Genomic DNA, 55035 nt, shown 5'->3' with positions numbered 1-55035 from the left:
AGCGCGCCGAGCAGGACGAAGACCGTTTCCTCGAAGAAGCCAACCAATATGCTAACCAGAAGCTCGGCCTTGCTCGTGGTCAGTCGGCGCAGCTGCGTGAAGAAGCTGCCGCCTACAAGGACCGCGTCGTCAAGGAAGCGGAAGGTGAAGCGGCACGCTTCCTCTCGGTCTACGAACAGTACAAGCTGGCCCCCGACGTGACCCGCAAACGTCTCTTCCTCGAAACGATGGAAGGCGTGATGAAGAACTCCAAGAAGGTCATCATCGACGAGAAGCAGGGTGGACAGGGCGTCGTTCCCTTCCTGCCGCTGAACGAACTCGGCCGCGGTACGACCCAGCAGCAGCAGAGCACGGGAGGCACTCAGTAATGGGCAACCGTATACCCACCATTCTGATCGCCGTCGGCGTTCTCCTGTTCATCGCCTATTCGTCGGTCTTCGTCGTCAACGAGCGCCAGCAGGCGATCGTCATCCGCTTCGGCGAGATCCAGGACGTCAAGACCGAACCGGGCCTCTACTTCAAGCTGCCCTTCGGCTTCATGGATGCCGACAGCGTGCAGTATATCCAGGACCAGGCGCTGCGCTTCGACCTCGACGACATCCGCGTCCAGGTTTCGGGCGGCAAGTTCTACGAGGTCGATGCCTTCGTGGTCTACAAGATCACCGATGCCCGCCGCTTCCGCGAAGCCGTCTCGGGTGACCGGGAATCGGCCGAATCGCGGCTGCGCACCCGTCTCGATGCGGCACTTCGCCGGGTCTACGGTCTGCGCGGCTTCGAATCCGCGCTCTCGGAAGAGCGTGCTTCGATGATGCGCGAGGTTCGCGGCGAGCTGACGAACGACGCCTCGAACCTGGGTCTCACGATCTCGGACGTGCGTATCCGTCGCACGGACCTCACGCAGGAAGTCTCGCAGCAGACCTTCGAGCGCATGAAGGCCGAGCGTCTTGCCGAAGCCGAGCTCATCCGCGCCCGCGGTAACGAGGCCGGCCAGCGCCGCCGCGCCATCGCGGATCGCCAGGTCGTCGAGTTCATCGCCGCAGCACAGCGTGATTCGGAAATCCTGCGAGGCGAGGGCGAAGGCGAGCGCAACCGCGTCTTCGGCGAAGCCTTCTCGCAGGATCCGGCCTTCTTCGACTTCTACCGGTCGATGAGCGCCTATGCTGCGTCCATGACGTCGTCCGACACAACGCTGGTGCTGTCGCCGCAGTCGGAATTCTTCCGCTACTTCGAGGATGCGGCAGGCACGACGCCCGCCACCTCGGGTGCAGCGACCGGAACGACGAACGGTACGGCAACGACGCCGACGACGGCAAACTGACGCCGTGGCCGATTTCCTGACGGGAATCGCCTTCTTCATGATCATCGAGGGGCTGGTGTACGCACTGGCCCCTTCGGTTTTGAAGCGCATGGCGGAAATGCTGCCGCAGATTCCGGAAAGCCAGCTGCGCGTCTCGGGCCTCGTTGCCGTGGCGCTCGGCGTGGTCATGGTCTGGTTCATTCGGGGCGGGTGAACAGGACCGCTTGCAGCCGCCCGCGAAGACGGGCAAGACTTCACATCAAATTCAACGCGGCGGACTGATTTTCGCCGTATCCGCGGCAAACACTCGCCACGATGCCCAGGACAAGAGGATGCCGAACATGGCTTTGAAGATGAGGTCCAGCGCAGCGCAAACGGCACTCGCGCTCGCGATGAGTTTTTCGCTGATCGCGGGGGGACCGTTTGCCGCGCCGGCGCTGGCACAGGTGAAGCCGGCGGCAGGGCCGGATTCGGTTGCCGATCTTGCCGAAAGCCTGCTTGACGCGGTGGTGAACATTTCCACCTCGCAGAACGTCAAGAGCGACGACAAGGCGCCCGTTCCGCAGGTGCCGGAAGGCTCGCCCTTCCAGGATTTCTTCGACGAATTCTTCAAGGGCGAAGGCGGCGAGGGCGGCAACCAGGGGCAGACGGTCAATTCGCTCGGCTCCGGCTTCGTCATCGATCCCTCGGGCTTCATCGCCACGAACAACCACGTCATCGAGGGCGCGGACGATATCGAGGTGAATTTCGCCAACGGTTCCAAGCTGAAGGCGAAGCTCGTCGGCACCGACCCGAAGACCGACCTCGCGCTCTTGAAGGTCGAGCCGAAAGCGCCGCTGAAGGCGGTGCCCTTCGGCGATTCCCGCACCATGCGCATCGGCGACTGGGTCATGGCGATCGGCAACCCGTTCGGGCTTGGCGGCTCGGTGACGGTCGGCATCATTTCCGCGCGCGGGCGCAACATCAATGCCGGCCCCTACGACAACTTCATCCAGACGGACGCCGCGATCAACCGCGGCAATTCCGGCGGTCCGCTGTTCAACATGAAGGGCGAGGTCATCGGCATCAACACGGCGATCATCTCGCCGTCGGGCGGCTCGATCGGCATCGGCTTCTCCGTGCCGACGGAGCTTGCGCAGAACATCTTCACGCAGCTTCGCGATTTCGGCGAGACGCGGCGCGGCTGGCTCGGCGTGCGCATCCAGCCGGTCACCGACGACATTGCCGAAAGCCTCAGCATGGCCGAGGCGAAGGGCGCGCTCGTTGCCGGCATCATCAAGGGCGGCCCGGTCGACAACGGTTCGATCGAGACCGGCGACGTCATCATCCGCTTCGACGGTAAGGAGGTCGACGAGATGCGTGACCTGCCGCGCGTCGTGGCCGAAAGCCCGGTCGGCAAGGCCGTCGACGTCGTGCTCTTGCGCGACGGCAAGGAAATGACAGTCAAGGTCACCCTCGGCCGCCTCGAGGACGGCGAGAAGGAGGCCGGCGACGACGCGGTGACCCAGGAGGACACCCCGACCGAAGACGGCACGACGCCGCAGACCGGCGAACAGGTGCAGCCCAGCAAGGCCGACACGGTCCTCGGCATGGGCATCAGCGACCTCGACGAGCAGGCGCGCAAGACCTTCGAGATCGTCGAAAGCGTCAAGGGCGTCGTGATCACCGAAGTGACGCCCGAATCGGCCGCCGCCGAGCGCGGCATCGTGCCGGGCGACGTGATCGTCGAGGTCGGTCAGGAAGCCGTGACGACCGCCGAAGAGGTGAAGACCCGCGTCGCCAAGCTGAAAACGGAAGACCGGCGCAACGCGCTCCTGATGATCGCCAACCGCACCGGCGCGCTGCGCTACATCACCGTGCGCATCGACTAGAGGTGAGTCCGTTCAGGGACTTGCTGGCACACGTCACCAAGGCGACTCATGCCGACGGCATAGGGGCACCGATACCCCCCTCTGCCCTGCCGGGCATCTCCCCCTCAAGGGGGGAGATTGGATGGAGCAGCGTCTCGCCCATCTTTGACGCTTCAATTTGAGCAATGCCCGCGCCTCTTGCCGATCTCCCCCCTTGAGGGGGAGATGCCCGGCAGGGCAGAGGGGGGTGCGGCAGAGGGAAATCGTCAAAATCAATAACGGCTGGCATCATGCCGTTGGAGCGATGCTTCAGCGGCCTTTTTTTGCTCACGCCGTCACGAAATCCGACTTGCGATATCCCTGGAGATAGAGCAGTGCCGTGAGGTCGCCGTGGTCGATGCGGATCTTTGCTTCCGCCGCGACGGCCGGTTTGGCGTGCAAAGCGACGCCGGCGCCGGAGAGGTGCAGCATGCCGAGATCGTTGGCGCCGTCGCCGACGGCCATCGCCTCTTCCGGTGAAATGCCGAGGCGTTCGGAAATCTCGATGAGGGCGTCCACCTTGGCCTGCTTGCCGAGGATCGGTTCGGCCACTTCGCCAGTGAGCTTGCCGTCGGCATCGATGAGCAGGTTGGCGCGGTTCTCGTCGAAGCCGAGCATGGCGGCGATGCGGCTCGTGAACACGGTGAAACCGCCGGAGACGAGGGCGGTGTAAAAGCCCCTGGCCTTCATCGTCGCGATCAGTTCGCGCCCGCCGGGCGTGAGCGTGATGCGCTTCTCGATGACCTCGTCGATGACGGAGACGGGCAAGCCCTTCAGCAGCGCGACACGTTCGCGAAGGGCAGGCTCGAAGGCGATCTCGCCGTTCATGGCGCGCGCGGTGATGGTGGCGACCCGCTCCTTGAGGCCGACTTCGGCGGCAAGCTCGTCGATGCATTCCTGACCGATCATGGTGGAATCCATGTCGGCGATCAGCAGCTTCTTGCGCCGCGTCTCCGCGTCCTGAATGGCGAGATCGATCGGCGTGTTGCCGATCGCCACGAGAATCGTATCGCGCGCGGCCGCGATATCGCTGCCGTCGCGCAGTGCGATGTCGCAGGCGATGCCGTCGGCGAGCCAGTAGAGGCCGGAGGCCTTGACCTGATCGGCGGCCTTTTCGGCGAGCGCTGGGGTCAGGACAGGATTTGACGGATTGGCGACAAGCGTGGCAACGAAAGCCATGATGAGAAACCTTGATCGAAAGCAGGACGCGATCCTGATAACCGGCCCGACGGCAAGCGGCAAGTCCGCGCTCGCCGTGCGGCTGGCGCGCGAGCACGGTGGCGTGGTGGTCAATGCCGACAGCATGCAGGTCTACGACACGCTGAACATCCTCACGGCCCGGCCGCAGCCGGAAGATATGGGCGGCATCGACCATCGCCTCTACGGCCATGTGCCGGCGGGTGCGGCCTATTCCACCGGCGACTGGCAGCGCGAGGCGACGGGCCTCGTGGCGGAGCTCAGGGCACGCGGCAAGCTGCCGGTCTTCGTCGGCGGCACGGGCCTTTATTTTCGCGCGCTGACGGGCGGGCTGGCGGATATGCCCGTCATTCCCGACGATGTTCGCGAGCGGGTTCGCGGGAGGCTCGCCGCTGAAGGGGCAGAAGCCCTGCACCGGGACCTCACGGAGCGCGACCCGCAGACGGCCGCCCGCCTGAAACCGGGCGACGGCCAGCGCATCCTGCGCGCGCTGGAGGTGCTGGAGGCGACGGGGCGGTCGATTTCGACGTTCCAGGCGGCGGCGGGGCCGGCGGTGATCGATCCGGAGCGGGCGGAAAAGATCGTCGTGCTGCCCGACCGCGCGGTGCTTGCCGGCCGCATCAACCGACGGTTCGCCGCGATGCTGAGATCCGGCGCGGTGGAGGAGGTGAAGGCGCTGCTGGCACTCGGTCTTTCGCCCGCCATGCCCGTCATGAAGGCGATCGGCGTGCCGCAGATCGCGGCGATGCTGGCAGGCGAGATGAGCGAGGCCGAGGTCATCGAACGCGGCGCGGCGGCGACCCGGCAATATGCCAAGCGCCAGATGACCTGGTTCCGCAACCAGCTCGACGATGGCTGGCAGCGGATCGATCCGCTATCCTCTAGCGCCTGATCAGGCTGCTCAACGGTTTCTTCAGAAGCTGCTCACGGATCGAAGATCCTTCGCGTCGGTGCTCCTGCTGCTCGCCGAAGGCCGGGGCGGGGCGCGCTGGCTGGCGGTAGGGATCGGCGGCCGGGCGCGGGGGCTCGGAGGTGAGCTCGCGGCGGATCGTTTCGAAACGCTCCTGCGTCGACGGTTCGTAGGCGCTTTGGGCGCCGGGCAGCATGTCCGGGCGGTAGGGTTCCGGTGCGGGCGCCGTTGCCGGTCGTGCTGCTGCCGCCTGGAGCGTGTCGATATAATCTTCCTCGTCCTCGTAGGGCGCATCCTCGTAGCCGGTCGGAAGCGTCCCTTGGGATTGCGAGGCGAGGTAGGAATTCTGGAAGCCCGAAATATCCGGCCCGGAGATCGCGCGCATGCGCGACACGATCGAGCGCAGGTCGACGCTCTGCGGCGTTTCGTCGGTGACCTTGACGCCGGTGCCGTTGGTCTTCGGCAGGCGGTCCGCCTCGACGCGCGTGAAGCGCATGCGCATCGGCACCGCGACGGCCTCGCCGAACGCGATCGCCTCGCCATTGCCGATCGAGGAGATGAAGCTCGTCGTGGAGGAGGAGGAGTTCGGGATCGCCGAGCGGATGATCTCCTGGTCATGCTCGTTGGCAAGACGCATGGCGAAGATCGTCGAGCACTGCGAGAGGATGGTCGGGTCCAGTTCGCCGGGACGCTGGGTGATGATGCCGAGCGAGACGCCGTATTTGCGGCCTTCCTTGGCGATGCGGGCGATCGCCTGGCGCGTCGGCGTGAAGCCGAGCTTGGGATCGGCCGGCACGTAGCGGTGCGCCTCTTCGCACACCACCAGCATATGCACGCCGCCATTGCTCCACAGGCCGATTTCGAAGGCCATGCGGCAGAGCACCGAGGCGACGGAATTGACCACTTCCGACGGGATGCCGGCGAGCTGGAAGGTCGTCACCGGCTTGCCTTCGCCGGGAATGCGGAAGATGCGGGCGATCGTGTCGAGGATCGTGTCGGTGATCGTGTTCGAGGAGAACATGAAATGGTAGCGCGGGTCGTTGATCGCCGACATGATCTTGACTTTTAGCGAGCGCAGATGCGGTTTTTCAGCACGACCCTCCAGCCGGCCGATGCGCTCGTCGACGAGCGCCAGCAGGTCGGCGATGCGGAAGGGCACGGGCGTGTCTGCCGTCACCGAGCTCTTTTCGGTCGCGCGGCGCATCAGGCCGTTTTCGCTCGTGCCGCGGAAGGCGCGTTTGGCTTCCGGGATCAGGTCGCGGAGAATATCCATCTCCTCCGCCACCGGCGGGCGGCCGCGGAAGACGACTTCGGCGAATTCCTCCAGCCGGAACAGCCAGAAGGGCAGGTCGAGCGTGTCCGTATCGATGACGACGGCGAGGTCGCCGAAGGCGGAGGCGAATTCGTTGTGCGGGTCGAGGATCAGCACGCGCAGGCGCGGATCGGCCTGGATCGCCTTGTGCAGCAGCAGCGTGACGGAGGTGGACTTGCCGACGCCGGTCGTGCCGACGATGGCGAAATGCTTCTCCAGCATGGAGGGCACGTGGATCGTCGCGTCGAGGGTCTCGTCCTGCGTCAGCTTGCCGATCGTGCAGACGTCGTTCTTGCCGGTGTCGTAGACCTTGGCGAGGTCGGAGGCGCGGATGCGGTGGGCGATCGCGCCGAGATGGGGATAGTCCGTGATGCCGGCGGAAAAGGTCTCGCGCCCGTCCGCGCTGACATTCACCTCGCCGAGCAGCTCGACCTCGATGCGGAAGACCGTGTCGTGGTTTTCCACCCAGCTCTGCTGGTCGGTGGACATGGAGTAGACCAGCGCCACGAGGCGGTTGCGGCCGACGGAGATGGAGATGAGGCGGCCAACCGCCCAGAGTTCCGTCAGCGCCGTCTGGCCGCCTTCGGCGAGAGCGCTGATCGTGGCGCGGGACCCGTTGCAGGCGACGATGCGCCCCAGCAGACGGTTGCCCACCATGCCATCCCGGCGCTCCTGCTCGCCGGCGACGATCGAATTCTGGAAATCACTGTTCAGCAATCACGGCACTCCTTGCCATCAAACAGCGACCTTATCGGCTGCCGCTTAATAAGACGTTTCGGCGTGATGCATCTATTGGTTGTATTTTCCCGGATATGCGAGAATCCGTGCCGTTTCGAAACAGATGGAAAGGGCGTTGACGTGCGTGGACTTTGTGGCTAACACTTCGCCCCATGAAAAATCTGACGGCAAACATTCTTGTGGTGGGAACGCGCATGGGCAGGATGGTGTAACCATCCGGCGAAAGCACCCATGCGCGGTAAGCAGGCTCCTCCAAGGGGCCTTTTTTTATGCCCAGAAATTCGATAATCACCCCGAAATACGAATAGAGACGGACGGGAATCCGATGAGCGGAACAGAAAACCAGATGACGGGCGCCGAAATTGTCTTGCAGGCGCTGCGGGACAACGGCGTAGAACATATTTTCGGCTATCCGGGCGGTGCCGTCCTGCCGATCTATGACGAGATCTTCCAGCAGGACGACATCGAGCACATCCTCGTGCGCCACGAGCAGGGCGCCGGCCACATGGCCGAAGGTTATGCCCGCTCTACCGGCAAGGTCGGCGTCATGCTCGTCACCTCCGGCCCGGGCGCCACCAATGCCGTCACGCCCTTGCAGGACGCGCTGATGGATTCGATCCCGCTCGTCTGCCTCACCGGCCAGGTCCCGACCACGCTCATCGGCTCGGATGCCTTCCAGGAATGCGACACGGTAGGCATCACGCGCCCCTGCACCAAGCACAACTGGCTGGTCAAGGACGTGAACGATCTCGCCCGCATCATCCATGAGGCCTTCCGTGTCGCCCAGTCCGGCCGTCCGGGCCCGGTCGTCGTCGATATCCCGAAGGACGTGCAGTTTGCGACCGGCACCTATACGCCGCCGTCTGCTGCCCCGATCCAGAAGAGCTACCAGCCGAAATTGCAGGGCGATGCCCGCCAGATCGAGGCGGCCATCCACCTGATGAAGACGGCGCGCCGGCCGGTCATCTATTCCGGCGGCGGCGTCGTCAATTCCGGTCCCGAGGCCTCGCGGCTGCTGCGCGAGCTGGTCGAGATCACCGGCTTCCCGATCACCTCGACGCTGATGGGCCTCGGCGCCTATCCGCATTCCGGCAAGAACTGGCTGGGCATGCTCGGCATGCACGGTTCCTACGAGGCGAACATGGCGATGCATGATTGCGACGTCATGGTCTGCATCGGCGCGCGCTTCGACGACCGCATCACCGGCCGCCTGAACGCCTTTTCGCCGAACTCGAAGAAGATCCACATCGATATCGACCCGTCCTCGATCAACAAGAACGTCCGCGTCGACATTCCGATCCTCGGCGATGTCGGCAATGTGCTCGAGGACATGGTTCGTCTGTGGCGCGCCGGTGCGAAGGACTATGACAAGTCGGTCCAGGCCGACTGGTGGACGTCGATCGCCAAGTGGCGGGCGCGCAATTCCTTTGCCTACAAGCACAGCAACGACGTCATCATGCCGCAATACGCGATCCAGCGGCTCTACGAGCTGACCAAGGACCGCGACACCTACATCACGACGGAAGTCGGCCAGCACCAGATGTGGGCGGCGCAGTTCTACGGCTTCGAGCAGCCGAACCGCTGGATGACCTCGGGCGGCCTCGGCACGATGGGCTACGGCTTCCCGGCGGCGATCGGCGTGCAGGTGGCACACCGCGACAGCCTCGTCATCGACATTGCGGGCGACGCCTCGATCCAAATGTGCATTCAGGAAATGAGCTGTGCCGTCCAGTATAACCTGCCGGTCAAGATCTTCATCCTGAACAACCAGTATATGGGCATGGTGCGCCAGTGGCAGCAGCTCCTGCACGGCAACCGCCTGTCGAATTCCTACACGGAAGCGATGCCGGACTTCGTCAAGCTCGCGGAAGCCTATGGCGGCGTCGGCATTTCCTGCGACAAGCCGGGCGATCTCGACGGCGCGATCCAGGAGATGATCGACGTGAAGCGTCCGGTCATCTTCGATTGCCGCGTGGCGAACCTCGCCAACTGCTTCCCGATGATCCCGTCCGGCAAGGCGCATAACGAAATGCTGCTGCCCGACGAGGCCACGGACGAAGCGGTCGCCAACGCGATCGACGCCAAGGGCCGCCAGCTCGTTTGATGAAGAGGAGAGCAATTCCAGCAAAAGTGTGAAGCGGTTTTGCGTCCGGAATTGCGTGAGGAAAGATTATGAACGCACACCTTCAGCCCACGGGCTCCGCCTATTTCATCGCCAAGGAAACCCAGGTCGCGGAGAGCCACACGCTCTCCGTGCTCGTCGACAACGAGCCGGGCGTGCTTGCGCGCGTCATCGGCCTGTTTTCCGGCCGCGGCTACAATATCGAAAGCCTCACGGTCTCCGAGACCGAGCATGAGTCGCACCTGTCGCGCATCACCATCGTGACGCGCGGCACGCCGGGCGTGCTGGAACAGATCAAGTCGCAGCTCGAGCGCATCGTGCCCGTGCACCGGGTCGTCGATCTCACCGTTCGCGCCAAGATCATGGGGCAGGAGCGGCCGATCGAGCGCGAAGTGGCGCTGGTCAAGGTCACCGGTTCCGGCGAGATGCGGGCGGAAACGCTGCGCCTGGCCGATGCCTTCCACGCCAAGGTGGTCGATGCGACGGTCGATCACTTCATCTTCGAGATCACCGGCAAATCCTCCAAGGTCGACCAGTTCGTGGCCGTCATGAAGCCGCTCGGCCTCTCCGAAGTCTGCCGCACCGGCATCGCGGCGATGAACCGCGGCCCGCAGGGCATGTAGTCAGAAACGCACACTGATGCACGCAACAAGGGCCTTCCGAAACGGGGAGGCCCTTTTTTTGTCGGGTGGCCGTCAGATCATCTCCAGCGGCCGCTTGCGGGTCGGCGGCGGGAAGGCTTCGTTGAGGAGGCGGAGATCCTCCGAGGTCAGGCGGATCTCCGAGGCGCGGAAGTTTTCGCGCACGCGCTCCGGCGAGCCGGATTTCGGGATGGCGATGACGCCCGGCTTCGTCAGCAGGAAGGCGAGCGCCACCTGGGCGGAGCTCGCATGGTGGATGCGGCCGATTTCCTCCAGCACCGGATGGCCGACCAGGCGGCCCTCGTCGAGCGGTGAATAGGCCATGATCGGCACGCCCTGCACCTGGCTCCAGCGCAACAGATCATATTCGATGCCGCGGCGGGCGAGGTTGTAGAGCACCTGGTTGGCGAGCGGACGCGCCGGCTCCGCCACGTCGAGCAGTTCCACCATGTCGTCCTGGTCGAAGTTGGAGACACCCCAGGCGCCGATCTTGCCTTGCGCCTTCAGCGTCTCGAAGGCTTCCACGGTCTCGGCAAGCGGATGGTTGCCGCGCCAGTGCAGGAGATAAAGCTCGATATGGTCGGTGCCGAGGCGCTTCAGGCTCGCCTCGCAGGCGGCGATCGTGCCGGTGCGGCTGGCATTGTGCGGCAGCACCTTGCTGACGACGAAGACCCCGTCGCGGCGGCCCCTGATCGCCTCGCCGACCACCGTCTCCGCGCCGCCGTCGGCATACATTTCCGCCGTGTCGATCAGCGTCATGCCGAGGTCGAGCCCGGCGCGCAGGCTTGCGGCCTCCTCGGCCGGGGACGACCCGCTCTCGCCCATGTGCCATGTGCCGAGGCCGAGCGCCGGCACCTGCCGTCCGCCGGGGAAGGTGACTGCGGGAAGTTCCGCTTTCATGTGTCTCTCCGTTCAGGCGCCATGCATCGATACGAATTGTATGCATGACAAGAATTGGCTGGTCGTCGCAAAGAGATGGACTATCAATCGCAAAAAACAACCGGAATATGCGAGAACCTGCATGCCGATCGAAATCTTTCTGGCGCTGCTGGTCTTCGCCTTCACCACCTCCATCACCCCCGGCCCGAACAACATGATGCTCTTCGCCTCGGGCGTGAACTTCGGTTTCGTGCGCACCATCCCGCATATGTGCGGCATCGGCGTCGGTTTCCTCGTGCTGCTGCTCGCCGTCGGTTTCGGGCTCGGCGCGCTGCTGGAGGCCGTGCCGCTGGTCTATACGGTGCTGAAATTCGCGGGCGGCGCCTATCTCCTGTGGATCGCCGGGAAGATCGCCATGTCGCGCACGCTTTCCGAAGGCAAGGCGGGGGCACGGCCGATGAGCTTTCTCCAGGCCGCCGCCTTCCAGTGGGTGAACCCCAAGGCCTGGGTCATGGCTGTTTCCGCCATGGCGACCTGTACCAATGCGGCGAACTATACGCTGAGCGTGCTCATCGTCGGCGTCGCCTTCGCGCTGGTCAATTTCCCGAGCGTTTCCACCTGGGCCGGCTTCGGCTCGGCGCTGCGCCAGTGGCTGTCGGATCCCGTTCGTCTCAAGTGGTTCAACATTACGATGGCGCTGCTGCTTGTCGCCAGCCTCTGGCCGATGCTGCGCTAGAGGCGTATGAAGGACAAGCCGGAGGGACCGCCTTGTCTCATGACCATGACGACCACCATCACCACGACAACCATTTTTCGCCGATGGAGGCGCGCGTGCGCGCGCTCGAAACCATCCTGACGCAGAAGGGGCTGATCGATCCGCAGGCGATCGACGCCATCGTCGAGACCTACGAGACGAAGATCGGGCCGCGCAACGGCGCCCGCGTCGTCGCCAAGGCCTGGGCGGAGCCGGATTTCGCCGACTGGCTGCGGCGGGACGCGACGGAGGCGATCGCCAGCCTCAGCTATACCGGCCGCCAGGGCGAACACATGCGGGCCGTGTTCAACGATGCGCAGACGCACAACCTCGTCGTCTGCACGCTCTGCTCCTGTTATCCCTGGTCCGTGCTCGGCCTGCCGCCGGTCTGGTACAAGGCGCCGGCCTATCGTTCGCGCGCGGTCATCGATCCGCGCGGCGTGCTGGAGGAGTTCGGCGTAACGCTTTCGCCGGACAAGAAAATCCGCGTCTGGGATTCGACGGCGGAACTGCGCTACCTCGTCATTCCCGAGCGGCCCGCGGGCACGGAAGGGCTCGACCAGGCAGCACTTGCCGATCTCGTGACGCGGGACGCCATGATCGGCACCGGGCTCGCGCTTGCGCCGGAGGCAAGGCCATGAACGGGCCGCACGATCTCGGCGGCCAGCACGGAATGGGGCCGGTCGCGCCCGAGCACAACGAGCCGTACTTTCACGCCGAATGGGAGCGGCAGGCGCTTGGCGTGACGATCTCCTGCGGCGCCTTCGGCGCCTGGACGCTCGATGAAAGCCGCCATGCGCGCGAAAACATCCCGCCCGCCACCTATCTTTCCGCGAGCTATTACGAGATCTGGATCCGCGCGCTAGAAGTGCTGCTTCAGCGCCATGGTTTCGTCAGTGCGGCGGAACTGGCGGAGGGGCGGATGCTGGAAAAGGGGGCGGCGCCGAAGCGCGTGCTGAAGGCCGACATGGTGGCGGCCGTCCTGGCGAAGGGCGGGCCGTGCGACCGTCCGCTCGAGACCGTGCCACGCTTTGCCGCCGGCGACCGCGTGCGCACCCGCAACTTCAATCCGACCACGCATACCCGCCTGCCGCGCTATGCGCGCGACAAGGTCGGCGTGGTCGAGACCGTACAGGGCTCCTTCGTCTTTCCGGACGACAACGCGCACGGCCGGGGCGAAAACCCGCAATGGGTCTATACCGTCGTCTTCGACGGCGGGGAAATCTGGGGCGAGGGGGCGGCACCCGGCCTTACCGTTTCGATCGATGCCTGGGAGAGCTATCTTGAGCCGGTGTGAGACGCCGGCCGATTCTCCCGGCCTGCCGAAGTCCGCCGAGGGCGATCCGGTTTTTGCAGAACCCTGGCAGGCTCAGGCCTTTGCCATGACGGTGCGCCTGCACGAGCAGGGCATGTTCACCTGGGCGGAGTGGGCGGCGGCGCTGTCGCGCGAGGTGCATCGTCCCGGTCGCGCCGACGATGGCCGCGATTATTTCGATTGCTGGGTCGCCGCCCTTTCGTCGCTCGTTTCGGAGCGCGGCGTGGCGAGCGAAGCCGAGCAGGATGCGCTGTCCCACCGCTGGGAGCGCGCCGCCGAGGCGACGCCGCATGGCAAGCCGATCCTGCTGGAGAATGCGCCGGATTAAGCCCGGTCGGCGACGAAGCGGGCGAGCCACGGCCCGATCAGCGTGACGAGAATCAGCCGCGCCGTCTGCAGCGTCATGACGAAGGCGATGTCGACATTGCTCGATGCCGCGATGACGGCAATCGAGTCGAGCCCGCCGGGGCTGGTCGAGAGATAGGCGGTGAGCGGGTCGACGCCGAGCACGAGGATCAGCAGGCCGGCGAGCAGGCCGGAAAAGCCGATCAGCGCGAGGATGGAGACGACGGTCGGCAGCAGCGCTCGGCGCGCATGGATGAGGATGGCGCGGGTGAAGCCGAGGCCGATGTTCCAGCCGAGCAGGGTGAAGGCGATGACGAGCAGCCATTGCGGCAGCAGGTACGTCACCGTGCCGGAGGAATTCAGCACCGAGGCGATGGCGAAGGGCACCAGGAAGGCGCCGGCCGGGATGCGCAACCGCTGGGCGGCGAGGCCGGCCAGGATACCGATCGCCAGCATGGCGGCCAGCGGCGGCATCGGCACCGGCTCGAACCAGGCATGCGGCGGCACCACCGCGCCGTCATGGCCGCCGAAATGGGCGACGAGCGTCGCGACGCTCGCGACGAAGACGACGCGCAGATATTGCATGAAGGCGACGAGGCGCGCATCCGCGCCATAGGCTTCCGCCATCATCAGCATGGTGGAGGCGGCACCGGGGGACGAACCCCAGATCGCCGTCGTGCCGGGCAGGAGGCCGGTGCGGGCGATCATCCAGCCGGAGAACGTGCTGACGCTGATGACCGAGAGCACGACGAAGAGCATCAGCAGCCAGTTTTCCGCAAACGTTCCGACGAAATCCTGCGACACCATGGTGGCGATCATCAGCGCCAGCACGACCTGCACGAAAAAGAAGAAGATGCGCGGCAGGCGGATCGTGCCGCCGGCAAGCGCCAGGACGATGCCGGCGAGCATCGGCCCCATCAGGAGGGCGGCGGGAAAACCGGCGATCTCGAGCGGAACGGTGGTCACGATCGAAAGACAGGCGACGAGGCTCCATTGCAGCCATGCCGGCAACCGGCCGGCGCCGCTCGGCGCTTTCGTTTCGTCATTCGGATTTCGGGAGGCGGGCAAATCATCGCTCCGGAAGGTTCGCGTCTCCATACAGGCAAGCGCGCGCGGCGAACAGGGTCAAATCAGGGGGTAGGCCAATCCTTGGGCACTCTTGTGAACTCAGCGTCCCGCCCCTTGCTTCGTAGGCGCGAATCCTGCCAAGTCCGGGCATGGAATTTGCACCCCAACAGGATGAAGCGCTGAACGCCGTCGCACGATGGCTGAAGGAAAGGCGCGCGCCGCTGTTCCGGCTGTTCGGTTATGCCGGCACGGGCAAGACGACACTGGCGCGCCACTTTGCCGAAAATGTCGATGGCGAGGTGCTGTTTGCAGCCTTCACCGGCAAGGCGGCGCAGGTGCTGCGCTCCAAGGGCGCTAAAAATGCCCGCACGATCCATTCGCTGATCTATCGTTCGCGCGGCGAGGAAGAGGTGTCGGACGAGGAGACGGGGAAAACCTCGATCTCGCCGATGTTTACCATCAATCGCCAGAGCCCGGTCGCCAAGGCAGCGCTCGTCGTCGTCGATGAATGCTCGATGGTCGACGAGGCGCTCGGCAAGGACCTGATGAGCTTCGGCACGCCGATCCTCGTGCTCGGCGATCCCGGCCAGCTGCCGCCCGTTTCCGGCGGTGGCTATTTCACCAATCAGGAGCCGGATTATCTGCTGACGGATATTCATCGGCAGGCGCGCGACAACCCGATCCTTCATCTTGCCATGCAGATCCGCGAGGGCGGCGACATCGACTATGGCGATTATGGTGCGGCGCGCGTGATTGGCCGCAATGAGGTCGACCAGTCGCTGGTGCTCGATGCCGACCAGGTGCTCGTCGGCACCAACAAGACGCGCCGGCGCTACAATCAGCGGCTCCGCGAACTCAAGGGGTTTACGACCGACTATCCGCAATCCGGCGACAAGCTGGTGTGCCTGCGCAACGACCCGGCCAAGGGCCTGCTCAATGGCTCGCTATGGCAGGTGATGAGCTCGTCCAAGGAAACGGTGAAGCCCGGCATCAACCTGATGATCCGGCCGGAAGACGACGACATGGATCGCGGGGCTGCGAAGATCAAGCTGCTGAAGGCCGCCTTCGAGAATGTCACCGAGGAAATTCCCTGGACCACGCGCAAGCGCTACGACGACTTTGATTTCGGCTATGCGCTGACCGTGCACAAGGCGCAGGGCTCGCAGTGGAACAATGTCGTGCTGTTCGATGAAAGTTACGCTTTCCGCGACACGCGCGAACGCTGGCTCTACACCGCCATCACGCGCGCCGCGGAAACGCTTACCATCGTGCGGTAGCCAGGATCCCGTACGACGGACCGCCCATCAGGGGGCGGATAGAAGGGCCGGTCGTCATGTCCGGCCCATGACGTCGGCCTCAGTGGCCGACGATGCCGAGCATGACCGCCTTGGCGACGGCCTGGAAACGGTTGTTGCTGTTGAACTTGGCGATGATGCTCTTTTCCATCACCTGCACTTCGCCGGGCTCGATTTCGAGCGCGCGGGCAATGCGGCTCGTCGGATAGCCTTCCGCCATCAGGGTGAGGCAACGCAGTTCCGCCGGCGCCAGGCTGGAGGAGGGCGTGTTGTCGTTGGTCTCGTTCTCGTGGGCGGCGCTGAAATCAAGCAGCTCGTTGATCTGCTGCATCTGCCGGCGGATCGTCGATTGTTGTGCCGCGAGTTCGCGTTTGCGGGCGGCCATGGCGTTGCGGAAGACGCCGTCGGCCTCCTCCTGGTTTTCGACCGCCGAGAGGTGATCCAGCAATTCCTGGATCACGGCGACGGGCATGCCCGTCTCGCGGCAGGTGTTGACCACCGCCATCTGCTGGATTTCCTCCGGGCCGTAGACCCGCATCGGGCCGACACGGGCCGCCGTCAGCAGGCCCTTTTCCTCGTAGAAGTGCAGCGTGCGGTGGGTCACGCCGAAGGCGTTCGCCATGTCGGCGATGGCAAGCCGCCCTTCAGGCAGATTTTCCGGCAAGGGTGCGACGGGCAGGAAACGAATGGATTTGCGCGCGGCGGTCCGGCTGTCGGCCTTCTTCGACTCATTGGTCATCATGAAAGCGGCCCGCAAAAAGAAATCTGCTCATGTGTTTAACCCCCGGTCGCCGGCAAAATCCTCTTCCCCGTGAAGTCTGGATCAGAGCCGGCGGACAATGCCCACCAGTTCCATCGGCTGTGCCGTCCAATGGAACTGTATACGATCGCGCAAAGGTTCTCGATCCGTTTCGCGACGCGATTGTGCAAGGATCCTGAACCCGAGCGGCACACATTACCAATCCGCCCATCATCGTAAAATAAACCCAAGGCTTGGTCGTGCCTATCGTTATATCTAGGGATGTATTTCCTGGTGGCGCCGGCGCGTGGGCTGCAAGAAAAAGGCAAGCGCCTACCGCGTCAGGGTAAACCCGGTTCCGTCCGGAATCGGCGCTTCGGCAAGGGCTGCGGCGGGTTGCACGCTACAGGCGGCCGGCTGGCCGAGCGATGGCGTGCCGCGCGGCGGGCTCCGCTCGCTATGCGCAAGACATTCCATGGTGCCGCTTGCCGTGCCCGTGCGCAGCGCGTGGCGATAGAGCGGCCCGGTTGCCGACAGGGTGCGGGCGACGAAATTGACGGCCTCGTAGGCGATGCCCGCTTTGCTGCGCAGCTGCTCTGGCGAGAAATACCGCGCATAGATCGTATCGCCGGATTGTTCGTGGATCAGCCGGGCGTAGATGCCGCGGCCATCCGGGCGGTTCTCGATGCGGATCGTGTAGGAGAGCGGATGCGTTTCGCCCGCCTCGCGCTTGTCGATGAGGTGCACGGTCCTGTGGTAACCGGCGGAGCCGGCAATGGCGTGCGCGAACGCACTGCATCCGCCGCCGGATGGCCAGCATTGCACGATGTGCAGGCTCGGCAGCGCCTGGGCGCGGCCGGCAAGCCGGTTCTGCACCGAAAGCACGAGCTGCGCCTTGGCGATCGCCGCATTGGTGGTTTCCGGATAGACGGAGGGCGCCAGGAAAAACAGCGGCAGCAACGACAGCAGGGCGAGCGGCGAGGAGACCGGTGCCGGCAGCCACGAGCGGCGCGGTGCGGGCTTCTGGCGCACCGGGCGCGGGGTGGCTGCCAAGGGCTCGGGTGTTTCCGGCACGTCCTCGATGATGCTGTATTCGGGAACGTAGCTGCCGACCGGCACGCGGATGCGCAGGTGATCCGAAGCGCCTTCCGTCTCGTAATAGTGTTCGAGCAGCTTCCTGAGCTTGCCGGCCTGGACGCGGACCAGCGGATCGTTGCCGGCATCGAAGCCGGCCGACCGGCCGAAGACGTCGATGCCGATGCTGTAGCCCTTCAACTGGGCCGCCTTGCCGGAAAGTTCGTTCTCGACGATGTAGGAGAGGAACGAGCGCAACCGCTCGGAACGGGCGAACGTATCGCTGGCGATGACAGCATGCAGCGCGCGCCGTACGAGATCGCACGCCGGCCTGTCGGTCCCGCTCATGGTAACACCATAGAGGAGGCCATCGTTGCTGCCTGGTTTCCTTCCTGTCCCGTGTCGAGGCGCCGAAGCGCGCATCCCCAAAATTCTAGGGGAGTTTACCGGTGATTCTTGATGAACGGCAAGGGGTGAGGCGGCCCCTCCCGGCCAAATCGCCCGCTGCCCCGGTTTTCACGGCTCTTGGGGCGATTGCCCTTGTGGAAACAACAGGCTAGACCTGTGTCCTGCAACAGGAGCCCGCGTCGTCATGCCTGCGAAACTGTCGGTCAATCTCAACGCCATCGCCATGCTGCGCAACCGCCGGGACCTGCCCTGGCCGAGCGTCACCGGCCTTGGCCGGATCGCCCTTCAGGCGGGTGCGAGCGGCCTCACCGTGCATCCACGGCCGGACCAGCGCCATGTGCGCTTTGCCGACCTCGCGCCGATCCGCAACCTCATCGACAGCGAATTTACCGGCACGGAGTTCAACATCGAGGGCTTTCCGGAAGAGGGCTTCATGCGCCTCGTCGAGGAGCATCGTCCCGAGCAGGTGACGCTGGTGCCGGACGATCCGTCGCAGGCGACGTCCGACCACGGCTGGGATTTTCGCCGGAGCCACAATCTTCTCGGCAATATCGTCGGCCGGCTGAAGAAGCTCGGCCTTCGCGTGTCGGTCTTTGCCGATGGTGCGCCTGACCGCGAGGCGCTGACGATCGCAAGAGAGGTCGGGGCCGACCGGATCGAGCTTTATACCGGCCCCTATGGCGGCTGCTACGATGATCCGGCGCAAGCCCAGCGCATCGCCGACCTGCTGGGCGAGACGGCGGATATCGCCTTCGATCTCGGCCTCGACGTCAATGCCGGCCATGACCTGACCATTGCCAACCTGCCGATGCTGGTGGCGCGCATTCCGCGCCTCGCCGAAGTGTCGATCGGCCACGGCCTGACCGCCGATGCGCTGGAATTTGGCATGGCGGAATCGGTACGGCGCTTCTGCCGCGCCTGCGGCCAGGACGTCTGACGGTAGTGCGGCGCCCTTGGGGAGCGCCGCACCGCAAATTCATCAGCCGAGAAATGCTGCCTTGCTGGCGGCGACGAAGTCCTCGAACGCGGTCAGCGGACGGCCGGACAGCGTTTCGGCATCGCTCGTGACCATCGCGATCTTGCCCTCGCGCGTGTTGGCGTCGAAGGAGACGATCGTCGGGATGAACGCTTCCGGCAGGCCGGCGCCCTTGAGGCCCTCGGCAAGCTGGGCATCCGTCACATGCACCACGTTGAGCGGCTTGCCGGTCGCCGCGGAAACGATGGCGGCGATTTCATCGGCCGTGTGGGTCTTCGTGCCGGTCAGCGTGTAGGTCCTGCTCTCGTCGCCAGCCTTCAGCACGGCGCCGGCGAGGGCGGCGGCGGTGTCGTCGCGGGTGATGTGGGCGATCCTGCCTTTACCGGTGGCGGTGTACCAGGAGCCGGTGGCGAGCGCGTGCGGCAGCGACATGAAGAGGTTTTCGGCATACCAGCCGTCGCGCAGGATCGTGTAGGGGATGCCGGTCGCCTTGATGGCCTGTTCGGTGCCGAGATGATCGGGCGCGAAGGTGACGAGCGAATCCTCCGGCTGCGGCATGGAGGTGTAGAGGATGTGTTTTGCGCCGGCCTTCTTAGCGGCGGCGACCGCGGCCTTGTGCTGGGCGAGGCGGCGGCCCGGCTTGTCGAGCGCGTCCGTCGAGATGATCAGCACCTTGCCGGCGCCGGCAAAAGCGGCGTCGAGCGAGGCCTCATCGTCGAAATCCGCCACGCGGACCGTGACGCCCTTGGCGGCATAGGCCTCCAGTTTGGCGGTGTCGCGCGTCGCGGCGATGATATCGGCCGGCGCGACCTGGCCGGAGGCGATGAGCTTGTCGAGGACGAGGCGGCCGAGCTGGCCGGAGGCGCCGGTAACGAGAATTGTGTCGGTCATGTCTATGGCCTTTCTGGCAGGGTTGGCGGAGAGGCGCCTTCGGTTCCTGCTGAGTGTTGGTCTCTTATTGAGACTTGCTCTTATCTGGTGATCTGGTAGACGCTGTAAAGGAGGCAGTTTTTTCTGCTGTGGTTACCTGGAGGGAACCTTCTATGAACAAGATCGTCGAGCGCGCCGAGGGCGAACGCGTCATGCTGATCGACGGCGTCGCCATGTCAATGGATGATTGTCCGGTGCGCGACGTGCTGGACAGCGTCGGCGGCAAGTGGACCTCGCTGATGATCCTCGGCCTCGCCGACGGGCCGCGCCGCTTCTCGCAGCTTCGCCGCCTCATTCCAGACATTTCGCAACGCATGCTGACCCAGACGCTGCGCGACCTGCAGCGCGACGGTTACCTGACGCGCACCGTCTATCCCACCCAGCCGCCGAGCGTCGAATATGCGCTGACGCCGCTCGGCCACTCCTTCCTTGCGCTTCTGCGCTCCCTCGTGCAGTGGTCTACGGAGAACCACGGCGCGATCCGGGCTGCACGCCTGGTCTATGACGCGGCGAAGGACTGACATACCGGGGAAGGCGGCATGAAGCGACTGGATATCGGCATTGCCGGCGCGGGGCCTGCGGGGCTCGCGGCCGCGCTCTTTCTGGCGCGCGCCGGCCACCGGGTGGAACTCATCGAGCGCTTCGACCAGCCGTCGCCGGTCGGCTCCGGCCTGCTGATGCAGCCGACCGGGCTCACCGTGCTCGACGCCCTTGGCCTGTCGTCGGCCATCCATACGCTGGGCAACCGCATCGACCGGCTGCACGGCGCGGATGCGCGCAGCGGTCGAACCGTGCTCGACGTGCGCTACGATGCGCTTTCCGGCGGCCGTTATGGTCTCGCCGTGCACCGGGCGGCGCTGTTTTCCGTGCTGCATGACGCGGTGGTGGCCGAAGGGCTGCCCATCCGCACGGGCATCACGCTGGCCAAGGCCGAGACCCGCCAGTCCCGCACCGCGCTGCACGATCCGGATGGCGAGATCGTCGGCGATTACGACCTGGTGATCGATGCGACCGGCGCGCGCTCGCAACTCGTCGCGGCCTCCATCGTCTCGCCGCATATCCGGGAGCTGCCCTGGGGCGCCTTTTGGGCGACGCTCGATTGCGACGGTATTGCGCATGACGCGCGCGCACTTGCCCAAAGGTATGACGCCGCGAAGGTGATGATCGGCGTGCTGCCGGTCGGCCGGGCGCATGCGGGCGGGGGCCGCAAGGCCGCCTTTTTCTGGAGCCTCAAGACGGCGGAGGCGGAAACGGTGAGACAGGCGGGGCTGGAGCGCTGGAAGGCCGGCATCCGCGGCCATTGGCCGGAAACGGCGCCCTTCCTCGACCAGATCACGGATTGGGACCAGCTGACGCTCGCCCGCTACGCCCACCGCACCACGCTGCCGCCCTATGCGGACGGCATCGTCTTCATCGGCGACAGCGCCCATTCGACGAGCCCGCAGCTCGGGCAGGGGGCGAACATGGCGTTGCTCGACGCGGCCGCATTGGCGCATGCCCTGTCGTCGGCGGCGTCGCTGGAGGAGGGGCTGGCGGCCTATGCGGCCGCCCGGCGCAACCATGTGCGGCTGTTCCAGCTGCTTTCCTATGTTTTCACGCCGTTCTACCAGTCGGATTCGCAGGCGATCGCTTGGCTGCGCGACCGGCTGGTCGCGACCGTCGCGAAAATACCGCCGGCGCCGCAGATCCTGGCGGCGATCGTCTCCGGTACGCTGACCGACCCGTTCGCACGGGCCGGGTTGGAAGAATGCCGCTGGCAGGAGAAGGCGCTGCGCGAGGCCTGAACGGCCTCAAGCCGCCTTGCTGGCGACGATGGCGCCGAGCGCGAAATCGACGGCCGCCCTGGCATGGATCGCGGTCGAATCGAAGCCCGGCAGCGGCAGGGTTTTTGGATCGAGCAGCAAGCAGATTTCCGTGCAGCCGAGGATGACGCAATCCGCGCCCTGTCCGCGCGCTGCCTCGATCAGGGCGAGCACGCGCTCGCGGGAATTTTCGAGCACCTTGCCCTGGCAGAGCTCGTCGAAGATAACGTCGTGGATCAGCGTGCGGCCGGCGTCATCCGGCACCATCACGTCGAGGCCGGCCTCTTTCATGCGGTCTGCGTAAAAACCGTGTTCCATCGTGTAGCGCGTGGCGAGCAGCAGCGGGCGGCGCTTGCCGGCCGCGAAAATTTCGCGCGCGGTCTCGTCGATGATGTTGAGGAGCGGCGCCTTGACGGCGGCCTGAACCGCATCGGCGACGAGGTGCATGGTATTGGTGCAGATCAGCACGCAGTCCGCGCCGGCCTTTTCGAGGCCCGCGGCAACCGCGCCGAGGCGCTCGCCGGCGGCATCCCAGCGGCCCGCCTTCTGAAGGTCGACGATCGACTGGAAATCCACCGAATGCACCAGCACGTCCGCCGAATGCAGGCCGCCCAGCCGCGCGCGCACCGCCTCGTTAATCATGCGGTAATAGACCGCCGTGCTCTCAAAGCTCATGCCGCCGATAAGGCCGATCGTCTTCATGCTCGTCTCCCGCTGGTGATGTCCATGACGATCAGAATGCCGCGCCCTCCGCGGCGATTGTTCGCAAAGTTTCGACTGATTTGGTGGAGCGGCGATAATTTGTGTTGCCAAATGACACCTTGGCGCGCTTTCTTTGCTGCATCGGAGAGATATGCGGAGAATCTCGGCGTGCTGGATGAGCGGGACCGGAAATTGCTGGCGCTGTTGCAGGAGGATGCGGGCGCGCCCGTCGCCGTGCTGGCGGAGAAGGTGAACCTGTCGCTCTCGGCCTGCGCGCGCCGCATCCAGCGGCTGGAGGAGAGCGGGCATATCGTGGGGCGGGTCGCCCTGCTCGACCGCGACAAGATGGGCGTGCCGACGACGGTTTTCGCGCTGATCAAGACGGCGCATCACAGCGACGACTGGATCGCGTTGTTTTCCCGGGCGATCGCCGACATTCCCGAGGTCGTCGAGGCGCACCGGCTGACGGGCAATTACGACTATATCCTGAAAATCGTGCTGCCGCGCGTCGAGCATTACGACGTGGTCTACAAGCGCATCGTGCGCAAGGTCGAGCTCTTCGACGTTTCCGCCTCGATCTCGATGGAGGTGCTGAAGAGCGGATCGCGCCTGCCGGTGGATCACGCCGAATAGCAGGCATAAAAAAGGCCGGTCTGAACCGGCCTCTTTCATTTCAGTGCCGTGGCGGTGATCAGGCTGCGGTCAGCTGATCGGCCGACATCTTGCCGGACTTGCGGTCGCGGACCAGCTCGAAGCTGACCTTCTGACCTTCGTCCAGGCCCGTGAGGCCGGCGCGCTGAACGGCGGAGATGTGGACGAAAACGTCCGGCTCACCGCTGTCCTGCTGAATGAAGCCGTAGCCCTTGGTCGTGTTGAACCACTTTACGGTACCAGTTGCCATGACGAAACCTTTCTAAGCCGTCAAATCAATCTTCGGTCGCCGAATTGGCAACCATGGGAGGTCGAATTTGAAGGGTAGGTTCGTACTGCAGGCAGGAACGCCTGCAAATGCAGAAGTCAACGTTCAAATCTCGATGCGGGAGAAATAAGTGCTTCGACGCGCCGGGTCAAGACGGGAGCGCGTCGGCTTTTGTCCTTGGTCAGTCCGGCGGTGAGAGGGCCGGATCGTTCGCGCATTTCGCGATCGGCAGCTGGCGGAAGGAATGGATGGCGAGGATGCGGCCGTCGGCGTCGTCGGTGTCGACGCTCATGCAGGCGCAGGCGTAGCCGTAGTTGCCGTTGGTGCGCACATAGTCGCCGGCAGAAATGTCCGGGAGGATGTCGATGCCGTCAGGCTCCTCGCCGCCGCCCTGCGTCATCAATGTCCAGCTTCCGTCGGCATCGTTCAGCCACCAGTTCGCCGGCGTGGGATTGTGCAGCCAGCCGCAGCGGTTTTCGGCGGCTTGCGCGCCCGTCCCGGCAAGAACAAAGAGAAGGGCACCCAGAACCAGTCTTTTCATCGCCATATCCTCACTTCACCATCTTCTTGCAGTGAAACATGTCGCCGCTCGCCTCCGACGCCCAGTCCATCTCGCTGTCGGTGATGTTGGCAAGGCCGATGCGGTAGTCGTCGGCGAAGGTCAGCGTATAGGCGCCGCCGTCCTTTTCGCTCTTGACGATCGGCATGGGGCCTTCGCCGGAGTCATAAGTCTCTGCGGTGAAGCTGAAGGTCGCGACCTCGCAATTCCAGGTGCCGACATAGGGCGGCTCCTCGGCGGCGAGTGCGGGCAGGGCGGAGAGGAGGAGGGCGGCAGCGGCGAGGCGAAACATGGCGGGAATCCGTCGCAGGAGGGCAGGCACTCCCATAACGGGTGGTGCCTGTTCCTTATTCCGGTATTGCCATGCATGAGAAGAAAAAGTCCCGTTTTTAACGGGACTTTTCCGGGATCAGGCAGGACGCCGCTTGTCGACGCGATGATGGTCGAGGAAGGCGGCGATGGCAGCCTCGCCGTAGAGGCGACGCTGTTCGACGAGGGCCACGGCGAGGCGGGCGGCATCGCCGAAGGTGACGATGTCGGCGCCGACGGCTGCCGGGTTGCGGGCGAGGGTATCGGCCACGATATCCGCCATGGTGCGCGGCAGGATATCGGTGCATGCGCGCATGCTGTCGAAGACGATGCCGATGGGAACGATCTGGTCTTCGTAGATCACCATCGGTTCGGCGCGTTCGTCTTCCCAGGCGTCAAAGGCTTCCAGGGCGTCGCCGAACACTTGCTGCAGAGTGATGGGAGCATGTCCTTCGTGAAGGTCTGGCAGGAAATTCAACATTTTCTGTCTCCTTGGCGTAAGGGCGTTTCGCTTCGTACTCCTGATACTCAGGCCTCGATGCCGGCAGGGCCGCGCTTGTCCAGAACGGCCTGCTGCACCGCAGGTCTCACAAATCTTAACAATCGGAAACGTCTTGGGAAGCGAAAAATTTTGTGCGAGCCATGGTCCTTGCACGATTTAAAAGGACTTCTGTTTCAAATCAGCGACATAGCGGAATAAAAATTTCTTCATCGTTGTGCATTGCAGCGATTATTGCGTGGTGCAGCAGGCCCAGAAAGCAGGATTCGACCCTGCAAATCACCCGCTTTCCCTCCCTTGCGAGAAGTGTGTTGACCGCGTCGGCGGAGATCGCTAGAAGATGCCGAACCGTACGGTACGGTACGCAGGAATTCGACAGGGGATCATCGTGCATTTCGTGGAGCAGGGCAGAGCGGGCGCAGCCGCCGCGGGACTGACGGAACGTCAGGGCGCGGTGCTGGAGCGTGCGCTCGGCCTGCTGGTCGAGGGCGGCGAACGGGCGCTGACGACGGCGGGTGTCGCGCGCGCGGCGAACTGTTCGAAGGAAAGCCTCTACAAGTGGTTCGGCGACCGCGACGGGCTGATCTCGGCGATGATCACCTACCAGGCGGGCAAGGTGCGCACGGTCGAGGCGAGCGCCGGTGCGCTGACGGCCGAGACGCTGCGCAAACATCTCTTCGCCTTTGCCTGCGACCTGATCGACGTGCTTTCGGGCGATGTGTCTCTCGCGCTGAACCGCCTCGCCATCGGCCAGGCGAGCCGCGAGGGCGCCGGACTTGGCCGCCTGCTGCAGGAGCGCGGCCGCCGGCAGATCGGCAAACGCGCCGCAGCGCTGCTGGAAGCCGGCCGCAAGGCGAAGCTGCTTGCATTCGACAAGGCGGACGAGGCATACGGCACGCTCTACGGGCTGATCGTTTCCGACATGCATCTGAGGATGCTGCTCGGAGAAGACGCCGCAGCGCTCAAAAAGGAATTCTCGCCGCGCGCGGAGAAGGCGGTGGACGCCTTCCTGACGCTTCACGGCGTGAAAGGGTAACGCCGGCAGGGCAGCCTCCGGTTCAAGTGAAACAGACAGCAAGGGAAGGAAACATCAATGCGCGTCTATTACGATCGTGATGCCGATCTCAATCTCATCAAGGCGAAGAACGTCGTCATCGTCGGCTACGGCTCGCAGGGCCGTGCCCACGCCCTCAACCTCAAGGATTCCGGCGCCAAGAACGTCGTCATCGCTCTGAAGGCCGGTTCGCCGACCATCAAGAAGGCCGAAGCCGACGGCTTCAAGGTCATGACCGTTGCTGACGCCGCCAAGTGGGGCGACCTCCTGATGATGGCGACGCCGGACGAACTCCAGGCCGACATCTACAAGGCCGACATCGCCGGCAACATCCGCGACGGCGCTGCCATCGCGTTTGCACACGGCCTCAACATCCATTTCGGCCTCATCGAGCCGAAGTCCTCGGTCGACATCGTCATGATCGCGCCGAAGGGTCCGGGCCACACGGTTCGCGGCGAATACCAGAAGGGCGGCGGCGTTCCCTGCCTCGTTGCCGTTCACCAGAACGCCTCGGGCAACGCGCTCGACCTCGCGCTCTCCTACGCCTGCGGCGTCGGCGGCGGCCGTTCGGGTATCATCGAGACCAACTTCAAGGAAGAGTGCGAAACCGACCTCTTCGGCGAACAGGTCGTCCTGTGCGGCGGTCTCGTCGAACTGATCCGTGCCGGTTTCGAAACGCTGGTCGAAGGCGGCTACGCGCCGGAAATGGCCTATTTCGAGTGCCTGCACGAAGTGAAGCTGATCGTCGATCTGATCTATGAAGGCGGCATCGCCAACATGAACTACTCGATCTCGAACACGGCCGAGTGGGGCGAATACGTCACCGGCCCGCGCATCATCACGGACGAAACCAAGGCCGAGATGAAGCGCGTCCTCAAGGACATCCAGACCGGCAAGTTCACCACCGAGTGGATGCAGGAATGGAAGGCCGGCGGCGCCCGCTTCAAGGGCATCCGTCGCAACAACGACTCGCACCAGATCGAAGAAGTCGGTGCGAAGCTGCGCGGCATGATGCCGTGGATCGGCAAGAACAAGCTGGTCGATAAGGCTGTCAACTAAGCGCATCTGTCCTTTCAGGCGTTAAGGCCGGGCGGTTTTCCGCCCGGCTTTTTCATTTAAGATGAATTGAAATAATGCAGTGCATCCTTCTGCCACACTGCGGTGCAGCAAGTAATAAACTTGCGCAAAGCGCCGAACGGGAACAAAATACATCAGTGTTTCGTTCCGCTATCAGGAGGATGGTGCGATGGCCACGATTATCCAATACTTCGCCTGGTTCGATCTTTTTATCCTGGTTAGTATAGGTGGGCTCGTACTGCTCAGCCTTTACAGCGACCGGGCGACCTGAGCGCGTCCGGCGCCTGAAACGGCCGCTTGAGCGTGCGCGCTCCGGCGAGATCAAATCCGCACGAAACCTCGGTTGCGTGCGCGTCTCTTCTTGGTGCGAATATTTAGGTCAGCATTATTGACATAAAAACGGCGCCGTGATGAGGTGCGTTCAAACAACAGACCGAGGAAACCCCTATGTTCAAATGGGAACAGGCCTTCGCGACGCGTGCGTCGCGCATGAAGGCGTCCGAAATCCGTGAGCTGCTGAAACTGCTCGAGCGGCCCGACATCATCTCCTTTGCCGGCGGCATCCCGGATCCGGCGCTGTTCCCGAAGGAAGCCTTTTCAGCCGCCTATACGGACGTGCTTTCGGGCGAGGGGGCCTCGGCCGGCCTGCAATATTCCGTCAGCGAGGGCTACAAGCCGCTGCGCGACTGGCTCGCCGGCGAGATGGGCAAGCTCGGCATTCCCTGTTCGGCCGACAATGTCTTCATCGTCTCCGGCTCGCAGCAGGGCCTCGACTATCTCGGAAAGCTCTTCCTGTCGCCGAACGATACGGCGCTCGTCACCTGGCCGACCTATCTCGGCGCGCTCCAGGCCTTCAACGCCTATGAGCCGACCTATGACCGGCTGAACCTTTCCGGCAACCGCACGCCGGATGCCTATCGCGCGACGGCGGCGGACGCGGGCGGGCGGGTGAAATTCGCTTATCTCTCCGCCGACTTCGCCAACCCGACCGGCGAAACGGTCGATCGTGCTGGCCGCGAAAAGCTGCTGGCGCTCGCCGAAGAGCTGGATATCCCCATCATCGAGGATGCCGCCTATCAGTCGCTGCGCTATGACGGCGAGGCGGTGCCGCCGATCCTGGCGCTGGAAATCGCCGCCAAGGGCAATATCGACGCCGCCCGCACCATCTATTGCGGCAGCTTCTCCAAGACGTTGGCCCCGGGCCTGCGCGTCGGCTACATCGTCGCGGCAGCCCCCGTCATCCGCAAGCTCGTCTTGATGAAGCAGGCGGCCGACCTGCATTCCTCGACCATCAACCAGATGGCGATCGCCCATGTGGCCGAGCGCGGTTTCGACGCGCAGGTCGAAAAGATCCGCGCCGCCTATAGCGTGCGCCGCGATGCGATGCTGGCGGCCCTTCAGAAATACATGCCGGAAGGCGTCAGCTGGACGAAGCCCGAGGGCGGCATGTTCGTCTGGGTCACGCTGCCGGCCGGCATGGATGGCGCCGCACTGCTCGCCCGCTCCATCGAGACCGAAAAGGTCGCCTTCGTGCCCGGCCAGGCGTTCCACGCCGATGGCAGCGGCGCCAACACGCTGCGCCTCAGCTTCTCCTGCGCCGACGCCGCGACGATCGAGGAAGGCCTCTCCCGCCTCGGCCGCCTGCTCGGCAAGGAACGCCTTGCGGCCTGATTGGTGTATTGGCTGGCCCCTCACCCTAACCCTCTCCCCGCAAGCGGGGAGAGGGGACTTGCCCTGTGAACGATCATTGGTTGAGGAAGCCGGAGCGGCATATCCCTTCTCCCCGCTTGCGGGGAGAAGGTGGCGGCAGCCGGATGAGGGGCCAATTCGCCTATTCGGCGAGGCACGCCACAGCCGCCTCGAAGACCAGGTCCGGCAGCACTTCGAACGTATAGGGCGCGTGCACGCGCTCCCATTTCTGGTGATAGTCGCGGCCCCACGGGCCGATATTGACCGTCGGGAACGACAGCAGGCCATCCGGCGCAACATCGGTGAAGGCTGTTGATGGGGTGTTGGTGGCGAGCAAGCCGGTCTCGCCGGCTTCCGGCCGGTGGCCGAAGAAGCTCATGTCGGAAATGCCGGCAAAAATCTGCCTGAACTTGATCGACGTGTCATGTCGCGCGGCGGCCTCGGCCATCACGCGCTGTAGCCGCGCCTGCATCCGCCGTCCGGCCTCGGCCTGCGCCAGATGCACCAGCGGATAGTGCAGGCTGCCGAAGCCGATGATCACGGCCGGGCCTTCGATGCCCGCCGCGGTCGCTGCCGCGGCCACGATCTCGCGGCTGACTTTCAAGGGATCCGTGCCGTCCGAAAGCGAGCGGTCGAGCGCCTCCAGCCGCGCAAGGGCCGCGGTATCGAGCCGTGCGAGCAGTTCCGCGTAGGTCAGCACCGTGCCCCGCGTCGTCGTCGCCGCGCGATTGCGATAGCGGGCTTCGTGGGTTGCCTGCGTGTCGAGCGCCGTTTGCAGCGCGCCTGCGACGATGGCGCGGAAATCGCCGAGGATCGTGCTGGCGCTGCGGCTGTGCGTCAGCCAGTTGAAGGAGAGCCAGACGCGGTCCGGCGTCGTCACGTCGTAGCCGTCGCGGATGTCGCGCGCCTCCAGGCAGACGGGCGGAGGGGAGCGCTCGCCGAAGGCTTCGTCGCTGAGTTCGGGCACCGTATCCATGGCGCGGGTGATCTCGGCGCTGATGCGGTGGGCGCTGGTGCCGTTGAACGGATAACCGGCATGGGTCGGCCGGCCGATGACGAAGGCGAAGGGCGCGAATTTGCCGATCGAGCCGAGATAGATCGCGCGACCTTCCTCGCCGTCGCGTTCGCAGCTCGACGCATCGAGATTGATGCCGCCGACAATGTCGAGGTCGAAGCGGCGGGCGATCTCCGGCAGCGCATTGCGCAGGCTCCGCATGCCGCGCGAGCGGTTCTCCTCGTCCGGCGTCGCGACGAAGAGGAGGTTGCCCTTCGGCGCCTCCAGCCCGGCAAAACGCTCCAAAACGGTAATGCTGGCGGCGAGGCCGCTCTTCATATCGAGCAGGCCGCGCCCGGCGATGAAATCGCCGCTTTCGAAATCGTTCTGCGCCTTCGCTTCCGCGGCGTTCAGCGGCCGGCTGTGCAGTTCCTTCAGCAGCGCCTCCGTCAGCGGCTCCGGATCGCAGGCGAGCGGCGCGAGCGTGCCGTAATTGGCGATGGAGACCGTGTCGAAATGCCCGGCGAGCACGATCGTCCTGCGTCCACTGCCGCGCACCAGCGCCACGACGTTCTGCGTCATCGGTTCGCCATGGCTGTCCACGGTGAAAAGCTGGTCGGGGTGCTGCCGGAAATAGGGTGTGTCGGCCAGATGCGCCCGGAGCTTTTCGGAGAAGGTCGCCTCGTCCGGTGAGCCCGTCACGCTCGGCCAGCGGGTCATCAGCAGGGAGAGTTCGCGGGCACGTCGAGCGGAGATTTCATTCGTGGGAGACATGGGGCCTGCCGAAAGCGGTTGCGTTGAAGGAAGCGCAAGGCTAGCCAAGGATGACGGCAAGCGAAACGGCATTCTTTTGGGAAAATTGCGGGACAAATTGCCGTTTCGCCATCGAAAACTGACACTTCGGCAAAACCATGGACACGGTCGACCGGAAACTTCTCGCCCTCCTGCGCAAGGACGGCCGCGCCTCGCTCTCCGCCCTTGCGGCGGAGCTGAAAGTCTCGCGCGGTACGGTGCAGAACCGCATCGAGCGCCTGACGCGCGACGGCGTCATCGCCGGTTTTTCCGTGCGCGTGACGGAGGCCGACGACCCGCATGCCGTGCGCGCCATCACGATGATCGAGATCACCGGCCAGAAGACGCTCGCCGCCATCCAGACCCTGCGCGGCATTCCGGAAGTGCGGGCACTGCACACGACGAACGGCGCTTGGGATCTCGTCGCGGAAATCCACACGGAAAACCTCGTGGAGTTCGAGCGGGTGCTGCGCGGCATCCGCGCCATGGATGGCGTCTCGAAATCGGAGACGAGCCTGCTTCTCACGACGCTCTAAGTCTTTTGATTTGCGCATACGCCTTTCTTCAAATCGTTCCGATTTGAAGGGACATGCGCTAAGGCATCACGATATCGATTTCCTCGCCCGTCGAGGAATAGGTAATACGGCCGCCCTTCCAGCCGTCGGGGCCTTCCAGCCGGATTTCCAGAGTCACCTTGCCATCCGGCGAGGGCACCATGAAGCTGCCGTCGGGCGACATCAGCTGGCCGATCGAGAAAGTGTAGCGCGAGAGCACCATTTCGGAGCCGACTTGTAGCCGCGAGAACGTCCGCGCCGTCAGTTCGTTGAGTTTTGCCGCTGAGAAGAAGGCGATGTCGCTCATGCGGAAAAGCCGCTCCGGCCGGAATTCCCAATCCCAGGGCATCATCATGCTCGACGCCGTGACGCCGCGGTCGTTGACATTGTAGTCGCGCATGGTGCCCGGCGTATCCGGCACCTCGGCGAGGATACTCATCGAATCCCTGCTGACGGTGATTTCGGCAAAGCGCGCGTTCGTGCCGAATTGTTCGGCTATCACGCCGAGCGTCTTCTCGGTCATGTCTGGATCGAGCCAGTTGCGCTTCGGCTTGCGGGCATCCGGCAGGTTGGCGACACGCACCGTGCCGTCCGTCGTCACTTCCACGGTTCCGCTGGCGGTAAACAGCGTCATTTCCCCCGGCTCGCCGAGATCCGTGAAATGCACCACCCAGCGCAGTTCCGGTTTGCCCGGTCCGTCGGTCGAGAGCTTCAGCATCATGTAGCTCATCGTCGACTTGTCGTTCTGCCAGGCTTCCTTCGCCTTGTCGCGGATCATGGCAAGCCGCGACAGGTCGACATCGGCGAGCGAAAAGCCGGGCAGGGCCGAGGTGCCGGGGAACATCGGCGAGGTGATGGGCGAGCGCGAGACGCCGGAAATGTCCCAGGAATAACCCACCGTGGTTTCCGCCATGCTGGGGTGATCGGCCTTCACCTGCACGGATTTCGGATAGACCGTCAAATCGCGGATGACCGGCTTGCTGCCGATGACGGATGTCAGGCTTTCCAGCGCCTGCTCCTTCGGCCAGTCGTCGTCCTTGAAGAAATCCATCGCGCGGGCGCGGGCGGTGTTGGAAAGGTCGCCGCCGATGATCGTGCCCTCCGCATCCGCATAGACGGTGGCGCTTTCGCGCGGCGAGGCGACGTAGATCGCCCAGCGGATCGCGCCGTAGGAGGGCGTCGGCAACAGGTTCACACGCTTGGATATCTCGATCGACTGCACCGTGCCGCCGCCCTCCAGCCTGGCATAGCCGATGGCGCGGGTCGCGACCTGGTCGACTTTTGCCAGCGGGATCGCATCCAGCGGGAACAGGCCGCTCGCAATATCGGACACCATGGCCGGCGCGGGCCGGGCCGCGGGGCCGCTGACGATCTCGGATTCGAAGAGGAAAAGGCGTGTCGCCTGCCGCACCCGCCATTCGTCCACATCGCCGGTGCCGGCGCCGCGCACAATGAGGTTCACTTCCTTCTCGGTGATCCGGATCGTGTGTGCCTCCGGCGTCCTGCCGAGCGCTTCGCTGACGCGCCCCGCGGCGCGGGCGGCTTCGCCCGGCCCGGTGAGGTAGCTTTCGGCGGCGCTGGCGGGCGGGCATGCGAAGACGATCAAGGCGAGCCATGTCGCCAGGAACATCCGCCATCCGCAGGATAAAAACCCCATGAGCGATCCTCCGTCCGCATCGGGATGCGCATCATCCGTGCTGGGTAACGGCATGGCAAGCCGGTTTATTCCGGCGCGGGCGGCGGGCATGGCGAAAAGGCGCTTTCCATTGCCGGTCAGCCGGTTACACTCCGCCTGCCCATACGCATTCCTGCCGAAAGTGCCCCATGTCGCTGCGCCTCGCCACGTTCAACATCGAAAACCTCATGACCCGTTTCGACTTCACGGGCTTTCGCAACCAGGTTCGCCAGGATCGCGTGCTGCGCCTCTTCGACATCCGCAACGAGGCGGAATACCAGCGGCTGGAGGAGGCGCGCGCCATCGCGCACACCGACGACGCCCGCCAGCATTCCGCACTCGCCATCGCGGATGCCGATGCCGATATCCTCTGCCTGCAGGAAACCGACAACATGGCGGCGCTGCAGGCCTTCGAATATGGCTACCTCTTCCGCATGGTCGGCAACGGGTACCGCCAAAAGTACCTGATCGAGGGCAATGACAGCCGCGGCATCGACGTCTCGGTGCTGATGCGCGAGGAGACCCGCGACGGCCAGCGCATCGAATGCATCGATATCCGCAGCCATGCCGCCGTCACCTATCGCGATTTCGATCTCTTCACGGCGGATCTCGGCCAGGGCCACAAGCCGGACGACCGGGTCTTCAAGCGCGATTGTCTGGAGATGGATCTGCGCATCGGCGGCCGTCCGCTGACGCTCTATGTCGTGCATTTCAAGTCGATGGGGCCGGGGCGCGAGGGCATGGACGGCCGCCAGTCGACCATGCCGGTGCGCACCGCCGAGACGCGCGCGGTGCGCCGGATCATCGAGAACCGCTTTGGCGTCGGAAACACGGCAAACAAGGCCTTCGCCATCTGCGGCGATATGAACGACTACCAGGAAAAGCTGGCGATCGAGGGCGACCGCCGAACGGGCTATCGTTTCGTGCCGCAGAAGGAGGCGGTGAGCGCGCTCGACGTGTTCAGCGCGGGTGGCTTTGCGGTCAACCCGGTGCTGCGCCGGCCGGTCGATGATCGCTGGACGCTTTACCACAGCCGCGGGCCGGAGGAGCGCCATCTCTGCCAGCTCGACTATATCTGGCTGTCGCCCTCGCTTGCCGAGCGCAACGCCCACCACGTGCCGGAGATCATTCGCGCCGGCCAGCCATTTCGCACGCTCTTTCCGCCGGGGCAGGAGGTGGAGCGTTATCCGCGCGTCGGCTGGGACCGGCCGAAGGCCTCCGACCATTGCCCCGTCGTGATGAGCCTCGATCTGTGAGCGTTGACGGTTTGATTTCCGCTTGCCCGCGGCGGATCGCTCGGGCAGGTTTAGGCAAAAGCTGAATACGGAGAAGACCTTGTCCCGTCGCTATGCCATCTATGACGTCTTCACCGACACGCGGCTCGCCGGCAATCCGCTGGCCGTCGTCTTCGATGCCGATGGTCTCGACGACGGCACGATGCAGCGCATCGCCCGCGAGTTCAACCTCTCCGAAACGGTCTTCGTGAAGCGGCCGGAAAACCCGGCGCACACCGCGCGCCTGCGCATCTTCACGCCGGGCCGCGAACTGCCCTTCGCCGGCCACCCGACGGTGGGGGCGGCGATTGCGATCGCGGAAGCCGCCGAGGACGCCGCCACGCAGCCGCGCGACCTGGTGAGCATGCTGGAAGAGAATGTCGGCCCGGTGCGCTGTGCGGTGAAGCTCGGCGTGCGCGAGGCGGCCTTTGCCGAATTCGACGTGCCGCGCAAATCGGCGCGCCTGGAGGCGACCTTCGACCGGCAGGCGCTGGCCGATGCCTTTAGCCTGAAACCCGGTCAGGTCGGCTTCGAGAACCACGTGCCCTCGTTGTGGAGCGCCGGCGTCGCCTTCGTGATGATCCCGGTGCATGACGTTGCGGCGGCCGCCGCGGTGGAGTTCGACGCGACGCTCTGGGAGCGCTGCGCGCCCTTCGCCGAGGGCCGGCTCGCCTCCGCCTATCTCTATTGCCGCGGCGGCGTGAACCACAATGCGCGCTTCCACACCCGGATGTTTGCGCCCGACATGGGTATTTCCGAGGACCCCGCGACGGGTGCTGCGGTTGCGGCGCTGTCCGGCGCCATCCATTTCTTCGACAAGCTGGTGGATGGTCACCATCCTTTCCTGATCGAGCAGGGCGTCGAAATGGGCCGCCCGTCCTCGATCCACCTGCATCTCGATATTTCGGGCGGCGCGATTGCCAGGGCGCGCATCGGCGGACAGGCCGTGCGGCTTGCCGCCGGAATGCTGGATTTGTGACGGTTATTTTGCGCTGCAAAAGAAATTCGCCCCGGAAAGCATCTTTTTTCGGGGCGGGTATAGACAAGCCCGGAGAACGCCATTATACGCCCCTCCAGACCGCACAAACGGTCTTGTGGGTGATTAGCTCAGTTGGTAGAGCAGCTGACTCTTAATCAGCGGGTCCACGGTTCGAGCCCGTGATCACCCACCAAATCCTTCCTAAATTCCGCTGATTATACAAAGACTTGATGGTCGACGCCAAGCGGCGTCGCCGGGGCGCCGAGGCCGTTTCCCCGTCAGGTTTTCAGGACGCTGAAGCTTGCGGCCAGCCATAGCAGCTTGCACAGGAGGTGCAGCGCCTGGTCCTGGGCAAAGCTGATCTTTCCCTTCGTTTTGCCTTCGTCGATCACGGCATGCAGCACCCACTCGGCAAGCGCGAGGGCGGGGCTTTTTGTGATGAGCAGCACCATGGTGGCGTGGATGCCGGCATGCGCGATCAGGTGATAGACGCGCAGCGGCCCCTCGATCTTCGCCTTCACCAGAAAGTCCGGTTGCAAGGGATAGTCGGCGAGCCAGTGCGCGCCGCACAACAAAAGCCCCATCGTCAGAATGTCATGGATCATCGAATGAACGGTGCCGGTTGCGCGTTATCGTCATGCCGCCGGAGGCTGGGATCCATGCAAACGGCGGGGCGAACCGCTGTTCTATTAAATCAACCGTAACGGGCTGTTCCCTGGGGAACAGCCGCGCTAGCTTTTTGTTTTTCCGCATTGTCCGACGCCGAAGCGATGCCGCTTCGGCTGGAAATGCTTTAGAGTAAAAAATCACCCTTGCTAAGCGCCAGCTTGCCGTCCAGTTCCAGGCGGAAGTCGGCCGCCTTGTCGCCGTCGATGTCGCCCTCGACCACGGTGATGGCCTTGCCGCTGCTTGTTGTCGTGTACCAGCGCAGGTCGCCGGCATCGCCCGTGAAGGCTTTCGCCTTGGCGAGAAGGGTGAAGGTATGCCCGGTCTCGGGTCCGTTGGCGTCGATGGCGGAGAGGTCGATCCGGTCGCGGCCGGGCTCGAAATCCGTGATACGGTCGCGCTTGCCGACGGCAAGCCCGATGTCGGCGGCGCTGCGGAAGACGAAGGTGTCGGCGCCGCTGCCGCCGGTCAGGATATCGGCGCCGCTGCCGCCGTCGAGCCAGTCGTTGCCCGCGCCGCCGTTGAGCCTGTCCTTGCCGGCGAGGCCGACGAGCGCGTCGTTGCCGCGCCCGCCGGACAGCGTGTTGGCGTGGGACGAGCCGATGAGCAGGTCCGCGTCGTTCTTGGTCGAATCATGGGCCGTGCCGTCGCCGGAGAGGGTTCGCATGGTGGCGGAGGCGATCTGGAGTTCCTCCAGCGCCATGCCCTTGGCGATACCATAGGCGGCCTTCAGGCGGGCGATGGCCGGGGCATATTCCTGAAAGATCGCGTCGATGCCGGCAAAACCCTTGATGCGACCGGCGGCGTCGGCGTCGAAGCGGCTTTCGTAGGACAGGATCTTTTCCCGGTGCGCGGTGTACATCAGGCCGGCATCGAGCGCTTCCGTCGTCGTCGCCGTGCCCTCCCTGGCGAAGAGCTTGAACTGTTCGGCTTCCACATAACGCCGGTTGGCGATGCCCGCATGGCCGCTGCCGTTGGAATTGTAGCGGATCTCGTACCAGGCTTCCGCCCGGTCGCCGTCGAGGATCGCGGCCTTCAGCTTCGGGCCGAGCAGCGAGGGCGCGTTATAGGCCATGCTGAACAGCACGGCGCGTTCCGTCGAGTTCGGGATGCCGGAGAGCCATTTGTCGATGACCGCCTCGTAGCGCGGCGATATGGCGGTGAGGGCGGCCTGGATTTGCGTGTCGGAGGTGAAGCCGAAGGTTTTGGGCACGCCCGGGTCGCGCGTGGCGTTCCAGTCGGCCATCACCTTGTCGAGCCGGCTGTTGAGCAGCGCGGTCTCGCCCTCGGCGTAGCTGTCATCGATGACCGTCTTCAGGCGCGCTTGCAGCGTCGCGTTCCAGCCGCTGCCGGCGATCGCCTTCAGCACGGGTTCGAGATTGTAGCGCAGGTTGAAGCCGATGCCGATCGTCGGCGCGGGGTCGGCCGCGGTGTCGAGATAGGCGCGCCGGGTCGAGCCCTCCAGGTTGAGCAGCAGGTCGAAACCGGTCTTGCGATAGGCCGACGTCGATAGTCCGGTGAATTTCAGCATGGCATGTCCCTCGATCACCGAGAGCCTAGCGCAGGCGGGGTAAAGCTTTGCTAACGTCCCCCCTTGCAACCGGGTCGCACCCCGCCATATTGCGGCTCAGACGAATGGAGGGAGCGGCATGAGCGACGACAGGATCAGGACACCGGAAGAAGTCGTCGCCTATTGGTGCGAGACGCTGAGCCCCAAGGACTGGTGGCAGCCGACGCCGGAGCTCGATTCCGGCATCCGCAGACAGTTCGCGGCGACGCATTTCGTCCTGTCGCAGGACGTCACGCCGGAATGGCGCACAAGCCCCGAGGCGCGGCTTGCGGCGATCATCGTGCTCGACCAGTTGCCCCGCAACATGTACCGCGCGTCGCCCCTGGCCTTCGCCACGGACTGGATCGCGCGGCGCGAGGCGCGCCTGGCGCTCGACGCGGGTGCCGACAAGCTGGTCGATTACGGCCGGCGCCACTTCTTCTACATGCCGCTCGAACACTCCGAGGATCTTGCCGACCAGGACCTTTCGGTCGCGCTTTTCGAGGCGCATGGCGACGAATTGTATCTCGGCTATGCCGAGCGGCATCGTGACGTCATCGTCGACTACGGCCGCTTCCCGCATCGCAATGTCTTTCTCGGCCGGGTTTCGACGCCGAAAGAGCAGGCCTATCTCGCGGAACCGGGCGCCGGATTCTAGCCGGGCGGCCATACCGGTTTAAAATGGCCGCATTCATGGCTAGAAGGGGTGCGCAATCGCATGTTTGCGATGCGTCGTCGTCTGTCTCTGTTCAACGAGGATGGCCTGTTGCCGCTCTTCCGCCTTCTGCCCGTCCTTCTGGTTCTTCTTCTCGTCGCGGCCCCGCCCGTCCGGGCGCAGACGGCGGCCGTGCCGGCCACTGCCGACGTCACCCAGCTCGAACAGGCCAACAGTGATCTCGACCGCGCCAGCGGCCAGCTCAATGCCATCCGCGAGCGCGTGGAGCGCGACAAGGACGACGATGCACGCCTCGTCGAGCTGAAGGTCGATGCGGAGGCGCTGAACCGGACGATCCTGTCCATTTCGGTCGCGACACGGCCGCGGCTGGAAGCGATCAAGGCGCGCCAGACGGAACTCGGCGATCCGCCGGCGGAAGGGGCGCCCGCCGAAGCCGCCGCCGTCGTCGAAGAGCGCAAGAAGCTTGCCACGGAGCGAAACGAAATCAACGCGCTGACGGGGGAGGCGGAAAACCTCTCGATCGAGGCGACGAAGCTCTCCAACCGCATCACGGAAATCCGCCGCCGGCTCTTCAGCGATGCCATCCTGAAGCGCACGGAGATCAACACGGAGCTCTTCACCGAGGCCTCCGGCGCGCTTGTCGAAGAGACGCAGACGCTCAACCGCACGGTGGCGGCCTGGCTGCAATTCGTCTGGAAGTTCAAGCGCATGCAGCTTCTGGGTGCCGTCGGGCTGTCGCTGCTGGCGGCCCTCGTGCTGCACATGGGCAGCTACCGTCTCTTCGCGCCCTTCATCACGCGCGGCGTGCAGGAGGCGAAGCCGCATTATATCACGCGCCTTTCCGTCGCCTTCTGGTCGACGATCCTGCCGACCGTCGCCGCGGCGGCCTTTGCCGGCGCCAGCTATTTCTTCCTCGACACGTTCAACGTCCTGCGTGCCGACATCGCGCCGATCGTCTCGATAGCGCTTGCCGTGATGGTGGCGATCTATTTCGTCGCGCAGCTTGCCAATGCGGTGCTTTCACCCGCGGACGGGCACTGGCGGCTGGTGCGGGTGTCCAATCGCGGCGCGCAGCTTCTGTGGCTGCTGATCTTCAGCATGGTGATCGTCAACGGCGCCGACTATTTCCTCGGCACGATCAGCGAGGTGCTGGGCTCGCCGGTGGTGCTGACGGTGGTGAAGAGCTTCTTCGCCTCGATCATCATCGGCGCGCTGCTCGTCGTCACGGCCTTCATCCGGCCGGTGCTGCGCCAGGGTGAAAAGCCGGATAGCCAGGGCCGTCCCTGGCCGCGCTCGGTGTTCGTCCTGCTAATCCTGACGGGGCTTGGCCTCGTCTTCTCCTCCGTGCTCGGTTATGTCGGCATGGCGCGGTTCATCGCCACGCAGATCGTCGTCACCGGCGCCGTCGTGGTGACCATGTATATCGGCTTCCTTTCCGGCCGCGCCGTGTCGGCGACGAATGCATTCGCGGAAACCGCGATCGGCAAGCGGCTGGAGGAGCGTTTCGGGCTTGGCCAGGTGGCGCTCGACCAGGTCGGGCTTGCGGCGGGGCTCGGCGTCTACCTGCTGATCTTCGTCTGCTTCGTGCCGCTGATCCTGCTGCAATGGGGTTTCCAGGTCGCCGATATCGAATCCTGGGCCTACCGCATCTTCACCGAGATCCGCATCGGCAGCATCACCATCTCGCTCGTCGGTATCCTCGCGGGCATCCTGCTGTTTGTCGCCGGCCTCGTCATCACGCGCTGGTTCCAGAAGTGGGTGGACGGCAACGTGCTGGCGAGAAGCCAGGTGGATGCCGGCGTGCGCAATTCCGTGCGCACGGCGGTCGGTTACGCGGGCGTGGCGCTTGCCGGCCTCGTCGGCATATCGGCGGCGGGCATCAACCTGTCCAGCCTTGCGCTTGTCGCCGGTGCCCTCTCGCTCGGTATCGGTTTCGGCCTCCAGAACATCGTGTCGAATTTCGTCTCGGGCCTTATCCTGCTGGCCGAGCGTCCGTTCAAGGTGGGCGACTGGGTGGTGGCCGGCACGACGGAAGGCTTCGTGCGCCGCATCTCGGTGCGCGCCACCGAGATCGAGACCTTCCAGCGCCAGACGGTGATCGTGCCGAATTCGCTGCTGATCAACGGCCAGGTCGGCAACTGGACGCACCGCAACAAGCTCGGCCGCGTCGACATGGCGATCAGCGTGCATGGCGGCAACGACCCGCGCAAGGTGCAGGAGATGCTGGTCGAGGTCGTGCGCGGGCAGCAGGGCCTGTTGCGCAATCCCGAGCCGATGGTCGTCTTCCTGGCCTTTTCGGCCTCGTCGCTGGATTTCGAGATCCGCGCCTTCCTCGCCGATATCCTGAACGGCACGACTGTGAAGTCGGAACTGAGGGCCGCCATCCTCGAGCGGTTCCGCCAGGACGAAATCGCCATCGGCGGCCCGGCGGCGGCGGAAGTGCCGGTCAAGATTTCGCCGGAAGGGGCGGAGCTTATCTCGGCCCTTCTCGACCAGGCGACGGAAAAGCTGCGCCCGCCAAGCACCAGCCGGCGGCGCAAACCGGCCGACGAGGCGCCCGAGACAGACCCCGCCGCCTGATTTCCGGCACATGAACGCCGCATTCACGCTCCATTCAGCCGTCCCCGCATAAAACGTGATGCAAATCCGAACGAGGAACGATAGTGTTCCTCTGGGCTTGTAAAACAGGGGCGGCGCGCACGCGCCGGGCGAAGATGAAGCGAATGATCATGATGCTGCTGGTGTCGGTCGCGATGTCCGCTCCGGCCATGGCCGCCTCCGTGACCAACAAGGACGGCGATACCCAGGTTCTCGTCATCGTTGAGGACGGCAGCCGCATGGAGGTCGCGCTGGAGCCCGGTTCCACCGAGACGATCTGCCCGTCCGGCTGCTTCGTCACCCTGCCGAACGGCGACCGGATGGCGCTGAACGGCGGCGAGGAAGTCGAGATCCAGGGCGGCGCTGCTTCGGTCAAGTAAGTTTTATCGAGGTTTTGTGGCGGCGCGGTAAAACAACCGCGCCGTTGTTCTTATGTCGCTTTTTCATGCCTTCTAAATTTAACGCTTTCGCAAAGGGTTGTAGTTACCCATTAATGTGGGGAAACATCCATTTAACGAAGGCAGATCATGGCGTTCATCGGCATTTCCGGAATGCAGTATTCCGGCGCGTCTCTCTCGCATCACCGTATTCTTGTTGCCGAGGATTCGAACGTCTTCACCTCCATGATCTCGAAGCGGCTGAAAGAGCTTTTCGACCTCGATGTCGAGATATGCCGGAGTTTCGAAGAGCTGGAACTTGCCTATGACAAGTCCACCGACAGGATCACGCTCGCGATCTCCAACATCAATCTGCCGGGCGCCGAGAATGGCGAGGCGCTGAACTATCTGGTCGACCTCAGCATACCGACGATCGTCTTCACCGGAACCTTCCAGCAGAAGACGCGCGACCAGTTGCTCTCCAAGGAAATCGTCGATTACATCCTGAAGGACAACATCTTTGCGGTCGATATGCTGGCGGAATCGGTCTGCCGCTTCCTGACCAACCACCAGCATCACGTCCTGATCGTCGACGACAGTGCGACGGCCCGCGCTTTGCTCACGACCCGCCTGAAGCGCTACAATTTTCGCGTCAGCGTCGCGGACAACGGCAGGAGCGCGCTCGAACTCCTGAAGGCGAACCCCGATATCGCCCTGATGATCACCGACTATAACATGCCCGATATCGACGGTTTCGAATTGACGCGGCGCATCCGCGGCACGATCGGATCGCACCAGTTGCGCATCATCGGCGTCTCGTCCTCGACGGACCGGCTGCTGTCGGCGCGCTTCCTCAAGGCGGGCGGCAACGACTTCATCATGCGGCCGTTCATCGACGAGGAGTTCTACTGCCGCGTTAACCAGAACCTCGACACGCTGACCCAGATCAGGACGGCGCAGCGGCGGCTTTCTGCCTGACTTTCCAACGATTTTCATGATCCGCCCGGTTATGTCCCTCACGTTACGTGAGATATTTCTCGGCGGGTTAACCACTTGGTAAAACCGGTGGTTTGTAATGCGGGCCAGACGGGAACATTATCGAGGGTACTGGACGACGTGGGAGTGGATACCAATCCGCAACGAGGGCCTGCATTTCTGCGCCATTCCGGCCAGCAGGTTTTGCTTGTGGAAGACTCGCGCATGTTCTCCACCGCGCTGAAGTACCGGCTGGAGAAGGAACTCGGTCTCGGCGTCACCCATTGTTCCAGCATGGCGGCGGTGCGGGCCATCTTCCAGGCCGACGCGCCGGAATTCGCGCTCGCCGTTCTCGACCTCAACCTGCCGGATGCGCCCAACTGCGAGGCGCTCGACTATGTGATCTCCAGGGGCATCGCGCCGCTGGTCTTCACCGGTTCGTTCAGCGATGCCACCCGCGACCAGATCCTCGCCAAGAACGTGCTCGACTATGTCGTCAAGGACAATCCGGCGGCGATCCAGCAACTCGTGCTCGCCGTCGACCGCATCCTGACGAGCGGCAAGACCCAGGTGCTCGTCGTCGATTCGGACCCGGAAAGCCTTCAGCACCAGGTGAGCCTGATCGCCAAGCAGCGTTTCCAGGTCATCGCCGTCGAAAGCGGTGCTGCGGCCCTCGATGCGCTCGATACGCAGGGCGGCATCGACATGGTGGTCTGTGACCTGGACCTCTCCGACATGGACGGTTTTGCGCTGCTCGACGAAATCCGCCAGCGCCACGGCGACGATGCGGTGCGTGTCGTCGGCCTTTCGACCTCGGAAGACCGCATGGTCGCGGCCCGTTTTCTTCGCGCCGGCGGCGATGAATATATCCAGAAACCCTTCCTCGTCGAAGAGTTCAACAGCCGCATCTTCCACGTCGCGGCGATCCAGAAGCGTGTGCAGTCGCTGCACCGCATCGCGGCGCGCGACTATCTCACCGACATCTACAACCGCCGCTACTTTTTCGAGGCCGGCCCGCGGCTCGTCGACCAGGCGGTGCGCCGTGGCGACCCCATGTCGATCGCCATCCTCGACATCGACCATTTCAAGCGGTTGAACGACACCTACGGCCATGAGGTCGGCGACGTCGTGCTGAAGGCCATATCCCGCCGCCTGAAACACCGGGTCAGCGACCGGCATCTGCTTGCGCGCCTCGGCGGCGAGGAGTTCGGCATCATCTTCAACGGCCTTTCGCTGGACCAGGCGCTCGACTACTGCGAGCGGCTGCGCTCGGAGCTCGCCGCCCAGCCGATCGACGCGGACGGCGAGGCGCTGACGGTCACCGTTTCCGTCGGCCTTGCGGTCATTGCCGGCCGGGAAACCTTCGACAATTACCTGAACGCCGCCGACCAGTTCCTCTACATGGCCAAACATGCCGGCCGGAACCGCGTCTTCTCCGAGCTGTCGCTGATGAGCGCGCTCGCGAGTTAAAAAAATCCCCGCCACAAGGACGGGGATGCTTCATTTCTCTCAGAATTCGATCAGCGCGCGATGGCCGAAAGCGTCAGCTTGCGTTCTGCGCGCTCCTGCTGGGGCGAGCGGTTGTAGAGTTCGCGGTAGCACTTGGAGAAGTGTGAGGCCGAGACGAAGCCGCAGGCGACGGCCACTTCCACCACCGGCATGGAGGACTGGACGAGCAGGTGGCGCGCCCGGTCGAGCCGGATTTCGAGATAGTAGCGGGCCGGCGAGCGGCCCATTTCCTGACGGAACAGCCGCTCGATCTGGCGGCGCGACAGGTCGGCGCCGTCAGCGATCTCCAGCAGCGACAGCGGCTCGGAGAGGTTGCCTTCCATCAGTTCGATGATCGACAGCACTTTTGCGTTCTGCACGCCGAGGCGCGCGCGCAGCGGCAGGCGCTGGCGGTCATGCGGCCCGCGCACGCGGTCGGTCAGCGCCTGTTCGCAGACGCGGTTGACGAGGTTCTCGCCGAAATCCTGGTCGATCAGGTTCAGCATCATGTCGAGTGAGGCGGTGCCGCCGGCGCAGGTATAGATGTTGCTGTCGATCTCGTAGAGATCGGCATAGACGTCGGCCTGCGGGAAGGCTTCGGCAAAACCGGGGAGGTTCTCCCAGTGGATGGCGCAGCGTTTGCCGGAGAGCAGGCCCGCCTGGGCGAGCACATGGGCGCCGGTACAGAGCGAGCCGACCGCGATGCCGCGGTTATAGACCTCGCGCAGCCAGGCATTGACCGACTTGTTGGAGAAATCCTCGACATAGATGCCGGAACAGACGAGCACCATGGAGGGGCGGTTCTCGCCGCCGAGATATTTGCGCTCGTCGGCAAGCGAGGAGTTCACCTCGATGCCGATGCCGCTGGAGGAGAGGACTTGCTGGCCGTCCGTCGAGGAGAGGCGCCAGGTATAGGCCTCGTAACCGAGCATGCGGTTGGCGATGCGGAGCGTCTCGATCGCCGCCGAGAAGGGCAGCATGGAGAAGTTGGGCACGAGGAAGAAAACGAGGGAGCGCTTCTTGACGTTCTGCTTGTTCATCGGAGTGTCCATGCTGGGGGCGGAATGTCGCAATGGTCGCAGGGAGAGCGGCGGCGGTGCTAGCATTTTTGCGACACTGAAAAGGACGGTTACGACTGAAACAGGCCGCGCATCACTGGAATGTCAGTGCCTCCCGGCGGAATTATGACCTTTCCTTCGCACTTGCACATTTGCGACCCGCCCAAAAGCGTTGTCCGATTGCGACAGGCCGTTTCGACGGCATGAAATCCGGCCGTTCCGGTTTGACAAGCGGGCGCACTCCGGCCACATACGATCGCGGATTTGTGAGGGATTGATCGATGCTGCCAGACGGATATTCGGATGTACCGGCGGGAAAACTTGCCGCCGTGGTGACCTGCCTCGAAATGCGGGCGCCGCCCGCTGGGCGTGCGGATCCCGAGCAGCCCGGCATCACGCTCGACCGCGTCGCCACACCCGATCTCGCCTGGTATCGCGACCTTTATGCCCGTATCGGGACGGAATGGCTCTGGGCCTCGCGTCTCGCCATGGCGGATGCCGATCTCGTCGCGGTTCTCCATCATCCCGATGTCGAGGTCTATGGCGTGATGAAGGACGGCCGGGCCGAGGGGCTGCTGGAGCTCGATTTTCGCGAGGAGGGGGTCTGTGAGCTCGCCTTCTTCGGCCTGACGCCGGCGACGATCGGCGGGGGCACGGGCCGCTGGCTGATGAACCGCGCGATCGCGCGCGCCTGGTCGCGGGAGGCGTTGCAGCGCTTCTGGGTGCACACCTGCACGCTCGATTCGCCGCAGGCGCTGAACTTCTACATCCGCTCGGGCTTCACGCCGGTGAAGCGCCAGGTCGAGGTCTTCGACGATCCGCGGCTGGCGGGCATCCTGCCGGAGACGGCGGCATCGCTGGTACCGATCATCCGGGCAAAATGAAAACCGCCGGAGAGACTTTTGAGGGTCAGCTCCGGCGGTTATTGGCGTCGTCTTCTTTCGGCGGTGCGCCGCAACAGTCATCCGTCATCGCGTGGTCTTCGAACGGAAGCCGATGTCCTTGCGCAGGTCGTAGGACATGCTTTCCAGTTCGCGTTCTGCGCGGTGACGCTGCCAGGCGGAGACGATGCGTTCGGCGATGTGGCGAACGGTATAAGACAGACTGCCGGAGTGACGGACGCCTGATGCGCGCCGTACCGGGCGATGTTCCAATGCAAGTGCCATTTCAGGGTCCTTTCGAGCTTGGGAGGTTTCGAAAGGTCGCGACCTTGATCGTGACTATGTCGGAACCTCATGCATCAATCCAACGAATATATTTGATTGGATCAATCAGCCTTCTTCATGATTGCGGATGGCATGGCGACATCCGGCCAGTTGATGTCCTGCTTGAGGTATTCAGGCAGTTCGTTCAGTTCGGCGGCGGTGTGCCGGGCGACGCTGCGGCGGCGCCGCGTCTCGATGACCTCGCCCACGAAGCGCCGTATTGCGTAGTAAAATCCGTTTCCACGGGCGACAACGGCCAGATCGGCGCCGTTTGCATATGATTTTTCGATTTTCATGGCGTTTTTCCTTTCGTTCTTCGTTCTGATAGGTTGACTATCCGCCCATCTCGGTTTTCAATCAAACGAAATGAAGTGACGTTATGCTTCAGAAATACTGATCCTTGGAGGCAAGCATGAACCTGCTGATGCGCCAGACGCTCCCCCTCTTGGAGCTCGATATTCTCAAAACCTTCGTGGCGATCGCCGAGACCGGCAATTTCACGACCGCCGCCGAGACGGTGCACCGCACGCCGTCCGCCGTCTCCATGCAGATCAAGAAGCTGGAGGAACTGCTCGGCTGCTCGCTGTTCCGGCGCGACGCGCGCTCGGTGGTGCTGACGCATCACGGCGAGGTGCTGCTCTCCTATGCGCGCCGCCTGATCGCGCTCAGCAACGAGGCGGTGTCGCGCTTCATGATGCCGGAGATGAACGGCGTCGTGCGGCTCGGCGCGCCCGACGACGTCGGCGAACTCATCCTGCCGGAAGTGCTGAAACGTTTTGCCGAGACCTATCCGTCGATCGCGGTCAATGTGTCGATCGAGACGAGCAGCCGCCTGCGCCGGGCCGTCGCCGAGCGTCGGCTCGATCTCGCGATCTTCAATGCGACGGACGGCACGATCCCGATCCCGGGCGAAATCCTCCTGAAGGAACAGCTCGTCTGGGCCGGCAAGAGCTGCGGCAACGCGCATCTGAAGAACCCGCTGCCGGTCTCCGTCTGGGAAGAGGGCTGCATCTGGCGGGAGCGGGCGCTGGAAGAACTGAGCCGTTCGGGCCGCGATTTCCGCGTTGCCTATTTCTGCGCCCACCATATGGGCCAGCGCGCCGCCATCCGCGCCGATCTTGCCGTGGCACCGCTGGCGCGTTTCCTCGTCGGCGACGACATGGTGGCGCTCAGCCAGAAGGACGGCCTGCCGGATCTCGGCCATTACCTGATCGGCCTCGTCGTCAACGAGGAGGCCGATACGCCGGCGCAGGCCGTGGCGGACTATATCCGCGCCGCCTTCGCCCGTATCGAGCGCCGGCCGATGGAAATTCTGCAGGTCGCCTGCTGATCGTTTGAAGGCCGGGCATCAGCCCGGCCTTTCCATTTTATTCGTAGGTATAGGACGCGCACATGTCCGCGTCGCTCTGCGGCACGTCCTGCGTCGAGAAGACGGCCACCGTCGTCGTGTCGGCATCGCCCCAGGAGGCGACATAGGTGACGGGCTCGCCGCACAGGCGGTTGCCGTTCAGCAGCACCGGATCCTTCGGCTCGGAAACGCTGTAGACCGAGCCGTTCACCGTCTCTCCGCCCACCACGAACGTATCGCCGACGAGCTCGTCGAACACGATCTGCTTGCCGTTTTCGAAGGTGATGCCGAAGTCGTCGAACTCGATGTCGCCGGTGATCGACATGGCCGTGTTGCTGACCGCCGCATAGGTGTCGGCGAGGGCGGGCGCTGCGGCGCCAAGCGAAAGCGCGCAGGCGAAAAACAGGGTGCGGGTCATCAAAACATCTTTCACGTCAGTAGCGGCGGCAGCTGAGCGTTCGGTCGCTTTCGGAGGAGGAGAAATCCAGCGTATCCGCCGTGATCGCGGAGAGGTAGATATAGACCTCGTCCGACAGGAAGAGCGAGTAGGACCCGTCCGTTCCCTCCTGCACTTCCTGCACGTTAAAGCTCTCATCCCCGATGCTGTAGACCGTCGAGGTGAAGACGAAGGGCGCGCCGTCGCATTCCCATTCGCCGGTAAAGGGATAGTCCTCCTGGGCGCGCGCCGGCAGGCAGCTCGCGGCAAGGAGGAGGCTGACGGCGACGAGGCGGGCGAGCGTCATGGATGAACTTTCGTGAGGTGGCGGGAGGTCAAGCGGTCGATATTCCATCAACGGGCGAGACCCTCGCCCTATTCTCCCAGAATGCCGATAAACCGCCGAAAACAAAACGGATTTTTTGGGTGATGGTTTACGGGCATCGCGGTTTGGAATGACGCGGCACCCCCCTCTGCCCGGCAGGGCAGAGGGGGGTAAGTGCTGCACGGAGAAGAAAGTGCCGACCGCCTGCTACTCGCGGCCGCGCCGCCTGCGGCGTCCGCCACCGTCGCCACCGCCATCGTCGGCAGGCGCCTTGCGCTCCGGCAGGGTGACGACCTTGGCGAGTTCCGGGAAGGCGTCGATCTTGTTCGGCAGCGCCATGGCGTTGACGAAGAGTTGCTGGAAATTCGGCTCCAGCGCGGTCTCGATCTTCTCGATGCGGTTGACCTCCTGCTCGATCTCGCGGCGGTGGTCGCGGTTGAGCAGCGCCATCAGCGCGCCGGTGCCCGCCGCATTGCCGACCGCCTTCACCTCGTTGAGGTCGCAATCCGGGATGAGGCCGAGCACCATGGCGTATTTCGGATCGATGAAGGAGCCGAAGGCGCCGGCGAAGCGGATCGTGTCGACATGGTCGACGCCCTGCTTTTCCATCAAGAGCTTGATGCCGGCATAGAGCGCGGACTTGGCGAGCTGGATGGCGCGGATATCGTTCTGCGTCACCGTGATGCGCTGCTCGCCGTCATGCAGCAGGTAGGAGAAGGTGCGGCCGGTTTGCAGGATGCGCGGCGTCCTTGCCGCCATCATTCCATCGACCACGCCATCCTCGGAAATGAGGCCGGAGAGATACATCTCGGCCACGACCTCGATGATCGCCGAGCCGCAGATGCCGGTGACGCCGACACTGGCGGCGGCTTCGGCAAAGCCTTCCTCGTCCGACCATTTGTCGACGCCGATGACGCGGAATTTCGGCTCCAACGTTTCGGGGTCGATGCGCACGCGCTCGATGGCGCCGGGCGCGGCGCGCTGGCCGGAGGAGATTTCAGCGCCTTCGAAGGCCGGGCCGGTCGGCGAGGAGGCGGCAACGACGCGGCTCCGGTTGCCGAGCACGATTTCCGCATTGGTGCCGACGTCGACGAGCAGCATCATGCGATCCTGCCGGTAGGGGCCTTCCGCCAGCGTCGCGCCCGCCGCATCCGCGCCGACATGGCCGGCGATGCAGGGCAGTGTATAAAGCCGGGCGCCGCGGTTGACGTCGATCTCCAGCTCATGCGCCCAATATTGCAGCGCGCCGGAGACCGCGAGCGCAAAGGGCGCCTGGCCGAGTTCCGTCGGGTCGATGCCGAGGAACAGGTGATGCATGATGGGGTTTGCGACAAAAACCATGTCGAGGATGTCGTGCCGGTCGACCTCGCCCTCGGCGCAGACCTTGCCGATCAGGCCGTTGACGGCCTCGCGCACGGCCTTGGTCATGGCTTCGCGGCCATCCGGGTTCATCATCACGTAAGAGACGCGGCTCATCAGGTCTTCGCCGAAGCGGATCTGCGGGTTCGACGTGCCGGAGGAGGCGACGATGCGGCCGGAGAGCAGCGAGACGAGATGCATGGCTATGGTCGTCGAGCCGATATCGCAGGCGACGCCGTAGGCCTCGTTCTTGAGGCCCGGCCACAGGCCGACGATGAAGGGGCGCGAACTGTCCATGTCGCGGTGGATGGCGGCGGTGACGCCCCAGTTGCCCTTGCGCAGGATCGACTGCACCTGCGGAATAAGGTGCGGCGCGATCAGCAGGTCCTTCCAGCCCCAGTCCTTCTCCAGCATGACCTTGAGCCGGTCGAGGTCGCCGAGCGGCTTGTGCATGTCGGGCTCGTCCACCTCGACATAACACAGCTGGATGGCGGCGTTGCGCTCGATGACGCGGTCGCTTGCGGCCTTGCGCACGACCTGCGCGTTGATGACGGTATCCTGCGGCACGTCTACGACGAGGTCGCCGAGGATGAGGGCGGAACAGGAGAGGCGGCGGCCGTCCGGCAGGCCGCGGATCTTCTCGTAGCGCTCTTCCTTCGGGCCTTTTTCGGAAATGTGGTCGAGCGAGGAGACGATCTTGTGCTTGGCGAAGTTGCCTTCCTGCACCTCGATCTGACAGCGCCCGCAGGTCGCGCGCCCGCCGCACACACTCTCGACATAGACGCCGAGTTTGCGCGCAGCGTCGAGCACGGGCGTGCCGACCGGGAAACGGCCGCGTTTTCCCGAGGGCATGAAGAGGACCAGCGGTTCTTTTGCCGAAGCTTCGGTCATGTTGGTCTCGCTCTCACCGTCAATGCGCATCGATCGTACTTTCCTGTGGGCCGAAACCGCCCGTCAGCCTTTCCTGGTAGCAAGGCGCTTGACGTTGCGCCGCACGCGCTTGCCATAGGGTTTTATCGCGGCCTCGGAGACGGCGCGGGCCGTGGCAGAGGGTGACGCCGCCGTCATCATGGCCTTGGCAACAGCAAGATTGGCCGCCACGACGCTCTCCGCCGCGGCAGCCATCTTTTCGGTGACCATTTTGGTCATTTCCGCGGTGTTCTGCCTCGAGCCCGTCAGCGCCGCCATCTGCATCTCATGGCAGCGCATGGCGATGACGAGGGGCGCCTGCAGCCAGAGGCTGAAGGCATCGCGAGAAAACTGCCGCCCGCCCGCCATGTTATTCTGGTGCCGCGCTGCTGCCGGTGCGCCCTGCGCGGCCGCCGCGACGACCACCGCCGCCGGCGCCGGAAGACGGTGCGGCTGCGGCCACATGGCCGCCCTCGGCCGGCTTGTGATCGCGGTAGGTCATGATCCAGTTCGAGCAATTCGCGTCCGTACCGTTCAAGACGTTGGCGGCGCGCACGGCTTCCATTTCCTGCGGGCGGCAGGGGTTCATGATGGCGGACGTCATGCCGGCGCCGATGACCATCGGGATGAAGCCGGCATTGATGCCGTGGCGGTGCGGCAGGCCGAAGGAGATGTTGGAAAGGCCGCAGGTCGTGTTGACCTTCAGCTCGTTGCGCAGGCGATAGAGCAGCGCGAAGACCTGGCGGCCGGCATCGCCCAGCGCGCCGATCGGCATGACAAGCGGATCGACGACGATGTCGTGCGGCTTGATGCCGTGGTCCATGGCGCGCTCGACGATCTTCTTGGCGACGGCAAAGCGCACGTCCGGGTCCATCGAAATGCCGGTCTCGTCGTTCGAGATCGCGACGACCGGCACGTCGTATTTCTTGACGAGCGGCAGGATGGCCTCGAGCTTTTCTTCCTCGCCGGTCACCGAGTTGACCAGCGGCCGGCCCTTGGCGACCTTGAGTGCCGCCTCGATGGCCGCGGTGACGGAGCTGTCGATCGACAGCGGCACGTCGACGAGCCCCTGCACGATCTCCATCGTCTTGACGAGCAGGCCCGGCTCGGTTTCGTTCGGGTTGACCGATGTAACGCCCGCATTGACGTCGAGCATCGTCGCACCGGCGGCGACCTGTTCCAGCGCGTCCTTGATGACCGTGTCGAAATTGCCTTCGATCATCTCGGCGGCGAGCTTCTTGCGGCCGGTCGGGTTGATGCGTTCGCCGATGACGCAGAAGGGCTGGTCGAAACCGATGATGATTTCGCGGGTGGCCGAGGCGACGATGGTGCGTGTCATTTAAGGTCCTCTGGGGCGGGGCGCCGGGTTTGATCTAGCGCGCGATTTCCGGTGTTGCAATGCGGCTCGGCGGACGAAGCGGCGATCTCCATCATAGCTTTTCGTCCGGTCAATGGGGGTGGTGGGAGGCGATTTCCGCCATCTGCTGCTGGTTCTGTTCGACGCCTTCGCGGGTCCTCTCGATGCGCTCGGCCACCATCTGGTCGACCGGGTTCGGCTCGCGCTTCCAGGGTTGGCGACCCTTCAGCACGCCGGAATCATGCACGATCTCTGCGACATATTCTTCCTGGCGGTAGGCCATGACGTGCACGCCGGAAACGCCCTCGATCTCCTTCACCTCGTTGATGATGTCGATGCAGAGCTGCTTGCCTTCCTTCTTCTGGTCCTGCGCGCCTTCGAGCCGCGAGACGATGGAGTCCGGAATATGGATGCCGGGCACGTTGGAGCGGATCCACTTGGCCGTCTTGGCCGACGCCATCGGGCCGACGCCGACGAGGATGAAGCACTTTTCATGCAGGCCGAGGTCGCGCACCTTCTTCATGTATTCCCGGAACATCGGCACGTCGAAGCAATACTGGCTCTGGACGAACTGCGCGCCCGCCTCGATCTTCTTGCCAAGGCGGTAGGGGCGGAAATCGTAGGGCGGAGCGAAGGGATTGATCGCGGCACCCAGGAAGACCTTCGGCGGCGTCGTCAGCTTGCGGCCGGACAGGAATTTTCCGTTGTCGCGCATGATGCGCACGGTTTCGAGCAGCGACATGCAATCGAGGTCGAAGACGGGCTTGGCCCCCGGCTGGTCGCCGGCCTGCACGCCGTCGCCGGTCAGGCACATCATATTGGTGACGCCCATGGCGGCGCCGCCGAGAACGTCGCCTTGGATGGCGATGCGGTTCTTGTCGCGGCAGGCGATCTGCATGATCGGCGCATAGCCCATGCGGGTCAACAGCGCGCAGATGCCGACGGAGGACATGTGGCAGTTGGCGCCCGACGCATCGACCGCGTTGATGCCGTCGACCCAGCCGTCGAAGATCGCGGCGCGCTCATAGACGTCTTCCGGGTTGGCGCTGTCGGGCGGGTTGAGTTCGGTCGTGACCGCGAACTCGCCGCGGCGCAGCACGCGCTCCAGCCGGCCGAGCGAGGAGTGGCCGGGCAGCGGATCGAGCGGCAGGTGGGGGCCGAGCGGGTTTTCGTCGATATGCGCCATGGATCAGGCGTCCTTTCCGGCTGCGGCAGCGGCTTCCTTGGCGGCAGCGGCTTCGGCGGTGACGCGCAGCCACGACGAGGTCTCGCGCAGCGACTGGTTCACCGGCTTCTGCACGTTCATGATGGCATTCCCCTTCACCATGTTCTGCGAGCCCTTCCACGCCTGGACCCAGACGCAGGGCATATCCGGCTCCACTTCGCAATTGCCATTGGCGCGAACGCCGCCGCAGGGGCCGTTGCGAAGCTGCTTGGGACAGTTCATCGGGCAGGACATGCCCGTGGACGACAGCGCGCACTGGCCGCACATGCGACAGTCGAAGAGGAAACCCTTCACATGTTTTTCGACGAAGGTGATCGGACGCTCGACGCGCTGGTAGCCGAAGAGTTTCCACACGGGGTGCAGCAGGAGGAAGAGGTCCGCGAAGCGATGGTAGAACCATTCCAGGAAGCGGGAATTGCGCACGGCCCACAGGCGCACCGTGTATTTGCGCCGCGCGCGGCGGCTCGGCGAGACGCCGGCCGGCGTGAAGGCGCCGGTGGCAGCCTTCTTGGCGGGAGCCGCATTGCCGGGTTTGGCATCAGGCATTGTCTCGCCCTCCGGCCTTGACGAGGGCGACAAGGCGCTCGCGGTCATAGGCTTCCTCGAATTCGGCCGCGGCCTTGTCGGCTTCCGCCTCCAGGTCGTCGGAAACGGACACCGGATCGGCCTTGCGCCATTCGGCGAGGTAATCGTCCGTCTCGGCCGCACCCGTGCGCATGGCGCACATGTCGATCGCCTCGGTGAAGCGCAGCGACAGTTCGCGCTTGGCCGTCGCGCGGCCCTTCTTGATGATGACCTGGGCGGGGATGTCGCGCCAGTAGACGATGATGCGGTCTGCCATGTCGAAATTCTCCCGGAGCGTTTCCGTGTTTTCTCGAAAATGCTCTTTCTCTGCTCTGGTTCTGACAATGCGGTCTGGCCGCGTCGCGGGCTTCTTTCGCCACGACTGCCCCATGCTCAAAAACGACGTCGGATTCGACTGGCGAGAGGTTTTACCAGATGCCGCGGGTCACGCCGTTCCAGAGCCAGGTCCAGATCGGCGGATGATACCATTGCCGCGAGGGTGCCGCTATTTTCAAAGGCTTGAGCTCACCAGTAACCGCATCGTGCAATGCCTGCACGACGATGCCTGTGGAGGCGGCGGTCTGGAGCAGCGGATAGGTGTGCATCGTGTCGCGTTTGGAAGGTTTCGTCCGCTGCTGGTAGAGCACGTCGCCGGTGTCTACGCCGGGGTCGACAAGGTGCACGGTTGCGCCGAAATTCGCCTCGTCGGACTGGATGCGCGACCAGTAGCCGCCCTGCAGGCCGCGATATTGCGGGTTGATGCCGGCATGGAAATTGAGGACGTGGCAGGCAATGGCGGAGAGCGTCTGCGCCTTCATCATGCGGCAGCTGACGAGCAGCAGTGCCGCCGGCTTGATGTCGCCGACGGCTTTCAAGAGTTCCGGGCTGTTGGCGGACGGAACCATGATGCGGCGGATTCGCGAGTCTGTAGCCGTGCTTACGCCGAACGCTTCAACGATTTCCTGAGCGCGGGCGGTGGTGAAGCGCTTGCCGAACTTGGAGACCATCATGGTGGCGAGCTGGCCGAGCGCCTGCACCCAGCCGAGTTTTTTCGCACGCCGGCGAATGAAGAGCTTTTTCGATTCGGGCTGTTCCTCGATCACCACGAGGTTCGGGAAGGCGGCCTTCACGGCATTGACGACGATTTCCGGGTTGGGGCCGGGCTGGATCAGCATCGCCACCGTTTCCGTCCGTGTTTCGCGTTCCGTCATGCCCAAGCCTCGCCTTCGTTTGGGCTGGCATCATGGGTGCGAGGGCTTAGGAAGCGGTAACCGTGGCAGCGGATTTGCCCGGCACGGCTAAGGATTGGTTAGCGGGCGCGCAACAGCTCGCCGCTGAGGTCGCCATAGCCGGTAAAGCGGTATTCGTAGGCGAGGCCGAGATAGTCGGCGGCCTCCTGCGCCTTCTTCTGCAAGCCTTCGTCTTCCACCTGCGAGAGATAGACGAGCTTGGTGTAATTGCCGAAATACATGTCCTTCAGCTGCGGATAGCGGTCCAGCCCGAGCGGCTCGATGACGAAGGCGCGGAACTGGCGGGCGAGGAAGTCCGTCAGGAAGAAGGCGGTGACGTCGTCCTCCGTCGCCGCGAAGGCCTCGTTGCCCGCGAAGAAGGAATAACAGTGCGGTCCGGCGATGCGCTCGACGCCGAGCCTTTCGCAGACCTTGTCGAGCAGGCCGCCGGTGCCGCAATCGGCGTAACCGACGAAGACGCGCTCGAAACCGGCCGTGCGCGCTTCTTCGATGGCCTTTTCGACGCCGGGGGCGATCTTTTCGGGGTGGGCATGCCAGATGGCGGGCAGACAGAGAAGGTCGATATGGTCGAGCCCGTTGGCATCGCGGATGGCCAGAACCTCGCGCGCGATGGCGCCGCAGGCGATCACGCGAACCTTTTCCGCTTTCGTGCGTTCATCGCTCGGACTTCCGAGCTGAAGTTCTACGTCAACCGCATCCATCTAGAGGGACTCCGACCATGACTGGGACACACCTGACCCGCATCAGCATCGTTCTCGCCGCACTCCTGGCACTCAGCGCCTGCGGCAACACCATTCGCGGCATGGGACGGGATACGGCCAATGCCGTGGATGCGACGCAGGCCGCCGGCAACGACATCGACAACGCCGCAAACTAAAGGTCGTAAGCGCATGGCGCCGATTC

59 protein-coding genes and 1 tRNA gene (1 of these 60 running past the window's edge) are annotated in these 55035 nt (G+C 64.2%); 31 read left to right on the top strand and 29 right to left on the bottom strand.

Features of this window, described 5'->3' with window-relative positions:
- From hflK to VGN93_RS16295, 4 genes are all read left to right on the top strand, one after another.
- Positions 1–368: the final stretch of an FtsH protease activity modulator HflK gene (gene hflK / locus VGN93_RS16310; protein WP_319317650.1), read on the top strand. It extends 766 nt beyond the left edge of the window; 368 of the gene's 1134 nt are visible here — the last part of the coding sequence; its start codon lies beyond the left edge, outside the window; the stop codon is at positions 366–368.
- Positions 368–1318: a protease modulator HflC gene (locus tag VGN93_RS16305; protein WP_327508264.1), complete on the top strand. Its 951-nt coding sequence runs from the start codon at positions 368–370 to the stop codon at positions 1316–1318. Before hflK ends, VGN93_RS16305 begins: the two co-directional genes overlap by 1 nt.
- A 4-nt stretch (positions 1319–1322) precedes the next feature.
- On the top strand, positions 1323–1511 hold the full coding sequence (locus tag VGN93_RS16300) for a DUF2065 domain-containing protein (RefSeq protein WP_327508263.1): 189 nt from the start codon (positions 1323–1325) through the stop codon (positions 1509–1511).
- 127 nt (positions 1512–1638) lie between these two features.
- Positions 1639–3168, top strand: coding sequence for a DegQ family serine endoprotease (locus VGN93_RS16295; RefSeq protein WP_327508262.1), 1530 nt, complete (start codon positions 1639–1641; stop codon positions 3166–3168).
- Positions 3169–3474: 306 nt separating this feature from the next.
- Here the strand turns inward: VGN93_RS16295 and serB are convergent, their stop codons facing one another.
- The gene (serB, locus tag VGN93_RS16285; RefSeq protein ID WP_327508261.1) at positions 3475–4365 is read right to left on the bottom strand and encodes a phosphoserine phosphatase SerB; all 891 of its coding nucleotides are present in this window, start codon (positions 4363–4365) and stop codon (positions 3475–3477) included.
- Between serB and miaA the strand changes: the two genes are divergently transcribed.
- Positions 4364–5275 carry a tRNA (adenosine(37)-N6)-dimethylallyltransferase MiaA gene (gene miaA, locus VGN93_RS16280; protein WP_327508260.1) on the top strand — a complete coding sequence of 304 codons (912 nt, stop codon included), beginning with the start codon at positions 4364–4366 and terminating at the stop codon, positions 5273–5275. The genes serB and miaA overlap by 2 nt on opposite strands.
- Here miaA and VGN93_RS16275 read toward each other — a convergent pair.
- Entirely contained in the window at positions 5265–7262 is a 1998-nt protein-coding gene (locus VGN93_RS16275) for an ATP-binding protein (protein WP_327508314.1), read from the bottom strand. The genes miaA and VGN93_RS16275 overlap by 11 nt on opposite strands.
- 406 nt (positions 7263–7668) lie before the next feature.
- On the opposite strand from VGN93_RS16275, the gene VGN93_RS16270 reads away from it, so the two are divergent.
- Positions 7669–9447: an acetolactate synthase 3 large subunit gene (locus VGN93_RS16270; protein ID WP_327508259.1), complete on the top strand. Its 1779-nt coding sequence runs from the start codon at positions 7669–7671 to the stop codon at positions 9445–9447.
- Positions 9448–9515: 68 nt separating this feature from the next.
- A complete protein-coding gene (gene ilvN / locus VGN93_RS16265; RefSeq protein WP_256117038.1) occupies positions 9516–10088 on the top strand; it encodes an acetolactate synthase small subunit in 573 nt (190 codons plus the stop codon).
- A gap of 72 nt (positions 10089–10160) precedes the next feature.
- On the opposite strand, the gene VGN93_RS16260 is transcribed toward ilvN, so the two are convergent.
- Positions 10161–11006, bottom strand: a complete 846-nt coding sequence (locus tag VGN93_RS16260; protein WP_327508258.1) for an aldo/keto reductase — start codon at positions 11004–11006, stop codon at positions 10161–10163.
- A gap of 121 nt (positions 11007–11127) precedes the next feature.
- On the opposite strand from VGN93_RS16260, the gene VGN93_RS16255 reads away from it, so the two are divergent.
- From VGN93_RS16255 to VGN93_RS16240, 4 genes are all read left to right on the top strand, one after another.
- Positions 11128–11721, top strand: a complete 594-nt coding sequence (locus VGN93_RS16255; RefSeq protein ID WP_327508257.1) for a LysE family translocator — start codon at positions 11128–11130, stop codon at positions 11719–11721.
- An 83-nt stretch (positions 11722–11804) separates the two neighbouring features.
- Entirely contained in the window at positions 11805–12380 is a 576-nt protein-coding gene (gene nthA, locus VGN93_RS16250) for a nitrile hydratase subunit alpha (protein ID WP_256117767.1), read from the top strand.
- Positions 12377–13036, top strand: coding sequence for a nitrile hydratase subunit beta (nthB, locus tag VGN93_RS16245; RefSeq protein ID WP_327508256.1), 660 nt, complete (start codon positions 12377–12379; stop codon positions 13034–13036). Before nthA ends, nthB begins: the two co-directional genes overlap by 4 nt.
- On the top strand, positions 13023–13382 hold the full coding sequence (locus VGN93_RS16240; RefSeq protein ID WP_327508255.1) for a nitrile hydratase accessory protein: 360 nt from the start codon (positions 13023–13025) through the stop codon (positions 13380–13382). Before nthB ends, VGN93_RS16240 begins: the two co-directional genes overlap by 14 nt.
- Here the strand turns inward: VGN93_RS16240 and VGN93_RS16235 are convergent.
- Complete coding sequence (locus VGN93_RS16235; RefSeq protein ID WP_327508254.1) at positions 13379–14467, bottom strand: AbrB family transcriptional regulator; 1089 nt, start codon at positions 14465–14467, stop codon at positions 13379–13381. The two genes, VGN93_RS16240 and VGN93_RS16235, sit on opposite strands and share 4 nt — an antisense overlap.
- Positions 14468–14616: 149 nt before the next feature.
- On the opposite strand from VGN93_RS16235, the gene VGN93_RS16230 reads away from it, so the two are divergent.
- Positions 14617–15744: an ATP-dependent RecD-like DNA helicase gene (locus VGN93_RS16230; protein ID WP_327508253.1), complete on the top strand. Its 1128-nt coding sequence runs from the start codon at positions 14617–14619 to the stop codon at positions 15742–15744.
- Between the two features lie 79 nt (positions 15745–15823).
- Here VGN93_RS16230 and VGN93_RS16225 read toward each other — a convergent pair whose 3' ends face one another.
- Together VGN93_RS16225 and VGN93_RS16220 are read right to left on the bottom strand one after the other, a co-directional pair.
- Complete coding sequence (locus tag VGN93_RS16225; protein WP_414714099.1) at positions 15824–16501, bottom strand: MerR family transcriptional regulator; 678 nt, start codon at positions 16499–16501, stop codon at positions 15824–15826.
- 333 nt (positions 16502–16834) lie between these two features.
- Complete coding sequence (locus tag VGN93_RS16220; RefSeq protein WP_327508251.1) at positions 16835–17923, bottom strand: hypothetical protein; 1089 nt, start codon at positions 17921–17923, stop codon at positions 16835–16837.
- A gap of 244 nt (positions 17924–18167) precedes the next feature.
- On the opposite strand from VGN93_RS16220, the gene VGN93_RS16215 reads away from it, so the two are divergent.
- Positions 18168–18920 carry a pyridoxine 5'-phosphate synthase gene (locus tag VGN93_RS16215; protein ID WP_327508250.1) on the top strand — a complete coding sequence of 251 codons (753 nt, stop codon included), beginning with the start codon at positions 18168–18170 and terminating at the stop codon, positions 18918–18920.
- A gap of 42 nt (positions 18921–18962) precedes the next feature.
- On the opposite strand, the gene VGN93_RS16210 is transcribed toward VGN93_RS16215, so the two are convergent.
- Positions 18963–19850, bottom strand: coding sequence for an SDR family oxidoreductase (locus tag VGN93_RS16210; RefSeq protein ID WP_327508249.1), 888 nt, complete (start codon positions 19848–19850; stop codon positions 18963–18965).
- 152 nt (positions 19851–20002) lie between these two features.
- Between VGN93_RS16210 and VGN93_RS16205 the strand changes: the two genes are divergently transcribed.
- On the top strand, positions 20003–20410 hold the full coding sequence (locus tag VGN93_RS16205; RefSeq protein WP_327508248.1) for a helix-turn-helix domain-containing protein: 408 nt from the start codon (positions 20003–20005) through the stop codon (positions 20408–20410).
- An 18-nt stretch (positions 20411–20428) separates the two neighbouring features.
- Complete coding sequence (locus VGN93_RS16200) at positions 20429–21673, top strand: NAD(P)/FAD-dependent oxidoreductase (protein ID WP_327508247.1); 1245 nt, start codon at positions 20429–20431, stop codon at positions 21671–21673.
- A gap of 6 nt (positions 21674–21679) precedes the next feature.
- Here the strand turns inward: VGN93_RS16200 and VGN93_RS16195 are convergent, their stop codons facing one another.
- On the bottom strand, positions 21680–22393 hold the full coding sequence (locus VGN93_RS16195) for an aspartate/glutamate racemase family protein (protein ID WP_327508246.1): 714 nt from the start codon (positions 22391–22393) through the stop codon (positions 21680–21682).
- Between the two features lie 168 nt (positions 22394–22561).
- Here VGN93_RS16195 and VGN93_RS16190 point away from each other — a divergent pair, with 168 nt between their 5' ends.
- Positions 22562–23026 carry an Lrp/AsnC family transcriptional regulator gene (locus tag VGN93_RS16190; RefSeq protein ID WP_319317817.1) on the top strand — a complete coding sequence of 155 codons (465 nt, stop codon included), beginning with the start codon at positions 22562–22564 and terminating at the stop codon, positions 23024–23026.
- A gap of 58 nt (positions 23027–23084) precedes the next feature.
- Here VGN93_RS16190 and VGN93_RS16185 read toward each other — a convergent pair whose 3' ends face one another.
- The 4 genes from VGN93_RS16185 to VGN93_RS16170 form a co-directional block, all read right to left on the bottom strand.
- The gene (locus tag VGN93_RS16185; RefSeq protein ID WP_319317704.1) at positions 23085–23294 is read right to left on the bottom strand and encodes a cold-shock protein; all 210 of its coding nucleotides are present in this window, start codon (positions 23292–23294) and stop codon (positions 23085–23087) included.
- 199 nt (positions 23295–23493) lie between these two features.
- Complete coding sequence (locus tag VGN93_RS16180) at positions 23494–23853, bottom strand: DUF4087 domain-containing protein (RefSeq protein WP_327508245.1); 360 nt, start codon at positions 23851–23853, stop codon at positions 23494–23496.
- Between the two features lie 10 nt (positions 23854–23863).
- Entirely contained in the window at positions 23864–24163 is a 300-nt protein-coding gene (locus tag VGN93_RS16175) for a hypothetical protein (protein ID WP_327508244.1), read from the bottom strand.
- Positions 24164–24280: 117 nt separating this feature from the next.
- The gene (locus VGN93_RS16170) at positions 24281–24661 is read right to left on the bottom strand and encodes a hypothetical protein (protein WP_319317713.1); all 381 of its coding nucleotides are present in this window, start codon (positions 24659–24661) and stop codon (positions 24281–24283) included.
- A gap of 406 nt (positions 24662–25067) precedes the next feature.
- On the opposite strand from VGN93_RS16170, the gene VGN93_RS16165 reads away from it, so the two are divergent.
- The 3 genes from VGN93_RS16165 (at position 25068) to VGN93_RS16155 (ending at position 28481) form a co-directional block, all read left to right on the top strand.
- Positions 25068–25715, top strand: a complete 648-nt coding sequence (locus VGN93_RS16165) for a TetR/AcrR family transcriptional regulator (RefSeq protein WP_319317716.1) — start codon at positions 25068–25070, stop codon at positions 25713–25715.
- Between the two features lie 57 nt (positions 25716–25772).
- A complete protein-coding gene (gene ilvC / locus VGN93_RS16160; protein WP_319317719.1) occupies positions 25773–26792 on the top strand; it encodes a ketol-acid reductoisomerase in 1020 nt (339 codons plus the stop codon).
- 465 nt (positions 26793–27257) lie between these two features.
- Positions 27258–28481: a PLP-dependent aminotransferase family protein gene (locus VGN93_RS16155; RefSeq protein WP_327508243.1), complete on the top strand. Its 1224-nt coding sequence runs from the start codon at positions 27258–27260 to the stop codon at positions 28479–28481.
- Between the two features lie 160 nt (positions 28482–28641).
- On the opposite strand, the gene VGN93_RS16150 is transcribed toward VGN93_RS16155, so the two are convergent.
- Complete coding sequence (locus tag VGN93_RS16150; RefSeq protein WP_327508242.1) at positions 28642–30267, bottom strand: M20/M25/M40 family metallo-hydrolase; 1626 nt, start codon at positions 30265–30267, stop codon at positions 28642–28644.
- Between the two features lie 137 nt (positions 30268–30404).
- On the opposite strand from VGN93_RS16150, the gene VGN93_RS16145 reads away from it, so the two are divergent.
- On the top strand, positions 30405–30821 hold the full coding sequence (locus tag VGN93_RS16145; RefSeq protein ID WP_327508241.1) for an Lrp/AsnC family transcriptional regulator: 417 nt from the start codon (positions 30405–30407) through the stop codon (positions 30819–30821).
- A 58-nt stretch (positions 30822–30879) separates the two neighbouring features.
- Here VGN93_RS16145 and VGN93_RS16140 read toward each other — a convergent pair whose 3' ends face one another.
- Positions 30880–32469: a hypothetical protein gene (locus VGN93_RS16140; RefSeq protein WP_327508240.1), complete on the bottom strand. Its 1590-nt coding sequence runs from the start codon at positions 32467–32469 to the stop codon at positions 30880–30882.
- Positions 32470–32663: 194 nt separating this feature from the next.
- On the opposite strand from VGN93_RS16140, the gene VGN93_RS16135 reads away from it, so the two are divergent.
- From VGN93_RS16135 to VGN93_RS16125, 3 genes are all read left to right on the top strand, one after another.
- Positions 32664–33770 (top strand): endonuclease/exonuclease/phosphatase family protein, encoded by a 1107-nt coding sequence (locus VGN93_RS16135; RefSeq protein ID WP_327508239.1) that lies wholly within the window; start codon positions 32664–32666, stop codon positions 33768–33770.
- Positions 33771–33849: 79 nt separating this feature from the next.
- Positions 33850–34767, top strand: a complete 918-nt coding sequence (locus VGN93_RS16130) for a PhzF family phenazine biosynthesis protein (RefSeq protein WP_327508238.1) — start codon at positions 33850–33852, stop codon at positions 34765–34767.
- Positions 34768–34884: 117 nt separating this feature from the next.
- Positions 34885–34960, top strand: a tRNA-Lys gene (locus VGN93_RS16125).
- 85 nt (positions 34961–35045) lie between these two features.
- Here VGN93_RS16125 and VGN93_RS16120 read toward each other — a convergent pair.
- Together VGN93_RS16120 and VGN93_RS16115 are read right to left on the bottom strand one after the other, a co-directional pair.
- Positions 35046–35372 (bottom strand): DUF3307 domain-containing protein, encoded by a 327-nt coding sequence (locus VGN93_RS16120; protein WP_327508237.1) that lies wholly within the window; start codon positions 35370–35372, stop codon positions 35046–35048.
- 188 nt (positions 35373–35560) lie between these two features.
- Positions 35561–36964, bottom strand: a complete 1404-nt coding sequence (locus tag VGN93_RS16115) for a M10 family metallopeptidase C-terminal domain-containing protein (RefSeq protein ID WP_327508236.1) — start codon at positions 36962–36964, stop codon at positions 35561–35563.
- 118 nt (positions 36965–37082) lie between these two features.
- On the opposite strand from VGN93_RS16115, the gene VGN93_RS16110 reads away from it, so the two are divergent.
- From VGN93_RS16110 to VGN93_RS16090, 5 genes are all read left to right on the top strand, one after another.
- Positions 37083–37640, top strand: coding sequence for a DUF924 family protein (locus VGN93_RS16110; protein ID WP_327508235.1), 558 nt, complete (start codon positions 37083–37085; stop codon positions 37638–37640).
- Positions 37641–37700: 60 nt separating this feature from the next.
- The gene (locus tag VGN93_RS16105) at positions 37701–40238 is read left to right on the top strand and encodes a mechanosensitive ion channel family protein (RefSeq protein WP_327508234.1); all 2538 of its coding nucleotides are present in this window, start codon (positions 37701–37703) and stop codon (positions 40236–40238) included.
- A gap of 143 nt (positions 40239–40381) precedes the next feature.
- Positions 40382–40636 carry a hypothetical protein gene (locus tag VGN93_RS16100; protein WP_413818712.1) on the top strand — a complete coding sequence of 85 codons (255 nt, stop codon included), beginning with the start codon at positions 40382–40384 and terminating at the stop codon, positions 40634–40636.
- 147 nt (positions 40637–40783) lie between these two features.
- Entirely contained in the window at positions 40784–41611 is an 828-nt protein-coding gene (locus tag VGN93_RS16095) for a response regulator (RefSeq protein ID WP_319323433.1), read from the top strand.
- Positions 41612–41833: 222 nt separating this feature from the next.
- Positions 41834–43078: a diguanylate cyclase gene (locus VGN93_RS16090; protein WP_327508233.1), complete on the top strand. Its 1245-nt coding sequence runs from the start codon at positions 41834–41836 to the stop codon at positions 43076–43078.
- A gap of 50 nt (positions 43079–43128) precedes the next feature.
- Here VGN93_RS16090 and VGN93_RS16085 read toward each other — a convergent pair whose 3' ends face one another.
- Positions 43129–44136, bottom strand: coding sequence for a GlxA family transcriptional regulator (locus VGN93_RS16085; RefSeq protein WP_256115445.1), 1008 nt, complete (start codon positions 44134–44136; stop codon positions 43129–43131).
- 299 nt (positions 44137–44435) lie between these two features.
- Here VGN93_RS16085 and VGN93_RS16080 point away from each other — a divergent pair, with 299 nt between their 5' ends.
- Entirely contained in the window at positions 44436–45038 is a 603-nt protein-coding gene (locus VGN93_RS16080) for a GNAT family N-acetyltransferase (RefSeq protein WP_327508232.1), read from the top strand.
- An 84-nt stretch (positions 45039–45122) separates the two neighbouring features.
- Here the strand turns inward: VGN93_RS16080 and VGN93_RS16075 are convergent, their stop codons facing one another.
- Both VGN93_RS16075 and VGN93_RS16070 read right to left on the bottom strand, forming a co-directional pair.
- On the bottom strand, positions 45123–45320 hold the full coding sequence (locus VGN93_RS16075) for a hypothetical protein (protein WP_327508231.1): 198 nt from the start codon (positions 45318–45320) through the stop codon (positions 45123–45125).
- A 101-nt stretch (positions 45321–45421) separates the two neighbouring features.
- Entirely contained in the window at positions 45422–45655 is a 234-nt protein-coding gene (locus VGN93_RS16070; protein ID WP_327508230.1) for a hypothetical protein, read from the bottom strand.
- Positions 45656–45771: 116 nt separating this feature from the next.
- Between VGN93_RS16070 and VGN93_RS16065 the strand changes: the two genes are divergently transcribed.
- Positions 45772–46689, top strand: coding sequence for a LysR family transcriptional regulator (locus VGN93_RS16065; protein ID WP_319323425.1), 918 nt, complete (start codon positions 45772–45774; stop codon positions 46687–46689).
- Between the two features lie 37 nt (positions 46690–46726).
- Here the strand turns inward: VGN93_RS16065 and VGN93_RS16060 are convergent, their stop codons facing one another.
- The 10 genes from VGN93_RS16060 to VGN93_RS16015 all read right to left on the bottom strand — a co-directional run bounded on the left by VGN93_RS16060 (position 46727) and on the right by VGN93_RS16015 (position 54833).
- Positions 46727–47125 (bottom strand): hypothetical protein, encoded by a 399-nt coding sequence (locus VGN93_RS16060; protein ID WP_327508229.1) that lies wholly within the window; start codon positions 47123–47125, stop codon positions 46727–46729.
- Between the two features lie 16 nt (positions 47126–47141).
- Positions 47142–47450 (bottom strand): hypothetical protein, encoded by a 309-nt coding sequence (locus tag VGN93_RS16055; RefSeq protein WP_327508228.1) that lies wholly within the window; start codon positions 47448–47450, stop codon positions 47142–47144.
- A gap of 225 nt (positions 47451–47675) precedes the next feature.
- Positions 47676–49748: an ASKHA domain-containing protein gene (locus VGN93_RS16050; protein WP_327508227.1), complete on the bottom strand. Its 2073-nt coding sequence runs from the start codon at positions 49746–49748 to the stop codon at positions 47676–47678.
- Between the two features lie 33 nt (positions 49749–49781).
- Positions 49782–50105 (bottom strand): hypothetical protein, encoded by a 324-nt coding sequence (locus VGN93_RS16045; protein ID WP_319323414.1) that lies wholly within the window; start codon positions 50103–50105, stop codon positions 49782–49784.
- Position 50106: 1 nt separating this feature from the next.
- Positions 50107–51075: a methyltetrahydrofolate cobalamin methyltransferase gene (locus VGN93_RS16040; RefSeq protein ID WP_319323412.1), complete on the bottom strand. Its 969-nt coding sequence runs from the start codon at positions 51073–51075 to the stop codon at positions 50107–50109.
- Between the two features lie 109 nt (positions 51076–51184).
- The gene (locus tag VGN93_RS16035) at positions 51185–52279 is read right to left on the bottom strand and encodes a methylenetetrahydrofolate reductase (protein ID WP_327508226.1); all 1095 of its coding nucleotides are present in this window, start codon (positions 52277–52279) and stop codon (positions 51185–51187) included.
- 3 nt (positions 52280–52282) lie between these two features.
- Entirely contained in the window at positions 52283–52864 is a 582-nt protein-coding gene (locus tag VGN93_RS16030) for a methylenetetrahydrofolate reductase C-terminal domain-containing protein (RefSeq protein ID WP_319323410.1), read from the bottom strand.
- Positions 52857–53159 (bottom strand): virulence factor, encoded by a 303-nt coding sequence (locus tag VGN93_RS16025; RefSeq protein WP_327508225.1) that lies wholly within the window; start codon positions 53157–53159, stop codon positions 52857–52859. The genes VGN93_RS16030 and VGN93_RS16025 overlap by 8 nt, the downstream gene beginning before the upstream one ends.
- A gap of 151 nt (positions 53160–53310) precedes the next feature.
- Positions 53311–54093: a formyl transferase gene (locus VGN93_RS16020; RefSeq protein ID WP_327508224.1), complete on the bottom strand. Its 783-nt coding sequence runs from the start codon at positions 54091–54093 to the stop codon at positions 53311–53313.
- 98 nt (positions 54094–54191) lie between these two features.
- Positions 54192–54833 carry a DUF1638 domain-containing protein gene (locus tag VGN93_RS16015; protein WP_327508223.1) on the bottom strand — a complete coding sequence of 214 codons (642 nt, stop codon included), beginning with the start codon at positions 54831–54833 and terminating at the stop codon, positions 54192–54194.
- Positions 54834–54850: 17 nt separating this feature from the next.
- On the opposite strand from VGN93_RS16015, the gene VGN93_RS16010 reads away from it, so the two are divergent.
- Positions 54851–55009 (top strand): entericidin, encoded by a 159-nt coding sequence (locus VGN93_RS16010; RefSeq protein WP_256115462.1) that lies wholly within the window; start codon positions 54851–54853, stop codon positions 55007–55009.
- Positions 55010–55035 lie beyond the last annotated feature (26 nt).

The organism is Shinella sp. (assembly GCF_035998705.1).
Classification (GTDB): Bacteria; Pseudomonadota; Alphaproteobacteria; order Rhizobiales; family Rhizobiaceae; genus Shinella.
Note: the sequence above shows the minus strand (reverse complement) of the source record. Positions and strands in the feature narration are given on the sequence as shown.

Excerpts from the sequence above, each read along its gene's own strand:
- VGN93_RS16305 (WP_327508264.1), top strand. The coding sequence starts at position 368 with ATGGGCAACCGTATACCCACCATTCTGATCGCCGTCGGCGTTCTCCTG.
- VGN93_RS16295 (WP_327508262.1), top strand. The coding sequence starts at position 1,639 with ATGGCTTTGAAGATGAGGTCCAGCGCAGCGCAAACGGCACTCGCGCTC.
- miaA (WP_327508260.1), top strand. The coding sequence starts at position 4,364 with ATGATGAGAAACCTTGATCGAAAGCAGGACGCGATCCTGATAACCGGC.
- serB (WP_327508261.1), bottom strand. The coding sequence starts at position 4,365 with ATGGCTTTCGTTGCCACGCTTGTCGCCAATCCGTCAAATCCTGTCCTG.
- VGN93_RS16275 (WP_327508314.1), bottom strand. The coding sequence starts at position 7,262 with ATGGTGGGCAACCGTCTGCTGGGGCGCATCGTCGCCTGCAACGGGTCC.
- VGN93_RS16270 (WP_327508259.1), top strand. The coding sequence starts at position 7,669 with ATGAGCGGAACAGAAAACCAGATGACGGGCGCCGAAATTGTCTTGCAG.
- ilvN (WP_256117038.1), top strand. The coding sequence starts at position 9,516 with ATGAACGCACACCTTCAGCCCACGGGCTCCGCCTATTTCATCGCCAAG.
- VGN93_RS16260 (WP_327508258.1), bottom strand. The coding sequence starts at position 11,006 with ATGAAAGCGGAACTTCCCGCAGTCACCTTCCCCGGCGGACGGCAGGTG.
- VGN93_RS16255 (WP_327508257.1), top strand. The coding sequence starts at position 11,128 with ATGCCGATCGAAATCTTTCTGGCGCTGCTGGTCTTCGCCTTCACCACC.
- nthA (WP_256117767.1), top strand. The coding sequence starts at position 11,805 with ATGGAGGCGCGCGTGCGCGCGCTCGAAACCATCCTGACGCAGAAGGGG.
- nthB (WP_327508256.1), top strand. The coding sequence starts at position 12,377 with ATGAACGGGCCGCACGATCTCGGCGGCCAGCACGGAATGGGGCCGGTC.
- VGN93_RS16230 (WP_327508253.1), top strand. The coding sequence starts at position 14,617 with ATGGAATTTGCACCCCAACAGGATGAAGCGCTGAACGCCGTCGCACGA.
- VGN93_RS16225 (WP_414714099.1), bottom strand. The coding sequence starts at position 16,501 with ATGACCAATGAGTCGAAGAAGGCCGACAGCCGGACCGCCGCGCGCAAA.
- VGN93_RS16220 (WP_327508251.1), bottom strand. The coding sequence starts at position 17,923 with ATGAGCGGGACCGACAGGCCGGCGTGCGATCTCGTACGGCGCGCGCTG.
- VGN93_RS16215 (WP_327508250.1), top strand. The coding sequence starts at position 18,168 with ATGCCTGCGAAACTGTCGGTCAATCTCAACGCCATCGCCATGCTGCGC.
- VGN93_RS16210 (WP_327508249.1), bottom strand. The coding sequence starts at position 19,850 with ATGACCGACACAATTCTCGTTACCGGCGCCTCCGGCCAGCTCGGCCGC.
- VGN93_RS16205 (WP_327508248.1), top strand. The coding sequence starts at position 20,003 with ATGAACAAGATCGTCGAGCGCGCCGAGGGCGAACGCGTCATGCTGATC.
- VGN93_RS16200 (WP_327508247.1), top strand. The coding sequence starts at position 20,429 with ATGAAGCGACTGGATATCGGCATTGCCGGCGCGGGGCCTGCGGGGCTC.
- VGN93_RS16195 (WP_327508246.1), bottom strand. The coding sequence starts at position 22,393 with ATGAAGACGATCGGCCTTATCGGCGGCATGAGCTTTGAGAGCACGGCG.
- VGN93_RS16185 (WP_319317704.1), bottom strand. The coding sequence starts at position 23,294 with ATGGCAACTGGTACCGTAAAGTGGTTCAACACGACCAAGGGCTACGGC.
- VGN93_RS16180 (WP_327508245.1), bottom strand. The coding sequence starts at position 23,853 with ATGAAAAGACTGGTTCTGGGTGCCCTTCTCTTTGTTCTTGCCGGGACG.
- VGN93_RS16175 (WP_327508244.1), bottom strand. The coding sequence starts at position 24,163 with ATGTTTCGCCTCGCCGCTGCCGCCCTCCTCCTCTCCGCCCTGCCCGCA.
- VGN93_RS16170 (WP_319317713.1), bottom strand. The coding sequence starts at position 24,661 with ATGTTGAATTTCCTGCCAGACCTTCACGAAGGACATGCTCCCATCACT.
- ilvC (WP_319317719.1), top strand. The coding sequence starts at position 25,773 with ATGCGCGTCTATTACGATCGTGATGCCGATCTCAATCTCATCAAGGCG.
- VGN93_RS16155 (WP_327508243.1), top strand. The coding sequence starts at position 27,258 with ATGTTCAAATGGGAACAGGCCTTCGCGACGCGTGCGTCGCGCATGAAG.
- VGN93_RS16150 (WP_327508242.1), bottom strand. The coding sequence starts at position 30,267 with ATGTCTCCCACGAATGAAATCTCCGCTCGACGTGCCCGCGAACTCTCC.
- VGN93_RS16145 (WP_327508241.1), top strand. The coding sequence starts at position 30,405 with ATGGACACGGTCGACCGGAAACTTCTCGCCCTCCTGCGCAAGGACGGC.
- VGN93_RS16140 (WP_327508240.1), bottom strand. The coding sequence starts at position 32,469 with ATGTTCCTGGCGACATGGCTCGCCTTGATCGTCTTCGCATGCCCGCCC.
- VGN93_RS16135 (WP_327508239.1), top strand. The coding sequence starts at position 32,664 with ATGTCGCTGCGCCTCGCCACGTTCAACATCGAAAACCTCATGACCCGT.
- VGN93_RS16120 (WP_327508237.1), bottom strand. The coding sequence starts at position 35,372 with ATGATCCATGACATTCTGACGATGGGGCTTTTGTTGTGCGGCGCGCAC.
- VGN93_RS16115 (WP_327508236.1), bottom strand. The coding sequence starts at position 36,964 with ATGCTGAAATTCACCGGACTATCGACGTCGGCCTATCGCAAGACCGGT.
- VGN93_RS16110 (WP_327508235.1), top strand. The coding sequence starts at position 37,083 with ATGAGCGACGACAGGATCAGGACACCGGAAGAAGTCGTCGCCTATTGG.
- VGN93_RS16105 (WP_327508234.1), top strand. The coding sequence starts at position 37,701 with ATGTTTGCGATGCGTCGTCGTCTGTCTCTGTTCAACGAGGATGGCCTG.
- VGN93_RS16100 (WP_413818712.1), top strand. The coding sequence starts at position 40,382 with ATGATCATGATGCTGCTGGTGTCGGTCGCGATGTCCGCTCCGGCCATG.
- VGN93_RS16095 (WP_319323433.1), top strand. The coding sequence starts at position 40,784 with ATGGCGTTCATCGGCATTTCCGGAATGCAGTATTCCGGCGCGTCTCTC.
- VGN93_RS16090 (WP_327508233.1), top strand. The coding sequence starts at position 41,834 with ATGTTCTCCACCGCGCTGAAGTACCGGCTGGAGAAGGAACTCGGTCTC.
- VGN93_RS16085 (WP_256115445.1), bottom strand. The coding sequence starts at position 44,136 with ATGAACAAGCAGAACGTCAAGAAGCGCTCCCTCGTTTTCTTCCTCGTG.
- VGN93_RS16080 (WP_327508232.1), top strand. The coding sequence starts at position 44,436 with ATGCTGCCAGACGGATATTCGGATGTACCGGCGGGAAAACTTGCCGCC.
- VGN93_RS16075 (WP_327508231.1), bottom strand. The coding sequence starts at position 45,320 with ATGGCACTTGCATTGGAACATCGCCCGGTACGGCGCGCATCAGGCGTC.
- VGN93_RS16070 (WP_327508230.1), bottom strand. The coding sequence starts at position 45,655 with ATGAAAATCGAAAAATCATATGCAAACGGCGCCGATCTGGCCGTTGTC.
- VGN93_RS16065 (WP_319323425.1), top strand. The coding sequence starts at position 45,772 with ATGAACCTGCTGATGCGCCAGACGCTCCCCCTCTTGGAGCTCGATATT.
- VGN93_RS16060 (WP_327508229.1), bottom strand. The coding sequence starts at position 47,125 with ATGACCCGCACCCTGTTTTTCGCCTGCGCGCTTTCGCTTGGCGCCGCA.
- VGN93_RS16055 (WP_327508228.1), bottom strand. The coding sequence starts at position 47,450 with ATGACGCTCGCCCGCCTCGTCGCCGTCAGCCTCCTCCTTGCCGCGAGC.
- VGN93_RS16050 (WP_327508227.1), bottom strand. The coding sequence starts at position 49,748 with ATGCGCATTGACGGTGAGAGCGAGACCAACATGACCGAAGCTTCGGCA.
- VGN93_RS16045 (WP_319323414.1), bottom strand. The coding sequence starts at position 50,105 with ATGGCGGGCGGGCGGCAGTTTTCTCGCGATGCCTTCAGCCTCTGGCTG.
- VGN93_RS16040 (WP_319323412.1), bottom strand. The coding sequence starts at position 51,075 with ATGACACGCACCATCGTCGCCTCGGCCACCCGCGAAATCATCATCGGT.
- VGN93_RS16035 (WP_327508226.1), bottom strand. The coding sequence starts at position 52,279 with ATGGCGCATATCGACGAAAACCCGCTCGGCCCCCACCTGCCGCTCGAT.
- VGN93_RS16030 (WP_319323410.1), bottom strand. The coding sequence starts at position 52,864 with ATGCCTGATGCCAAACCCGGCAATGCGGCTCCCGCCAAGAAGGCTGCC.
- VGN93_RS16025 (WP_327508225.1), bottom strand. The coding sequence starts at position 53,159 with ATGGCAGACCGCATCATCGTCTACTGGCGCGACATCCCCGCCCAGGTC.
- VGN93_RS16020 (WP_327508224.1), bottom strand. The coding sequence starts at position 54,093 with ATGACGGAACGCGAAACACGGACGGAAACGGTGGCGATGCTGATCCAG.
- VGN93_RS16015 (WP_327508223.1), bottom strand. The coding sequence starts at position 54,833 with ATGGATGCGGTTGACGTAGAACTTCAGCTCGGAAGTCCGAGCGATGAA.
- VGN93_RS16010 (WP_256115462.1), top strand. The coding sequence starts at position 54,851 with ATGACTGGGACACACCTGACCCGCATCAGCATCGTTCTCGCCGCACTC.